This is a genomic window from Achromobacter sp. FW305-C-28 (genome assembly GCF_058783235.1).
In genome coordinates, this window is record NZ_JBYSYL010000006.1 from 206765 (window position 1) to 263844 (window position 57080).

The window sequence follows — 57080 nt, forward strand, 5'->3', positions numbered from 1 at the left end:
GTCGCGCTTGATCAGGCGGTTGGCGTTTTCGGCCGCCTTGGACGGGTTGGATTCGTCGTCCACCTTGAAGTATTCGATCTCGCGCCCGCCCAGCTTGCCGCCCTGTTCGGCGACATACAGCTTGAAGCCGTTCTCGATGGCATTGCCGAGCGCGGCGAAGGTGCCGCTGTAGGGCAGCATGAAACCGACTTTGAGCTTGTCGGCGGCCAGGGCGCCGCTGGCGGCAAGCATCAGGGCGGCGCCTAGCGCGGCCCGGGACAGGGCATGGGTCATGATGGGTCTCCGTACGTTGTTATGGGCTGCCTTACCGGCGGCCGGGTGGGTCCAGCGCGCCGATGAATCCGGCGATGGCCTGGATGACGGTGGCGGGCTGGTCCTTGTGCGGCGAATGGCGGCAGTCGGGAATTTCCAGCAGTTGCGTCTGCGGCGCGGCATCGCGGATGCCGCGGATCTGCGCCAGCGTGCCGTATTCGTCGTCCACGCCTTGCATGGCCAGCACCGGGCAGGTGATGGTGGGCAGGCTGGCCTGGATGTTCCAGGTGGCAAAGGCGGGGTCCAGCCAGATGTCGTTCCAGCCCCGGAAGGCCGAATCCACGTCATCGTGGTGGCGCGCCAGGCGCTCGCGCAGGTCGGTGTCCTGGTAGGCCTGTCGCGCCAGTTGGATACTGGCGAGGCTGCGCGGTTCGACAAAGATATGCGGCGCGGCCACCACCACGCCGGCCACCGCCGACGGATGCAGCGCCGCAAACAGCAGCGCGATCGAGCCGCCGTCACTGTGGCCGAACAGTACCGGCTTGTCCTGCGCGGGGTCGATGCCCAATGCGGCAAACAGCGCGGGCAGGACCTCGGCCGCCTCGCGGTGCATGAAGTCGACGGCGCGTTTTGCGCCTGCGGCCAGGGGCGTGGACCGGCCATAGCCGTGGCGCGAATACACCAGCCCGCGGCAGCCGGCGGCCTCGCAGACCTGCCGCGGCCAGTCTTTCCACATCGATACCGAACCCAGCCCTTCGTGCAGGAACACCAGCAGCGGCGCATCCCTGCGCTGCGGCGCGAGCCAGCGGTATTCCAGGCGCAGGTCGCGGCCCAGCGCGTGCAGGGCGGCCCAGCCGGTATCGCTGGCCAGGACGGCGGAGGCGGTGGCGGCGGTCATAGCGCGGCTTGTTCCAGCTGACGCAGCCGAAAGCGCTGGATCTTGCCGGTGGCGGTCTTGGGCAGCTCGTCGGTGAAATCGATCTGACGCGGATACTTGAAGGGCGCCAGGTGCTGTTTCACATAGCGCTGCAGGTCGGCGCCGGTCTGCGCATCGGGCGCAAAGCCGGGGCGCAGCACCACGTAGGCCTTGGTCTTGACCAGCCCGTCGTGGTCGGGCACGCCGATCACGGCGGCTTCGAGCACGGCCTCGTGCTGCACCAGGATGTTCTCGACCTCGACCGGCGACACATACTGGCCGCTGACCTTGATCATGTCGTCGCTGCGGCCCGCATAGGTGTAGTAGCCGTCGGCGTCGCAGACATACTTGTCGCCGCTTTTCAGCCAGTCGCCCAGGAAGCACTGGCGCGTCTTGTCGCGGTTGTTCCAGTACATCAGCGCGGCGCTGGGGCCCTTGATGTAGAGGTCGCCGATGGCGCCGGCGGCCACCGGGGCGCCATTGTCGTCGCGCAGCTGCACCTCGTAGCCGGGCACCGGTTTGCCGGTGGTGCCGTAGCGCAACTGGCCGGCCTGGTTCGAGATGAAGATGTGCAGCATTTCCGTCGAGCCGATGCCGTCCAGGATCTCGCAGCCGAAATGGCGCGTGAAGCGTTCGCCGATGTCGCGCGGCAAGGCCTCGCCGGCCGAGGTGCAGACCCGCATGGCGACCTGCGCACGCGGCGGCAGGTCGGGCGCGGCCAGCATGCTCGCGTACAGCGTGGGTACGCCGTAGAACACGGTCGGGCGGTGGCGTGTCAGGCGCTGGAACACGGCCTGGGGAGTCGGGCGTTCGGCCATCAGCACCACCGTGGCGCCGACCGACAGCGGAAACGTCAGGCCGTTGCCCAGGCCATACGCAAAGAACAGCTTGGCCGCGGAAAACGCCACGTCGTCCTCGCGGATGCCCAGCACCGGCTTGGCATACAGCTCGGCCGTGTGCCACAGGTTGCCGTGGGTATGCACCACGCCCTTGGGCTTGCCGGTCGACCCCGACGAATACAGCCAGAACGCGATTTCGTCGGACAGCGTGCGCACGGCCGGCGCCAGCGGCGCCGCGGCCAGCAGCGCGTCCAGGTCATGCGCGCCAGCCGGCAGCGGCGCGGCGGGTTGCGAGACCACCAGGTGCTCGACCTCGCCGGGCGCCTGCGCCAGCGCGGCCTGCAATGTCGGCAGCAGCGCGTCGGACACGAAGGCGGCCCGCACCCGGCTGTGGCTCAGGATGTAGGCATAGTCGTCGGCCGTCAGCAGCGTATTCACGGCCACCGGCACCACGCCCGCGTGCAGCGCGCCCAGGAACGCCACCGGCCAATCCACCGTGTCCTGCATCAGCAGCAGCACGCGCTCTTCGCGCCGCAGGCCCAGCTGCCGCAGCGCGCCCGCCATGCGCGCCACGCGCTCGGCCAGTTCGCCGTAGGTCAGCTGACGGGTGTCGTCGATGTAGGCCGTCTTGGCGGCGCGCGGCGCGTTCAGGGCCGCCAGGTGACTGGCGAAATTCAATTCGGCGGGACAGGCATTCACGGTGGTCTCCTGGTGTTCTGGCGGGCGTTGGGCCCGGGCCTGTGGTCGGCCCTTGTCGGCATTGCGGGCCATGCTGGCGCTCAGGGCCGCATGACGGGGTGGGGGTTCAGGGGCGCGCGAAATCGATGGCGCCGCCGGGCAGCAGGTACAGCACCAGCGCGCGGCCTTGCGTGACTGTCGGCGCATGCGCGCTGCCGGGGCCATAGACCAGCCAGCCGGCGCCGTGGCCGTCGAAGCGGGCCTGGGCGGTCAGCGGCATGATCATGTCGATTTCGCCGTTGGGGTGGGCGTGGTGCGGACCCGCCAGGTCGTCCATGTCGACCACGTCGACCGAACAGCCGGCCAGATCGTCGGCCGGCTTGATGACGCGGCCGTAGCGGATGCCGCCGCCTTCGCGGTTGCACATCCAGCCGTCGGCCACGCCTTGCCTACAGGCGCTGAAGATGTCGGCGTACAGGGGGCTGCCGGGGCCGGCATCGCGGTTCAGGCGGTCTTGCAGGGCGCCGTCCAGCGCCTGCCCCGCCATCAGGTCGGTGACCTGGCGCATCAGGGCGTGGAATCGTTCAGGCGTGCTCACCGTATCTCCTCCTTTACACTGTCGGCGCGTCAAGCGGGATGCAATCCAGTGCTGTTTTGTCGCACCTGACACGCTGTTGAAGCTGTTGGAGGAAAAATAGTGCTTCCATTGATCCGGGTCAAGCACTATAGTGCATAAATCGAGTGTTATCAGGGTATTTGCGGAGTCAGCTACACCATGAACCAAGCGCTAGACGCGGCGCCATCCGAAGAACCCCAACGCGAAGCCTTCCTGGTCGCCCTGGGCGAGCGAGTACGCCGCCTGCGGGCCATCCGCGGCATGACACGCAAGGGCCTGTCGCAGGTAACGGGCGTGTCCGAGCGCCACCTGGCCAACCTCGAACACGGGGTCGGCAATGCTTCGATCCTGGTATTGCTGCAAATTGCCAAGGCCTTCAATTGCGCGTTGGCCGAACTGGTCGGTGACGTCACCACCGAATCGCCCGACTGGCTGCTGATCCGCGAATTGCTCAGCGGCCGCACCGAATCCGACCTGCAACGGGCGCGGGAAGCCCTGACGCAGCTGTTCGGCGTGGGCGCCGGCGCGCAGCGGCCCAACCGCACCCAGCGCGTGGCGCTGATCGGCCTGCGCGGCGCCGGCAAGTCGACGCTGGGCCAGATGCTGGCCGACGACCTGGGCTACCCCTTTGTCGAGCTGAACCGCGAAATCGAACGCGTGGCCGGCTGCAGCATCCTGGAAATCCACAATCTGTACGGCCCCAATGCCTATCGCCGCTACGAGCGCCGCGCGCTCGAAGAGGCCGTGCAGATCTACCCCGAAATGGTGCTGGCCACCCCCGGCGGCCTGGTGTCCGAACCGGCGACGCTCAACCTGCTGCTGGCCCATTGCTATACGGTGTGGCTGCGCGCCACCCCCGAAGAGCACATGGGCCGGGTCATGGCGCAGGGCGACTTTCGCCCCATGTCGGGCAACAACGAGGCCATGGCCGATCTCAAGCGCATCCTGGCCGGTCGCGAGGCCTTCTACGCCAAGGCCGACCTGACCTGGGTCACCAGCCACCTCGAGGTGCAAGAAAGCTTCGCCGGCCTGCGGACCCAGGTGCGCAAGGCCTGCGGCCTGCCGTTGTAGCGGTCGGTGCACCGGCAGGTTTGTGCCAGGGCCGCCCTTTTGGGCGGCCTTGCTCATTGCGGCGGCCGAAACGCGCTCGCCGCCTGAAAACTGCACTTTTATGCATCTTTTGCTTGACGCTGATTTTCGCCTGCACTAATCTGCATAATAATTCATCTAATGCAGTATTTTTCCTATACGCCAGGGTGCACAAGGAGACAAGCGATGAGCAGCACAGCCAACCAGGTCGATTTTCGGACCGACCCCGCCCAGTACCGCCATTGGCGCCTGACGTTCGACGGCCCGGTGGCCACCTTGGCGATGGACGTCGCCGAAGACGGCGGCCTGCGTCCCGGCTACAAGCTCAAGCTCAATTCGTACGACCTGGGCGTGGACATCGAACTGCACGACGCCCTGCAGCGCATCCGCTTCGAGCACCCGGAAGTGCGCAGCGTGGTCGTCACCAGCATGAAAGACCGCATCTTCTGTTCGGGCGCCAATATCTTCATGCTGGGCCTGTCGTCACACGCCTGGAAGGTGAACTTCTGCAAGTTCACCAACGAAACCCGTAACGGCATCGAAGACTCCAGCCGCCACGGCGGCCTGAAGTTCATCGCCGCGCTCAACGGCGCCTGCGCGGGCGGCGGCTACGAGCTGGCGTTGGCCTGCGACGAGATCCTGTTGATCGACGACCGCTCGTCGTCGGTCGCCTTGCCCGAAGTGCCGCTGCTGGGCGTGCTGCCCGGCACCGGCGGCCTGACCCGCGTGACCGACAAGCGCCGGGTGCGCCACGATCACGCCGATATCTTTTGCACCCTGGTCGAAGGCGTGCGCGGCCAGCGCGCCAAGGACTGGCGACTGGTCGACGACGTGGTCAAGCCGGCCCAGTTCGAGGCCGCGGTGCGCGCGCGCGCGCTGGCGCTGGCCGAAGGCAGCGGCCGCCCGCAGGGCGAGACCGGCGTGGCGCTGACGCCGTTGATGCGTGAAGCAAGCGCCGATGCCTTGTCGTACCGCTATGTCGACGTGCAGCTCGACCGGGCCCGCCGCCAGGCCACCTGGACCGTGCGCGCGCCATTTGCGCCCGTGGAATCCGAACTGCCGGACATCCTGGCCGCCGGCGCCGCCTGGTGGCCCTTGCAGATGGCGCGCGAGCTGGACGACGCCATCCTGTCCCTGCGCACGAACGAGCTGGATATTGGCACCTGGATCCTCAAGACCGAAGGGGACGCGCAGGCGGTGCTGGCGGCCGATGCCGCCCTGCAACGCCATGCAGACCACTGGTTCGTGCGCGAAACCGCCGGCCTGCTGCGCCGCACGCTGGCACGGCTGGACGTGACCTCGCGCAGCCTGTTCGCGCTGATCGAACCCGGTTCGTGCTTTGCCGGCACGCTGCTTGAACTGGCCCTGGCCGCCGACCGCAGCTACATGCTGGACAGCGAAGCGGGCGAGGCCGCCGCCAGCCTGATCGTGGGCGAGGCCAACTTCGGCGCCTATCCGATGGTCAATGGCCAGAGCCGCCTGCAACGGCGCTTCTACGAAGAAGCGCCGCCGCTGGACGCGGTGCGCGCCCGCGCCGGCCAGCCGCTGGCGGCCAAGGACGCCCTGGCGCTGGGCCTGGTGACCTTTGCCCCGGACAGCATCGACTGGGACGACGAGGTCCGCATGGTGCTGGAAGAACGCCGCGCGCTGTCGCCTGATGCGCTCACCGGCCTGGAAGCCAACCTGCGCTTCGGCGGCCGCGAAACCATGGAAACGCGCATCTTCGGCCGGCTGACCGCCTGGCAGAACTGGATTTTCAACCGTCCCAACGCCGCGGGCGAAAAGGGTGCGCTCAAGCTTTACGGCAAAGGCGAGCAGGCGACATTCGACTGGAACCGCGTCTGAGCGGCCCACGATCAAAAAGAACCAGGAGCGAGACAATGTCAGGCATCAACTACACCGACAAGATCCCCAATAACGTCAACCTGTCCGGCGACCGCACGCTGCAACGCGCGCTGGAACACTGGCAGCCGAACTACCTGCAATGGTGGCAGGACATGGGGCCGGACGGCTCGCATGGCTTCGACGTGTACCTGCGCACCGCCGTCAGCGTCGAACCCGACGGCTGGGCGCATTTCAACCACGTGCGCATGCCGGATTACCGCTGGGGCATATTCCTGGCGCCGCAGGACGGCCAGCGCAAGATCCACTTCGGTGAAAACATCGGCCGCGACGTGTGGCAGGACGTGCCTGGCGAACACCGCGCCAACCTGCGCCGCATCATCGTCACGCAGGGCGACACTGAGCCTGCGTCGATCGAACAGCAGCGCCACCTGGGCCTGACCGCGCCGTCGCAATACGACCTGCGCAACCTGTTCCAGATCAACGTCGAAGAAGGCCGCCACCTGTGGGCCATGGTGTACCTGCTGCACCGTTACTTCGGCCGTGATGGCCGCGAAGAGGCCGACGCACTGCTGCAACGCACGTCGGGCGATTCGGACAACCCGCGCATCCTGGGCGCCTTCAATGAAAAGACGCCCGACTGGCTGGCGTTTTACATGTTCACCTATTTCACCGACCGCGACGGCAAGTTCCAACTGTGCGCGCTGGCTGAATCCAGTTTCGACCCACTGGCCCGCACCACCAAGTTCATGCTCACCGAAGAAGCCCACCACATGTTCGTGGGCGAATCCGGCATCTCGCGCGTCATCCAGCGCACCTGCGAAGTGATGAACCAGTTGAAGACCGACGACCCGGCCAGCGTGCGCGCGGCCGGCGTGATCGACCTGCCCACTATCCAGCGCTACCTGAATTTCCACTACAGCGTCACCATCGACCTGTTCGGCGCCGACCAATCGTCCAACGCCGCCATCTTCTACGGCTCGGGCCTGAAGGGGCGCTACGAAGAAAGCAAACGCACCGATGACCACCAGCTCAAGAACGACACCTACCGCGTGCTGACGGTCAACAACGGCAAGCTTGGCGAAGCCGAGGTGCCGATGCTCAATGCCCTGAACGAAGTGCTGCGCGACGACTTCATCCGCGACTCGGTCGCCGGTATCGGCCGCTGGAACAAAGTCATCGAAAAAAGCGGCATTGCGTTTCGCCTGCAAGTGCCGCACAAGGCCTTCAACCGCCAGATCGGCACGCTGGCCGGCATCCGCATGTCGCCCGAAGGCGAGGTGCTGTCCGAAGCGCAGTGGCAGGCCCACCGGCACCAGTGGCTGCCCACGCCCGAAGACCGCGAATTCGTGGCCTCGTTGATGGGCCGCGTCACCGAGCCGGGCAAGTTCGCCAACTGGATCGCGCCGCCAGTCATGGGCGTGAACCGCCAGCCGGTGAATTTCGAGTACGTCCGTTTCAACTGAGGCCCGGCGGCGGCGCGCGGCGCCGCCGCGGTGCGTATTGGGATGACCGCGATGAACGCAGCCCTGCCCGTAGATGTCCTGAAGCAGCATCTCATCGATCCCGAGATCTGCATCCGCTGCAATACCTGCGAAGAAACCTGTCCGGTCGACGCGATCACGCACGACAGCAACAACTACGTGGTCGACCCCGACATCTGCAACGGTTGCATGGCCTGTGTGCCACCGTGCCCGACCGGGTCCATCGACAACTGGCGCCTGGTCGTGCGCGCCCAGGCCTACACGCTGGCGGACCAGCTGGGCTGGGATGAACTACCGCGCGAACAAGCGCTGCCCGAGGTTACTGCGGCGGTCTTGCCGCCGGCCAATGCCGCCGCACCGGAGCCGCCCGCGAACGTCGCCTACACGGCGGCCGGCGCCAGCGTGCCGCCCTGGTCGGCGGCGCATCCCTATGTCAACCTCTACACCCACAAGACCCCCGTCACCGCGACCGTGGTGGGCAACTACCGCGTCACCGGCGCGGACACCGACAGCGACATCCACCACCTCGTGCTGGACTTCGGCGAACTGCCGTTCCCGGTGCTGGAAGGCCAGTCGATCGGCATCCTGCCGCCGGGCGTCGATGCGCAGGGCCGGCCGCACCACGCGCGCCAATATTCGCTGGCCAGCCCGCGCGATGGCGAACGCGCCGGCTACAACAACCTGTCGCTGACCGTGAAACGCGTCACCGAAGACCATCAGGGCAACGCTGCCCACGGGGTATGTTCGAATTACCTTTGCGACCTGGTCAAGCACGATACGGTGCAAGTCATCGGCCCTTTCGGCCAGACCTTCCTGATGCCCAATCATCCGCGGGCCAACCTCATCATGATCTGCACGGGCACCGGTTCGGCGCCGATGCGCGCCATGACCGAGCGCTATCGGCGTCGCATCGATACCGGCGAGAACGGCCGGCTGATGCTGTTCTTCGGCGCCCGCACCGAGCGCGAGCTGCCGTACTTCGGCCCGCTGATGAAACTGCCGCGCGACTTCATCGACATCAATCTGGCGCTGTCGCGCGAAGCGGGCCAGCCCAAGCGCTATGTGCAGGACATGATCCGCGAGCGGGCCGCCGATGTGCTGGGCTTGCTGGCGGACCGCAACACCTGCATCTACGTGTGCGGATTGAAGGGCATGGAAGTCGGCGTGCTGGACGCGCTGCGTGATGTGACGATGCAATCGGGGCAGGATTGGACTATCCTGCATGACGTGTTGCGCCGCGAGGGGCGGCTGCACTTCGAAACCTACTGACGTCGAGATTCATCGACTCGGAACCGGCGCGGCAAGACTGGGCAAGCCTGGCACGGCAAGCCCGACCTGCTTTGGCGCGCCGCTTGCATCACGAGGGGAAGTCCACCCATGAAGTTCGCCGATTTCAAGGACGGCATGCTGATCAAGGCCGGTCCTGTCACCATCACCGAAGCCGAGATTCTCGAGTTCGCCCGCAAGTACGATCCCCAATGGTTCCACACCGACGTCCAGCGCGCCGCCGAAGGCCGCTGGGGCGGCCTCATCGCCAGCGGCTGGCACACCTGCGCGCTGGCCATGCGCATGGCGGTGGACTCGGCGCTGCACGATTCCGAATCCTTCGGCTCGCCCGGGCTGGGCGAAGTGCGCTGGCGCACGCCGGTGCGTCCCGGCGACCAACTGCGGCTGGAGGCCCGTGTGCAGGGCGTGCGCACGTCGTCGTCGCGTCCCGACCTGGGCATCATCACCTGGGCCTGGACGGTGCTGAACCAGCACGATGAAGGCGTGCTGGAACTGGACGCCACCAGCCTGTTCGACTTGTCCGGAGACTGATTCCGTCCGAGGTGTCGGACGGTTCGCACACCGCGTCCGTCATCCGCGCACGCCATGTCGCAGTTCGCTTGCCGCGGAAAGTGCTAGCCGCCTAACATGACTGCGTCGTGGGCGAATTGCGTCCATTGATCCCGAAAGCCCGCCCAGGACACTGAGCGGGCTTTTTGCATGGGGCCAATGAATCCGGCATCGCCCCAGCCATGTATCGCCCACCCGCATTGTGCCGGTGGGCTTTTTTTATACGGCGGCACTGCCGCGTTCTGTCTTCAAGGGCCCCTCATGCAAATCCTCAAACCCATCAAGGTCGGCCAGGCGCCGAACGACCAGACCGGCGATACCTTGCGCGACGCCATGGTCGTCGTGAACGAGAACTTCACCAAGACCCGTAGCGGCGTCGATGCCGTGGAAGTCGCGGCGGCCGCCGCGCAGCGCAAGGCCGATGCTGCCATTGCCGCCACGGAAAAAGGCGCGTCCGGCGGCGTGACGCCGCTGGACGCCGCCGGCAAGGTGCCGGCCGCGCATCTGCCGGAACCCGCCATTCCGCTGGCACAGAAAGCGGCGCCGGGCGGTGTCGCGCCCCTGGACGAAGGCAGCCGCGTGCCGGTCGATTTCCTGCCGATCACGGAACCGGCCGTGCCGTTGGCGCAAAAGGGCCAGCCTGGCGGCGTCGCCACGCTGGCCGCAGACGGCAAGATCGCGCCGGTGCAATTGCCCGACCTGATTCCCGCCGCTGAAAAGGCACAGCCGAACGGCGTTGCCACCTTGGCGGCGGACGGTCGGATCGTGGCGGGCCAGTTACCCGCGTTGATACCTGCCGCCGACAAGGGCCGACCCGGCGGCGTGCCGACGCTGGACGCCGAAGGCCGTGTGCCCGCTGCGCAATTGCCGGCGATGCAGGATGCCGTGCCGCTTGCTGAAAAAGGGCAGCCCGGCGGCGTGGCGACGTTGGCCGCCGATGGCCGCGTACCCGTCACGCAATTGCCGCCGATCGACAGCATTCCGCTCGGTTTCGTGACGTGGTGGCCGAGCCGTACGGCGATCCCCGCCGGTTGGGCACCGCTGGACGGGCAGGTGATCAATCGGGCGACGTATCCGGATATGTGGGCGAGCGTGCAGGCGGGTAAATTCCCGGTGGTGCCAGAGGCGACTTGGCAAAACGATGCCTCGGTTCGGGCCAGCTACACGACCGGTGACGGCACGACCACGCTGCGCCTGCCTGACCTGAATGGTAAGTCGGCCGCGGCGCTGGGGGCAGTCGTGTTGCGAGGCGATGGGGCGTTGTCGGCGGGTACTTCCGGGGTGATCCAGCGCGATGCGATGCAATTGGTGACGGGGGAACAAGCCTTTACCTATGGCGTGATTTCCGGCCCGGGCACCGGCCCATTCTCGAAAAGTGCGCAAGGGGATCGGGTGTTTCGATCCTCGCCGCCGTACTCCCTTGAGTTCTATGGTGATACGTTGAGATTCGACAATTCGCTGGGTGCGCGTACGGCGACTGAGACCCGTCCGTTGAATGCCACCGGTTGTTGGGTGGTCAAGCTGTTCGGCGTCGTGAGTAACGTGGGCGCGTTGGATGTGGCGCAACTGGCCTCCGACCTTGCCCAGGCGCAGTCTGCGATTCAACAATTGAAGAGCCAGGTATTCGGCGCCGGGCAAACGCTGCGGCAGCGCACCACGGTATTGCGTACGTGGTATCAGAACACGACGGGTCGTCCCATCATGGTGGGATCGCGCTTCATCGGGACCGCTGCCGGAACTCTCGTTGTTGCCGGGTATCTCAACAATGCCCCCAATTCCACCGGGGTGGTTACCTCTCACTATGAAACCATCCCAGGTGGATACGTAGACATGCGATGTGGATTCACCATGCAGGTTCCCCCCGGTTTATGGTGGACGGTCGATGGGCTGAACATGGATGTCGAGGCGGGTTTCAGCTGGGAATACGCCTGACGCCTTATCGCCGACGGCCGCCTTATCGCCTCACGGCCGCCGCATCGCCTTCAGGATATTCACCCCGTCCGGCCCCGCCGCAGCCTCCCACTGCTTCACCGAATCCGCCGCCGCATCCTTCAACGCCTTCCTCACCGGCATCGGCACCGCCGTATCGATCGTCACGCCGTTCTTGCGCATGTTCGCGTAGTTCTGCTGCAGCCTGCCTTCAATGCGCTTCCATTGCTCGGCCTCGGTCTGGGCGGCGGCCTGGTCGATGGCGCGGCGCGACTTCGCATCCAGCGCCTGGTAGGCCTGCAGGTTCATCGTAGCCACCGATACCGGCATGGCGTAGTTGATCTCGGCAAAGCGCGGCAGGTGTTCCCACAGCTTGCGGCCCGCGCCGCCGTCGCCTGACGACAGCACCGCGTTGACCTCGCCCGAGGCGATGCGCGGCATGGCGTCGGCGAACGAAATGTTCTGGGCCCGCGCGCCCGCCTTCTGCATCACGTCCTGCGACGTGGTGTCGTACGTACGGATGCTCAGCGCCTTCAGCGCCGCCACGCTGTCCACTTTCTCTTTGGACCAGATGCCCGAGGCCGGCCAGGGCGTGGTGTAGAGCAGCTTCTGGCCGTGCGCGGCCAGCAGCTTTTCATAGGCGGGGCGGGCGGACTTGTTCAAGGCGCGCGCCTTGCTCAGCGAGTCGGCCAGGAAGGGCAGCGACGACACGCCGAACAGCGGGTACTTCGCCGCCAGGGCGCCGGCAAAGGCGTCGCCGGCATCGACCTTGCGTGCTTGCACGGCATCGATCATGTCGCCGGACTTGATGCCGCGCGCGGCATCGAAACTGGCGTCGATGAGCACCTGGCCGCCGCTCTTGCCACGTACCAGCTCGGCAAAGGTGGACACGCCTTGCCCGGGCATCGAGGTGGCCGGGTATTCGGTGGTCATGGTCAGGGTGGTGGCGGCAAAGGCGCCGTGGCCCGCAAAAGCGATGGCCACGCCGGCCCACAGGCGGAGAGGGGAACTGCCGAGCATGCGCGACTCCTGGTCGTGATGGGAAAGTCGGGGTCGGGCGGGCCGGCGCCAGGCCATTGCCGCAAAGCGTACGGCAAGGCAAGTGCCTCGGCTAGTGCCTGATTACCCTACGTAACGCACGGCCAGTGGATCGAGCGCATGAAAAAAGCCGCCCATGGGGCGGCTTGCCGGCTCAGGCAAACGGGGCGGTCATCGCTGACCCCGCGCCTGCCAAGGCATTGCGCAGGCGATCAATAGAACGCCTGGATGCCGGTCTGCGCACGGCCCAGGATCAGGGCGTGCACGTCGTGCGTGCCTTCGTAGGTGTTGACCACTTCCAGGTTCACCAGGTGGCGGGCCACGCCGAATTCGTCGGAGATGCCGTTGCCACCCAGCATGTCGCGGGCCAGGCGCGCGATGTCCAGGGCCTTGCCGCAGGAATTGCGCTTCATGATCGAGGTGATCTCGACGGCGGCGGTGCCTTCGTCCTTCATGCGGCCCAGGCGCAGGCAGCCTTGCAGCGCCAGCGTGATTTCGGTCTGCATGTCGGCCAGCTTCTTCTGGATCAGCTGGTTGGCGGCCAGGGGGCGGCCGAACTGCTTGCGGTCCAGCGTGTACTGGCGAGCGGTGTGCCAGCAGGCCTCGGCGGCGCCGACAGCGCCCCAGGCGATGCCGTAGCGGGCGGAGTTCAGGCAGGTGAACGGACCCTTCAGGCCGGACACGCCGGGCATCATCTGGTCGGCGGACACTTCCACTTCGTCCATGACGATTTCGCCGGTGATCGAGGCGCGCAGGCCGACCTTGCCGTGAATGGCGGGGGCCGACAGGCCCTTGGTGCCCTTGTCCAGGATGAAGCCGCGAATCTTGCCGTCGAACTCACCGCCCACGCACTTGGCCCACACCACGAACACGTCGGCGATGGGCGAGTTGGTGATCCACATCTTGTTGCCGGACAGCTTGTAGCCGTCGGCGGTCTTGACCGCGCGCGTTTCCATGTTGCCGGGGTCGGAACCGTGGTTCGGTTCGGTCAGGCCGAAGCAGCCGATCCATTCGCCGCGCGCCAGCTTGGGCAGGTACTTCTGCTTTTGCGCTTCGCTGCCGAATTCGTTGATGGGCACCATCACCAGCGACGACTGCACGCTCATCATCGAGCGGTAGCCCGAGTCGATGCGTTCGACTTCGCGGGCGATCAGGCCGTAGCTGACGTAGTTCAGGCCGGCGCCGCCGTATTCGGCGGGGATGGTGGCGCCCAGAAGGCCCAGTTCACCCATTTCGGAGAAGATTTCCGGATCGGTCTTTTCGTTGCGGAAGGCGTTCAGCACGCGCGGGGCCAGCTTGTCCTGCGAATAGGCCTGGGCGGCATCGCGCACCATGCGTTCTTCTTCGGTGAGCTGCTGGTCCAGCAACAGGGGGTCTTGCCAATGGAAGGAAGGATTCGAGGACATGCTGGGTCTCCGCTATGGATTTCCGTTTTCGGAATCTGGAAAGTTTAAACCTAAAATAATTCGGGCGGCAAGCCGGGGTTTGCGCGACGCGCGCCTGCGCGCCGCTCGTGGCCTGGCTGGCGGTCGGGGGATCAGTGCTGGGCCTTGAGCGCGGCGTCGCGGATCTTGTCCAGCGTGGTGGACGGCGTGATGGCCTGCGGGTCGATGAAGCAGTGCAGGATCGCCGGCTTGCCGCTGGCCAGGGCGCGTTCGAACGCCGGGCCGAACTGCTCGTTGGTCTCGACGCGTTCGCCGTGACCGCCAAAGGCGCGGGCGTAGTCGGCGAAGTCCGGGTTCTTCAGCTCGGTCGCGGAAATGCGGCCGGGGTAGTGCTTTTCCTGGTGCATGCGGATGGTGCCGTACATGCCGTTGTCGACCAGCACCACGATGATGGGCAGGTCGTACTGCACCGCCGTGGCGAATTCCTGGCCGTGCATCAGGAAGCAGCCGTCGCCGGCAAAGCAGACCACGGTCTTGTCGGGCCAGACGCGCTTGGCGCCCACGGCCGCGGGCAGGCCGTAGCCCATCGAGCCCGAGGTGGGGGCCAACTGCGTGCCGTAGCGCGTGTAGCGGTGAAAGCGATGCAGCCAGGTGGCGTAGTTGCCTGCGCCGTTGGTCATGATGGCGTCGGCCGGCAGCGTCTTTTCCAGGTAGGCCATGACCTGGCCCATCTGCAAAACGCCCGGCGTGGTGACGGCGGCCGGGTCGCTCCATTTCAGGTACGACTCGCGCATGGCCTGCGTGCCTTCGGCCCAGGCGGGCTGGGCGGGCGCCTTCAGTCCGGCCAGCGCGTCTGCGAAGGCCGCGGGGGACGTGTTGATGGCCAGCGTGGGGCGATAGACGCGCGCCAGTTCGCCGGCATCCGGATGCACATGCACGAGCTTCTGCTTGGGCACGGGGATGTCGAACAGCGTGTAGGCCTGGCTGGGGTTTTCGGACATGCGCCCGCCCACCAGCAGCACCAGGTCGGCGTCGGCCACGCGCTTCTGCAGCGCCGGGTTGATGCCCAGGCCGACGTCGCCGATGAAGCAGGGGTGGTCGGCCGGGAACAGCATCTGACGTCGGAACGACACGGCCGTGGGCAGCGCATGGCGCTGCGCGAAATCGGCAAACTGCTGCACCGCGCGCGCATCCCAGCGGGTGCCGCCCAGAATGGCGACCGGGTTGCGGGCCTGCGCCAGCAGTTGTTGCAGGTCGGCCAGTTGGCCGGCCGTGGGGGCGGCGTCGATGACTTCGTAGCGCGGCGCGTCGGCCACCTTGGCGGCTTCGACCAGCATGTCTTCGGGCAGCGCGATCACGACGGGGCCGGGGCGGCCCGAGGTGGCCACGTGGAAGGCGCGCGAGATCAGTTCGGGAATGCGTTCGACCTGGTCGATTTCGGTGACCCACTTGGCCTGCGTGCCGAAGACGGCGCGGTAGTCCATTTCCTGGAAGGCTTCGCGTTCGCGCATGCCGCGTTCGATCTGGCCGACGAACAGGATCAAGGGGGTGGAGTCCTGCTTGGCGATGTGCACGCCGGCCAGCGCGTTGGACGCGCCCGGGCCGCGGGTGACCATGCAGATGCCGGGTTCGCCGGTGAGCTTGCCGTGCGCGTCGGCCATCATGGCCGCGCCGCCTTCCTGGCGGCACACCGTGACCTTGATGTCGGCATCGTGCAGGCCGTCCAGCACCGCCAGGTAGCTCTCGCCGGGAACGCAGAAGACGTGTTTGACGCCCTGGGCGACCAGTTGGTCTACCAGGATATGGCCGCCAAGGCGGGAATCTAGCTGGGACATGGTGGGGGACGTAGTAAGCCGAGGTTGGGACTCCCGAGCATAATGTTCCTTGATCGCACAACGCAATTGATAAAATTGCACAATCTAGTGACCCCCCGGCACGACCCCCGATGCTGCGCCGCGATAAGCGGGCTGCGGGTTTTCCCGGGTTTTTCGGTTTTTTTCCACGCGGTTCCCGCTCCATGAGAAACGGCATTCCCAACCTGAGCGCGTTGCAGGCCTTCGAGGCATCCGCCCGCCTGGGCAGCTTTTCGCGGGCGGCCGAAGAATTGTCCCTGACCCACAGCGCCATCCATCGACAGGTGGCCAGCCTGGAATCGCGCCTGGGGGTGCAGTTGTTCACCCGCGTGCGGCGGCGCATCGTGCTGACCGACCATGGCGCGGAATACGCCGGCCGTATCCGTCACCACCTGGACCAGATCGAGAAAGACACCTTCGGCCTGGTCAGCCGCACCGGCATGGGCCGCAGTATCCACATCGCCGTCGTGCCCACGCTGGCCACCACCTGGCTGATCCCGCGGCTGGCCGATTTCCAGCGCGAACAGCCGGACATCACCGTCAGCCTGTCGGTGCGCACCTTGCCCTTCCAGTTCAAGGACCAGCCGTTCGACGGTGCGCTGTACCACGGCGATACGCTGTGGCCTGGCACCCAGGGCGTGCTGCTGTTTCCCGAGCGCGAACTGGTGCCGGTGTGTGCCCCGGCGCTGGCGGCCAGGGTGACCGAGGCCGGCGCCAGCGCGCTGGCCGGCATGACGCACCTGCACCTGAGCTCGCGCCCCGACGCCTGGCGCCAGTGGTATGGCGCGCACAACTACCTGTACGGCCCCCAGGCCGCCGGCGGCCCGCGCTACGAGCTGTTCACCATGGTGATGGCCGCGGTGCAGGCCGGCCTGGGCGTGGGCCTGATGCCGCGCTTCCTGGCCCAGCCGGCGCTGAACCAGGGCACGCTGGCCATGCCGGTGCCGCAGGCCTTGACGGTCAGCCAGGGCTATTACTTTGGTTATCCGCTGCGCAGCGAACGATCGGACGCGCTCAAGCTGTTCGAAGTCTGGCTCAAGTCGGCCGCCGCGGCGGTGGCCGGCCGCTGACGCCGCCGTAGAATGGGACCAATTTTTTCAGTCCTTGCCATGCCAGAACCCCGCCCATCGCTAGCTTCCCAGCCCGACATCGACGCCTTCATCGACGCCGTCTGGCTGGAAGACGGCCTGTCCGCCAATACCCTGGCCGCCTACCGCCGCGACCTGACGGGTTTCGCGCGCTGGCTGGAAGACCCCGAGGCCTATGCCCGCGAGATGGCCGATCGCTACGGCGACGCGGCGTCCCCCCATGCCTTGCCGGCCGGCCCCGCCAAGCCCCTGGCCGAGGCGGACAAGGGCGACATCGAAGCCTGGTTCGCCTTTCGCCACGAGGAAACCCGCGCCACCACCGCCAATCGGCGCCTGGCGGCCCTGCGGCGCTTCTATGCGTGGGCGCTGCGCGAGCACCGCGCGCCGGGCGATCCCTGCCTGACGCTGGTGGCTGCCAAGCAGCCGCCGCGCCTGCCCAAGACGTTGTCCGAGCAGCAGGTGGATGCGTTGCTGCGCGCGCCCGACCTGGGCCAGCCGCGCGGCCTGCGCGACCGCGCCATGCTCGAAACGCTGTACGCCACCGGCCTGCGCGTGTCCGAACTGGTGGGCGTGCGGGCGCTGGATGTCAGCCTGAACGAGGGCGTGGTGCGCGTGGTGCTGGGCAAGGGCGGCAAGGACCGCCTGGTGCCGCTGGGCGCCGAGGCCGCCCACTGGATCGACCAATACCTGAAGACCGCGCGCCCCGAACTGGCCGCCGGCCGCGTCAGCGATGCGCTGTTCATCACCGGTCGCGCTGAAGCCATGTCGCGTCAGGCGTTCTGGCAGCTGGTGAAGAAATACGCGCTGCTGGCCGGCGTGAACGCGCCGCTGTCGCCGCACGTGTTGCGCCATGCCTTTGCCACGCACCTCTTGAACCACGGCGCCGATCTGCGCGTGGTGCAGATGCTGCTGGGCCACGCGGATATTTCCACCACGCAGATCTACACCCACGTGGCGCGCGAACGCCTGAAGGCGCTGCACGCCGCGCATCATCCACGGGGCTGACGCCGGGTCGTCGCCTTATCGTCCTATTCCAAACGCAATCCCCATGAGTAAAGCCCGCCACGTTTCCGAAACGCCCGCCACCCAGTTCCTCAAGCAGCACAGGGTGGCCTACACCGAGCACACCTACGACTACGTCGATCATGGCGGCGCCGGCGAGGCGGCGCGCCAGCTGGGGCTGGACCCGCATGCGGTGGTCAAGACGCTGGTGATGGAAGACGAGTCGGCCAAGCCCCTGATCGTGGTCATGCACGGCGATCGCGAGGTTTCCACCAAGAACCTGGCGCGCCAGGCCGGCCTGAAAAAGGTCGAGCCCTGCAAACCCGAGGTCGCGCAGCGCCACTCGGGCTACCAGGTGGGCGGCACGTCCCCCTTTGGCACGCGCAAGAAGATGCCGGTGTGGGTCGAGGCCGACGTGCTGCAATACCCGGTCGTCTACATCAACGGCGGGCGCCGCGGCTACCTGGTGGGGATCGACCCCAATGTGCTGGTCAGCCTGCTGGGTGCCAAGCCGGTGACGGTGGCGCTGGAATAGGGGCGCTTCGTCGGTCGACCGGCAGCGCCCCGGTTCGCTCCAAGCGTGGTATCCCGTTACCACCCTTGCGCAGGGCGCCGGGGGCACAATGGCCAAAGAACATCAAGAACCGGCCGCCCAGCCTTGGGCGCCTGAACCGGCCCAGCCCCCATCCCAGGAGACAAGCATGAGCAAGAGACTATTGATGCTGGTCGGCGACTACGCCGAAGACTACGAAACCATGGTGCCGTTCCAGACGCTGCTGGCCGTGGGGCACACGGTGCACGCCGTCTGCCCGGGCAAGAAGTCCGGCGAAAGCATCGCCACCGCCATCCATGACTTCGAAGGCGCGCAGACCTACAGCGAAAAGCGCGGTCACAATTTCGCGCTGAACTACGACTTCGATCGCGTCGAGGCGGGTTCCTACGACGGCCTGGTGATCCCCGGCGGCCGCGCTCCGGAATACCTGCGTCTGAACGAAAAGGTGCTGGACATCGTGCGCGCCTTCGACCAGGCCAAAAAGCCCATCGCCGCCGTGTGCCACGGCGCCCAGCTGCTGGCCGCCGCCGGCATTCTGAAGGGCCGCACCTGCTCGGCCTATCCGGCGTGCGCGCCCGAAGTGCGCCTGGCCGGCGGCACGTATGCCGAGATCGGCATCGACCAGGCCTATACCGATGGTCACCTGGTCACGGCGCCGGCCTGGCCCGCACACCCGGCGTGGCTGTCGCAGTTCCTGGCCGTGCTGGGCACCAAGATCACGCACTGAGCGCATCGGTCATGAACCAGCGCCTGCCGTGAGGCAGGCGCTTTTTTTTGCTACGCGAAGTCCAGCACGATGCGGCCTTCGATCTGGCCGCGGCGCATCCGGTCGAACACGCTGTTGATGTTTTCCAGCTTTTCGGTGGCCACGGTGGCGTGCACCTTGCCTTCCTCGGCAAACTGCAGCGATTCCTGCAGATCCAGGCGCGAACCCACGATCGAACCGCGCACCGTCACCCCATTGAGCACCATGTCGAAGATCGACAGCGGGAAGTCGCCGGGCGGCAAGCCGTTCAGCGCCACCGTGCCGCCGCGCCGCACCATGCCCAGCGCCTGCTCGAAGGCCTTGGGCGATACCGCGGTGATCAGCGCGCCATGAGCGCCGCCGATTTCCTTTTTCAGGTACGCCGCTGGATCGGTGGTCTTCGCGTTGACGGTGACCTCGGCGCCCAGCCGCCTGGCAAAGGCGAGCTTGTCGTCGTCGATGTCCACCGCTGCCACGTTCAGCCCCATGGCACGCGCATATTGCACCGCCATATGGCCCAGGCCGCCGATGCCGGAAATGACCACCCAGTTGCCCGGGCGGGTATCCGTCATCTTCAGGCCCTTGTAGACGGTGACGCCGGCGCACAGCACCGGGGCGATGTCGACAAAGCCCACGTTCTTGGGCAGCAGTCCCACATAGTCGGCCGCCGCCAGCGCGTACTCGGCAAAGCCGCCGTTGACGGAGTAGCCCGCATTCTGCTGTTGTTCACACAAGGTTTCCCAGCCGCCCAGGCAGTGTTCGCAATGGCCGCAGGCGGAATACAGCCAGGGGATGCCGACGCGATCGCCTTCCTTCACATGGGTCACGCCTTCGCCCACGGCCACCACGTGGCCCACGCCTTCGTGGCCGGGAATGAACGGCGGGTTGGGTTTGACGGGCCAGTCGCCCTCGACCGCGTGCAGGTCCGTATGGCACACGCCGCAGGCTTCAATCTTTACCAGGAGCTCGCCGGCCCGGGGGCGAGGCACCGCGACTTCTTCGATTTCCAGGGGTTTGCCGAATGCTCGTGCAACTGCGGCCTTCATCGTTTTTTCCATCACTACCTCCGAAGTCAGATCAGTTTCACCATGCTCGGATGGGCACGCGTCCGAGACCTTGATTTATATCAACCGTGTCCGGATGCGAGGCCCGTCGAAACGTGTCGTTTCAGAATGGCGCCTGGGTTCCCCAGGGGATGCCGCAACTTGCCGCGCCCGAGCCTGTCGTCGTACAGTGGACCGCAGCCCCGTCCCCGCACCAGGAGCGCCCATGTGTGAAATCTTCATCCGCGCGAGCGAACAGTCCTACGCGCCCGAAACCCGTTCCCTGCGCCTGCATGGCGTGGCCACCAGCCTGCGGCTCGAACAACTGTTCTGGCAGGTGCTGGAAGAAATCTCGGCGCGCGACGGCATGCGGGTCACTCAGCTGATCGAACGCCTGTACGACGAACTGGTCGAGTACCGCGGCGAGGCGGCCAACTTCACCTCGTTCCTGCGCGTCTGCTGCCTGCGCTATCAGTTGCTGCAAGCCGAAGGCCGCATTCCCGCCGATACGGGCGTGCCGATTCGCTCGCTCAATGCGCAAGCCGTGCTCGAAGGCCTGCCGACGTCGCTGTACGACCCGCAGCCCCTGCGCCAGAAACGGCCCGTGGCGGCCTAGTCGGCCTTGTCACGGCAGGCAGGCCCTACGCCCCGGCGCAGCGGCAGGCGTGCCGTCAGGGCAGGGCGGCGCAGGCGAAAAAAAGCCCGATCCAGGATCGGGCTTTTTCGTGGGCGTTTGCCGCAGGCATCAACCGCCAGGCTGGGCCGAGGCCATGGCCACTTCGCTTTGCACGATGCGGCGGATGCGCACGGCATCGCCAATGCGCGAGAGCTTGCCCTGCGAATCCAGCAGCACGATCGCCAGGTCGCGGCCGTTGATGCGGGCCAGCATCACCAGGCATTCGCCGGCTTCGTTGATGTAGCCGGTCTTGGAGACCTTGATGTCCCAATCGGGCTTGCGCACCAGCAGGTTGGTGTTGCGGAACGTCTGCGTGCGGTTGTTGATCTCGACGTCGTACTCGGTATCGGTGGAGTAGCGGTGGATCAGCGGGCGTTGCGAGGCGGCGCGCAGCAGGCGGGCCAGGTCGTGCGGCGACGACACGTTGTTGCTGGACAGGCCGGTGGGCTCGATGAAGTGCGTGCTGGTCATGCCCAGCGACTGCGCCTTGGCGTTCATGGCGGTCACGAAGGCGGGCAGGCCGCCGGGGTAGTGACGGCCCAGCGCATTGGCGGCGCGGTTTTCAGAGGACATCAGCGCCAGGTGCAGCATGTCGCCGCGCGACAGCTTGGTGCCCACGCGCAGGCGCGAGGTGGTGTGCTTCAGGCCATCGACGTCTTCGTCGGTGATCTCGAGCATTTCGTCCATGGGCTGGTTGGCGTCCACCACCACCACGGCCGTCATCAGCTTGGAAATGGAAGCGATGGGGCGCACCACGTTTTCGTTCTTGGCGAAGATCACGGTGGACGTGGCCAGGTCCTGCACGTAGGCGGTGCTGGAACGCAGCGCGGCGGCTTCGGCGCGCACCGACACGGCGGGCGGCGGCATGGCGGCCGATGCGGCGGCTGCGCTGCGCTGGCCGCGAGCGGGTTTGTTGGGTTTGCCGTTCTTGCCGGCGGCGCCCTTCTTGGCCGGGGTTTGCGCTGCGACGGCTTGCTTGCCGCCCTTGGGCGGGGCCTTCTTGCCGGCGGCCGGCTTGGGGGCGCCCTTGGCCGATGCCTGCTTGCCAGCGGCCGCCTTCGGCGTGCCCTTGGCGGCGGCCGACTTCGGCGCGGCCTGCTTGCCTGCGGCAGCCTTGGGCGCGGCCTTGCCTGCGCTTTGCTTGCCGGCGCCGGCTTTGGCGGCGGGAGTCTTCTTGGCTTGTTGCGCCTTGCAGGCCGCCGATTTGGCGTTGGTCTTGCAAGGGTCGGTGTTTTTCGCGGCGAACGCGGCGGAGGGTAGGAGCGCGCACATCGCCAGCGCCGCCGGCGCTATCGCGTTCGCAATCGCACGTTTCCAGTTAAATGCCATGGTTTGAGCAGGCTTGTCAGTCTGTGAAGAATTATTTCCCGGTCCGGGCTTGCGGTGCGCGAGGAAAAGTCCAGATGAATTAGAGGCTTACGCGTAGAATTTAAACAGCAATTTCAAGTTGCGCGCAAGACGATTCGCTATCATCGCCTAAAAAAATACCGGGGACATATTGACGGATGATCAATTTGTCACCAACGGCGTCCCGAGAAGCTACCGTCGCGCGGCGCGTGAGCGTAGCCCGGATTAACCCTCATCTTGCTGAAAGGGCTGAATTTTCTTGGGGTTGGCGATGCAGGGGGCGGGATAACGCCAGGGGCGGGGCTGCGGGGGGGCGCAGTCTAGGCCGGGGGAAGGGTGGCCTCGCCGGGTGGAATCGAACCACCAATTGACCCTTAGGAGGGGCCGGTTATATCCATTTAACTACGGCGAGACGGGCAAGGCATTGAAAATAAAGAATTTATTCTTTATGCCTGAAATGCTGAGAGGCGCATTCTATCATTCGGCATCAGACCTTACGTCTGGGCGCGAGCCCATCTGCCTGTCCCATTCGTCGCACAGCTTGCGGAAGGATCGGCATCGTTCCAAGGCTTGCGGCAAATTCATCTTGGCGGAGAACGCAGGCTGATCTGTCGTCTCGCCATAGACCTGATTGCCCATTCGTTCCCGCAACCATCCTTTGGCATTTCTCGGCGCTTCCGCGTCAATGTGTAGATCGGCGGCTGTGATCTTCAATGAACGTTCCCCATTCAGCGAAGCGGCTGCGCCGATGAACCACGCCTCGTATTCCCGATTTGCCAGTATGACGGAGACGGGGCGGTGAGGCAGTACCGCACGGGCACGGGCGAGGACGCTGGCACCCAGTTCGGCGGGGCAATCGTCATCGGCGTCCAGCAAGACCATGACCCAGCCATCGTCGCCACATTTGGCCGCGGCGAAGAGCAGGTGCCGCTGGAATTCTTCTTCACGGCGCAAAAATCTGTCGCGATGGACTCGGATGGGTGGGCATACCTCGATGTAGGCGTCCGGGTTGCGCCAGTTCCCGATCCTTCGCAGCAGGATGGGTAGCGAGACGACTTCACCGTGGCCTTCGACGATGCACGCCACACGGGTCATGGATTGCCGCCGTCAAACAGCTGGGCTTGGTGGGCGGCTTGGTCACGCAGGGCGGCAGGATCAGGGGCCAATTGACCGAGCTTGAGAAGTTCTCCAGCTGAAAACAGATGCTGGCGTATGGCTTCGCGGGATGCCATATCGATCGGGGCAAGTTTGGTTTCGCCTTCGTCGGACACAATGGCCAGGATTTGATCGTCTCGGATGGAAGCGTCATCCAGCAGATCGGGACTATGGCTGGTAACGATGACCTGCGTATTCTGCGTGGCGCGTTCGAGCGCCTCCCGCAGCGCCGCGCTGGCCGCGGGGTGCAGTGTGGTTTCCGGCTCTTCGATGCCGATCAGGGTCGGCGCGAAATCCTGGTTGGTTTGAAACAGGGCCGTTAGAACGCCCAACGCGCGAAGTGTGCCGTCTGACATGTTGTGGGCGGAGAAACGCCAAGGATCTTTGGCGCCTGGCACGTCTTGACGGAATTCCAAGGTTTCCATCGGACCGACTTGCACCCTGGTCACTTCATGGACGGTGGGCACGACGGTCTGAAGGTATTCGGAGATGGTTTCGATGGCGCCAGGATTCACTTTTTCGAGGTGTCCGATGACGCTTGCGATGTTCTCGCCCTCGGGCTTGAGCAGACGGCCTTCTTGCGGCTTCTGCAAATCACGCATCATTTTGGGATTCAAATTGTAGAAGCCCATGCTGGTGAGTGCGTCGTAAATGGGTCTGAAATCGCTCAATCCGGAAAGTGCCACCAACGCCAGGCGATCTTTCGTGAAAGCAGGCAACGTCGTTTCGCTGCTTTGCACAACTTCACCGCGCTCGATGCGGTAGAACGGACCCTTGCCGACGCCGCCCAGGCTGCATTCTTCGGCTTGGACCTCGAAGCCACGATTCTTCAACGCACCCACATTGAAAGCGTAGTGGCCGTGTTGATCTCCAATTCGGAATTCCAGGCGGATTCCAAAATGAGTGGGATGTCCGCTGGACCGCCTGCGAACTTCCGAGAGGCCGCCGCGCCGGCTCAGGGCTTGATCAAGCGAGCTGCTCAACGCATCGGTCACCAGATGCAGTGCGTCGACGAAATTGCTTTTGCCGGCGCCATTGGGTCCGACCAGATACGTCAGCGGGCCTAGTGCGACGTCGCACTGACCGATGCCTCGGTAGTTGCGAAGAACGACTCGGGTGATGAAGGGAGCGGCTTTCATGGGTGATATCCCTGGGGGAGTCCGGGAATGGTAACAGTGCAGACCAAGAGCAAAAGGGGTATCGGGTGGGCTGAGCCAAAAATAGTGGATTTAATCAACTATATGCCCTATATTGACTGCCACGGCCGGACCACGCGGCAGGCAATGCCCAGCGTTCGGCCCCCATACCTAGAACATCCAGGAGTGAGGCATGACCCCGACTTTCCACACGATCTTGCTGGACGTGCAGGACCGTGTCGCCACGGTGACGCTGAACCGGCCCGACAGCCGCAATGCGCTCAATTCCCTCATGTGTGCCGAATTGGTGCAGGCCATGCAGTGGCTGGCGGCCGAGCCGACCGCGCACGTGGTGCTGATCAACGCGGCGGGTTCCGCCTTTTGCGCCGGCGCCGACCTGAAAGAGCGCAAGACCATGTCGAACGCCGAGATGACGGCGCGGCGCGTGCAGGGCTTTGCCGCGTATGGCGCCATCGAGCGCATGCCGCAGCCGGTGATCGCCGTGGTGCAGGGCGCCGCGTTCGGCTCGGGCTGCGAGATCGCCGGCGCGTGTGACTTCGTGCTGGCCTCGTCCGAGGCGGTGTTCTGCTATCCCGAAGTGGGTTGGGGCACGGTGGGCGCGACGCAGCGGCTGCCCCGCATTGCCGGCGCGCGCCTCGCGAAGGAACTGCTGTTTACCGGCCGTCGTTTCGATGCGGCCGAAGCGCGCGATATTGGCCTGGTCAACCACGTCTACGCACCCGATGCGCTGGCCAGCGAAGCCGCCGCCATGGCTGCGGCTATCGCTCGCGCCGCGCCGCTGACCGTGCGGCTGACCAAGCGCAGCATCGACCAGGGCCTGGCGACCACGCGCGAAGGCGCGATGGCGATCGAACTGCTGGCCATCGAGGAAAACCTGCGCGGCACCGACTGGAAGCAGGCCATCGCCGGTTTTGGCGGCGCAGGAGATCAAGCATGATCGCCCCGATGACGTTGTCGCAGGCGCTGGCGCGCCAGGTGGCCGAGCGTGCCACGGCGGAAGCCTTCGTGGCGCCGGGCGAACGCCTGACCTGGGCCGAACTGCACGACGGCGCGCAACGCATTGCGCGCGCCTTGTTGGCGGCCGGCGTGCGCCGTGGCGATCACGTGGGCGTGCTGCTTGGCAACGGCGGCACCTGGGTGCAGATCTTCTACGCCTGCGCCATGCTTGGCGCCGTGACTGTGCCGGTCAACACGCGCTTCAAGACCGATGAATTGGAGTTCTGCCTGAAGCAGGCCGACGTGACGCTGCTGCTGACGGCGGACACGTTCCTGGGCATCGATTTCCTGGATTTGCTGACGCAGGTCGAGCCGGCGCTGAACAACGCGTTGCCCGGGACGCGGCTGCCACGGCTGCGGCGCGTGGTGGTGCTGGGCGAGCGCTGCCCTCCCGGCGCCCAACCCTGGGAGGTGTTCATTGGGGCAGGCCATCCTGGGGCGGGCCATCCCGGGGCAGGCCATCCTGGGGCGGGCCATCCCGGGGCAGGTCATCCTGGGGCGGGCCATCCCGGGGCAGGCCACGTCGCCTCTCCCCCCGACGACACCGAACTCGCCGCCCGCCAGCGTGCAGTCACCCCCGACGACGTACTGCTGATCCAGTACACCTCCGGCACGACCTCGTTTCCCAAAGGCGTGATGCTGACGCACGCCAACATGTTGACCAACGCCTGGGCCGCGGCGCAGCGCATCGGCGTGCGGCCTGACGACCGCTACTTCAGCATCCGGCCGTACTTCCACGTGGCCGGCACTACGCTGTCGATCCTGGTCAGCCTGATGACCGGCTGCTGCCTGCTCACGCTGCCCAAGTTCGACGTGGCTGACGCGCTGCGCATGCTGGATGAAGAACGCTGCACGCTGACGTCCGGCAACGACACCATCTTCCTGATGTTGATGGGTCACCCGGATTTCGACCGCCGCCGCATCCATCTGCGCGGCGGCTGGGCGGCGGCGGGACCGCAGGTCATGCAGAAAATCCGCGACGTGATGGGCGTGCCCGGCATCTGCAACGCCTATGGCCAGTCCGAAGCGTCGCCGAACATCACGCTGTCTTCGTTTGACGACCCGTTCGAACTGCGTGCCATGGGCTGGGCGCTGCCGCATCCCGGCATGCAGGTGCGGGTGGTGGACCCCGGCACCGGCCAGCCGCTGCCGGCGGGCGAGCCCGGCGAGATCCAGGCGCGTGGCTGGAGCGTGATGAAGGGCTACTACAACATGCCCGAAGCCACGGCGCGCGCGCTGGGCCCGGACGGCTGGCTCAGCACCGGCGACCTGGGCGAGATGGACGCTTCGGGCCGCCTGCGCATGGTGGGCCGCCTGAAGGACATGTTCCGCGTGGGCGGCGAAAACGTCGCACCGGCCGAGGTCGAAGAAACCCTGCACGGCCATCCGGCGGTGCGCATGGCGCAGGTGGTGGGCGTGCCGGACGCGCGCCTGGGCGAAGTGCCTGCCGCGTTCGTGCTGCTCAAGGACGGGCAGGACTGCACCGCGGCCGAGCTGACCGCCTGGTGCAAGGCGCGCTGCGCCAACTTCAAGGTGCCGCGCTATGTCGAGATCGTGGACAGCTTCGAGCACATCGGCATGACCGGCAGTTCCAAGGTGCAGAAGAACAAGCTGCGCGCGCACGCGGTGGCGCTGTTCGGGCTGGAGCCGCAATCATGAGCGCGCGCGACGTGGTGCTGTGCGAATGTTTCGCGCGTGACGGCTTGCAGCACGAACCCGACTTCATCGCCACGGACATCAAGGCGGGCCTCATCGACCGCTTCGCCGCCCTGGGGTTCGAGCGGGTCGAAGCCACCTCGTACTCCAACCCCAAGGTCGTGCCGCAATTCGCCGACGCGACCGAGCTGCTGGCCGCGCTGCCGCGACGGGATGGCGCCTGGTACAAGGCCACCTGCGCCAACGCCCGCGCGGTGCAACGCGCATTGATCGATCTGGACGCCGGCATCGGCGCCAACGAAATCAGCCTGCTGGTCTCGGCCAGCGAGTCGCATTCGGCGCGCAACCTCAAGCGCGACCGCGCCGCGCAATGGGACAACATTGCCGAAATGGCACGGCTGGCCGATGGCCGCTTTCGCCTGATCGGCACGATCTCGGTGGCGTTCGGCTGCCCCTTCGAAGGCGCCGTCGATCCGGACGCGGTGATGGCGGACGTGCGCCGTTTCGCGGCCCTGGGCGTGGGCATCGTGACCCTGGGCGACACCACTGGCATGGCCACGCCGGCCTCGGTGCGGGCGCTGTATGGCCGCATGGCGCGCGAGACGCCCGAGGTGACGCCGGTGGCGCACTTTCACGACACGCGCGGTACCGGCCTGGTCAATTACGTGGCCGCGCTCGAGGCGGGCGTCAGGTATTTCGACTGCGCTTTCGGCGGGGTCGGCGGCCATCCGGCCAAGGTGCGCTACGGCGGCGGCCATACTGGCAACGTCGCCACCGAAGACCTGGTCAACCTGTTCGAATCCATGGGCGTGCGCACGGGGCTGGACCTGCAGGCGCTGCCGGCGGTGTCGCAGCACTGCCAGGATGTGCTGGGGCGTGCACTGCACAGCCGGGTGGCCCAAAGCGGGTTCAATCCGCTGATCGCCGCAGCGAGGGCCGCGTGATGGCCGCGCGCCGCATTTGTATATCATGCGGGCAGCAACGCGCACCCCGTGCGCGCCCCGTATTCCCCTGCATTTGACGAGTTTCGCCATGGCCACCCGAACCGCATCCAAGCCTGCCACCGCCGCGCGCCCCGCCCCGCAAGCGCTCAAGGAACTGTTCTCGTATCGCCTGAACCGCCTGGCCTATGTGTCCAGCCGCATCGCCGCGGGCCTGAACGAAAGCCGCTACGGCGTGGGACCGCGCGAATGGCGCATCATCGCGCTGCTTGGCGCGGCGCCGGACATGTCGCTGAACACCGTGGCGCGGGAGGCCAACATCGACAAGAGCCAGGCCAGCCGCACCGTGTCCGAATTGATCGAGCGCGGCCTGATCCAGCGCAGCGCCGACAGCCAGGATGGGCGCGGCGTCAGCCTGGATCTGACGCGCGCGGGCCGGGCGCTGTACGACGAGATGTTCCCGGCGGCCGTCGAACGCAACGAGGCCATGCTGTCGGTGCTGACGCAGGCCGAGCGCGACGCCATGGAACGCATGCTGGACAAGCTGACGGGCCACGCGCTGGACATGCTGAACGAGTGCAAGGCGGAAGTGCCCGCGCGCCGCGGCCGGGGCGTACAACCGCGCTGAGCGCGAGGCGCGCGCCTTTTTTTACCCTTATTGTTGATTTAATCAATTAATTTGCAAGTCGCCATTGGCAAAGGATATCCGTGATGTCGGAATTGATCATCGAAGACCTGGGCGCCGTCCGGCTGCTGCGGTTGAACCGCCCGGAAAAGCACAACGCGCTCAACACCGCATTGACCACGGCGCTGCTGGACTCGCTGCGGCAGGCAGACCAGGACGCGTCGGTGCGGGCGGTGGTGCTGACGGGCAACGGCAAGTCGTTCTGCGCCGGCGCCGACACCACGGAATTCTCGGCCCTGACGCCGGAGCAACCGGATGCGGTGCTGCGCCGCGCCGATCTGACTACCGACCTGCACCTGGTGTTCTCGCGCATGGCCACGCCGGTGGTGGGCGCGGTGCACGGCAACGCGCTGGGCGGGGGCGCCGGCCTGGCGCTGGCCTGCGACCTGACGGTGATGGCCGACGACGTGCGCTTCGGCTATCCCGAGTTGCGCCACGGCATCGTGGCCGCGGTGGTCATGGCCAACCTGGTGCGCCAGGTGGGCCGCAAGCATGCCTTTGAACTGGTGGCGATGGCCGAACCGATCGACGGCGCCCGGGCCCTGGCGCTGGGCATCGCCAACCGTGTCGCGCCCGCCGCGCAGGTACTGGACCAGGCGCTGGCCATGGCGCAGCGCCTGGCCGGCTGGGAGCCGGCGGCCATGGGGCTGACCAAGCGCGCATTCCACCGCACGGCCGACCTGGGCCTGGCCGAGGCGCTGGGCGTGGGCCGCGACGCCAATGTCATCATGCGGGGCTTTCGCCAGGGAGCGGTGCGATGAGGCCGCTGGAAGGGGTCACCATCCTGGACCTGTCGCGCGTGCTGGCCTGCCCGTTTGCGTCGATGATCCTGGCCGAGCTGGGCGCGGATGTGATCAAGGTCGAGCAACCCGGCGGCGGCGACGAAACGCGCAGCTTCGAACCGAAAGTGCAGGGCGAAGGCGGATCGGAATCGGCCTACTACCTGGCCTTCAACCGCAGCAAGCAGTCGGTCACGGTGAATTTTCGCCATCCCGAAGGCCAGGCCGTGATCCGGCGCCTGGCGCAGACCTGCGACGTCGTGGTCGAGAATTTTCCCGTGGGCACGCTGGCGAAGTACGGCCTGGACCGCGACCATATTGCGCCCGACAACCCCGGCCTGATCTATTTCTCGTGCACCGGCTTCGGCATGACCGGCCCGTACGCGCCGCGCAAGGGCTATGACACCGTGTTCCAGGCCATGGGCGGCATCATGAGTCTGACGGGCGAACGCGGCGGCGGTCCGGTCAAGCCAGGGCTGCCGGTCAGCGACCTGACGTCGGGCCTGTGGGCCGCCATCGGCATCCTGTCGGCGCTGGTGGGACGAGCCCGTTCGGGCCAGGGTTGCCATATCGATTTCTCGATGCTCGATGGCCAGGTGGGCCTGCTGTCGCTGGCCGCCGCGCGCTATTTCGCGCTGGGCGAAGTGCCGCCGCGTCTGGGCACCGAGCACCCGGGGCGGGTGCCGTCCGCCGCGTTCGAATGCGGCGATGGCCGCTGGGTCCAGATCACCGGCAGCGACCAGCACTGGAAGCCGCTGTGCGAAGCGCTGGAATTGCCGCAATGGGCCGATGACCCGGATTTGGCGAAGAACGCCGTGCGCGTGGCGCGCCGCGAAGAAGTCATGGCCGGCCTGTCGGCCGCCGCCGCGCGGCTGACCCGCGACGAACTGTGCCGCCGTTGCGATGCGCGTGGCGTGCCGGCCGGCCCGATCCTGGACGTGGAAGAGATCCTGCATAACGAACACGTGCTGGCGCGCGGCATGGTGGCCAGCTACGACCATCCGTCCATTGGCCGCTTCGGTGCCGTGCCGGTGCCGTTCAAGTTCGACGGTTTCGACGATCCGCGGCTGGAGCGCCCGCCGTTGCTCGGCGAGCACACCGACAGCGTGCTGGGCGGGCGGCTGGGCCTGTCGCCCGCGCAGATCGAAGCCTTGCGCGCGCAGGGCGCAATCTAGGGCTGCCGTGCCAGGCGCGTATTCCGTTTCAACAGGCCTCGAGGCCTTGGGGCATGACGCCCCGGGCCTTGCCTGATTCAACCCCCAAAAAAACACAATATTCCAGGAGACAACCCATGAAGATTCTGCAGCGCCTGTTATGCGTCGCGGCGGCGGGCGCGTTAAGCGCCTCGGCCGTCGCGGCCGATTCGTATCCCTCGCAACCGATCACGCTGGTCAATCCCTATGCCGCCGGTGGCCCCGCCGACGTGCTGGGCCGGGCCCTGGCGCGCGAGCTGGAAAAGCAGCTGGGCAAAACCGTCATCGTCGAAAACAAGGCCGGCGGCGGCGCTGCCATCGGCGCCAACTTCGTCGCCCGCGCCAAGCCCGACGGTTACACGCTGCTGCTGGGCACGTCCGCCGCGCATGTGGTCACCCCGCTCATGCAGCAGACGCCGTACGACGGCATCAAGGACTTCGCCTTCGTGTCCATCGTCGCCAACCAGCCCAACATGCTGGTGGTACGGCCCACGCTGAAGGCAGAAAACGTCGAGCAGCTGATCGCGATGGCGCGCAAGGAGCCCGGCCGCATCAACTACGCCTCCGCCGGCCCGGGCAGCTCGCCGCACCTGGGCGCCGAACTGTTCCGCGAACGCGCGGGCGTGGACATCGTCCACATTCCCTACAGCGGCGCGGCGCCGGCCATCAACGACCTGGTGGGCGGGCAGGTGGACATGGCCGTGCTGAACCTGGCCGCCAGCCTGCAATTCATCCGCAGCGGCCGCCTGAAGGCGCTGGCGTACGCCAACGACAAGCGCTCCCCGCTGTTGCCCGACGTGCCGACCCTGGCCGAATCCGGCGTAAAGGGCGCCGAATCCGCGTCCTGGTACAGCCTGGCCGCGCCCAAGGGCACGCCGCCCGAGGTGCTGCAACGCCTGAACGACGCGGTGGCCAAGGTGAATGCCAATCCCGAATACGCCAAGCTGATGCAGGCGCAGGGTGTGGATCTGTGGAACATGACGCCGCAGGAAGCCACGGCATTCGTGGAAAAAGACCAGACCGCCATGCGCAAGCTGGTGCAGGCGGCGGGGTTGATGAAGAAATAAGGGAAGCTGGCAGGGAAGGGGGGCCGCCTTGGGCGGCCCCGTCTCGTTCATCCCGCCAACGCCGCCACGCGCTTGAGCGCCTCGCGGGTTTCGGCCACCAGTTGTTCCACCACGGCGCCTGCCGGCTGCAGGCTGTCGATCAACCCGGCGCTTTGTCCGGCCTCGACCTTGCCGCCTTGGACGTCGCCGTCGAACGCGGCCTGTTTCAGTGAGCTTGCCGCAAACATCGCGTCCAGCGCGGCGGCGTTGCCGCCGCGTTCGGCGGCCAGATAGTCGTGCGCGAAGGCGTTGCGCAGCATGCGTACCGGTGAACGGCCGCGGCCCACCAGGGTCGTGTCGGCCACGCCGGCCGCCAGCACGGCGTCTTTGTAGGCGTCGCAGACCCCGGCTTCGGGCGTTAACAGGAATCGGGTGCCCAATTGCGCGCCTGCCGCGCCCAGGCACAGCGCGGCGGCAATGCCCGCGCCGTCGGCGATGCCGCCAGCCGCCACCACCGGCACCGTCACACGGCGCACCACCGCGCGCACCAGCACTTGCAGGCCGATCTCGTCCGGACCGGGGTGGCCGCCGGCTTCCAGGCCCACCGCGATCACGGCATCCACGCCCGCCGCTTGCGCCTTGGCGGCATGCTCAGGGCTGGCAATGACCTGCAACCACTTGATGCCCGCTTCGCGCGCCCGGCCGATGTGCTTCTGCGGGCCGCCCTGGGACGCAATGATGACCGGCACGCCTTCGCCGATGGCGATGTCCATGTGTTCCTGCGCGCGCTTGTTGTACAGCGCAATGTTGACGGCGAAGGGCGCATCGGTGCCGTCGCGCACGTCGCGGATGGCGGCACGCAGCACGTCGGGGTACATCGGGCCGGCGGCGATCACGCCCAGCCCGCCGGCGCGCGATACCGCCAGCGCCAGCGCCGCATTGGACGAGGCCCAGCTCATGCCGCCCTGGATGATCGGATAGCGCGTGCCGAGCAAGCGGGTCAGCGGGGTCTGCAGAGTCATGGTCTTCTTGCCTGGGAAAATCTCATTCTGGAATATTTGGTTGATAAAATCAACTATATTCAATGCCGCGCGGCATTCATGGCGACGCGGTTAATGCCGGGGCGGCCAGGCGATTTGATTATCATGTGAAGGTCCGGCCTGCGGCTGGACCGTCCCGAGGAGGGGGCGTTTCTCTTCATCAATAAGAACAATCATGTCTGGCAATACTGATACGCTTTCCGTGCGCACCCTCGTTTTGGGCACTCTGGTCGTGCTTCTGGCCATGGGCGTGCGCGCCACCTTCGGCCTGTTCATGCAGCCGATGGGACTGGCCCATGGCTGGGGCCGCGACGTTTTCTCCATGGCCTTCGCGCTGCAGAACCTGGTCTGGGGCGTGGCCTGTATCTTCATGGGCATCCTGGCCGACCGCTATGGGTCCGGCCGCACCATCGCACTGGGCGCGGTGCTGTACATGTTGGGCATGATCGGCACGCGTTTCGCCACCGACGAGGCCACGCTGTACCTGAGCGCGGGCGTGCTGGTCGGGCTGGGCCAGGCGGGCACCACGTTCCCGGTGATCCTGCCGGTGGTGGCCCGCGCCGTACCGCCGGCCTACCGCAGCACGGCTATGGGCATCGCCAGCGCGGGCGGTTCGCTGGGCCAGTTCGCGGTGGTGCCGACCGGCCAGGTGCTGATCTCCGGCCTGGACTGGCCGGGTGCGCTGTGGGTGCTGTCGCTGTTCGTGGCCTGCGCCGCGCCGCTGGCGTATTTCCTGCGCGGCCGCCCGCAAGCCCAAGGCGGACCGCAGCAATCGCTGGCGGCCGCGGTGCGCCAGGCTGTGCGCCATCCGTCGTTCCATTTCCTGTTCTGGAGCTATTTCGTCTGCGGCTTCCACACGGCCTTCATCACGTTGCACCTGCCGGCCTACGTCACCGACGGCGGCCTGACGCCAGGTCAGGGCGCCACGGCCGTGGCATTGATCGGCCTGTTCAACGTGCTGGGCTCGTTCTACGCCGGCAAGCTGGGCGGCAAATACAGCAAGAAGCGCCTTCTGGCGGTGGTCTACGGCATGCGTGCCTTCGGCATCCTGCTGTTGTTGTGGATGCCGCTGTCGCCCTGGGTGCTGTATGCCTTTGCCGCCTGGATGGGCCTGTTCTGGCTGGGCACCGTGCCCCTGACCCAGGGGCTGATCGGGCAGATCTACGGCCTGCGTTATGCGGCCACGTTGTCCGGCATCGTGTTCCTGGGCCACCAGTTGGGCAGTTTCATCGGCGTGTGGCTGGGCGGCTATGCCTATGCCACGACCGGCAACTATGACCTGGTCTGGTGGCTGGGTGTGGTGCTGGCGGTGGTGGCCGCGCTGCTGTGCCTGCCGGTGCGCGAGCAACCGGTGACGCAACCGGCTGCCGCGTCCGCGTAATCAACCCGAGTCCGCCATGAGTTCCACGCCAGCCTCGCCACCCGCCTCGCCCAGACGCCACACCGGTTGGCGCGTGGCCGGCTGGGCCGCGCTGGCGCTGGTGCTGGGCCTGGCCTTCTGGGGCTACACCACGCCCGAGATGCAGATCCACTGGGAAAACCTGGCCTCACTGTGCGGTTTTTAGCCACGTAGAAGGGGTCGGCTCGCGGTATCCTACGGCGGTGAATTCTTCTTCGCCTTCCATGCAGGACACACCGCTTTCCTATCCCGACCTCGGCTTGCCCGACATCGGCGGCCTGCCCGCCGCCGACATGCTCGTGCTCACGGTCAACAACCGCCTGTCGCGCCGGCTCACGCTCGAACTGGCCGGCTTGCTGCGCCAAGAGCGCCAGGTCAGCGAACTGCCCCGCATCCTGCCTCTGTCCGCCTGGCTGGCCGAATCCGCCAACGAACTGGCGTTCGAGGCCGACGAAGGCGTGCCCGCCTACCGGCTGGACAGCTTCGCCACCCAATTGGTCTGGACCGAGGCCATCCGCGCCGAAGAAGCCGAACGCGTGCTGCTCGACGCCAGCCAGGCCGCGCGCCTGTCGATGGACGCCGACCTGCTCATGGACGAATGGGCGCTGCAAGTGCCGTCCGGCGCCGATACCGACGAATACCGCGGGTTCGCACGCTGGCGCCAGCGCTATCTCAAGGCCTTGACCGCCATCGATGCCGAAGACGCCAACCAGGGCTACGCCCGGGTCTTGCGTGCGCTGGAAGACGGCCGCCTGGCCACGCCGGGGCATCTGGTGCTGGCGGGCTTTACCGATCTGTCGCCGCGTTTTCGCCGCCTGCTGCAAGCCTTTGAAGAGCGGGGCTGCCTGATCGCCCAATGGCGCGACGCGCAGCGCGCGCCGGCCACGCCGCAACGCTACGAAGCGCCCGACCAGGGGGCCGAATGGCGCGCCGCGGCCGAATGGGCGGCCAGCCAGCTCAAGCAGCATCCTCATGGCCGCTACGCCATCGTCTCGCCGCAACTCGAAGCCGAATCGCCGTTCGCACGCCGCATTCTCAGCCAGGCATTGGCCGGCCGGGGCGGCGAACCCGCGTTTGCGTTCAACGTTGCGGTGGGCCGACCGCTGAACGAATGGCCCCTGGCGCGCGCCGCGCTGGCCTGGCTGCGGGCGCTGGCCGAATGCGCGGCCGGCAAGGGCTGCGGTGTCGACATCCTGGGCGCGGCCTTGCTGGCGGGCCACTGCGCGGGCGACGTCAGCGAACGTGCCCGGCTGGCCGCGATAGATGCGCGCTGGCGCCGCCGCGGCCAGGTGCACGTCGCCGCGGCCGAATGGCGCAAGCAGCTGGCCGTGGTGCCGCCCCTGGCGCAAGCCTGGGGCCAGGCCATGGACATCTGGACGCAGGCCGGCAACCGCGCATCCTGCGATGTCTGGATGCTGCGCATGAAGGCCGCCCTGACGGCGCTGGGCTTTCCCGGCGAAGGCGTGCTGGACAGCGTCGGCTACCAGGTGCTGGGTGCGCTGGGCGATGCGCTGGCCAGTTTCTCGGCGCTGGCGCCCGCGGCAGGCAAGCTGGGCGGCGTGGCGGCAGTCAACCTGCTGCACAGCGTGGCGCGGTCGGCCTCGTTCCAGCCGCAGCGCGATCCCCTGGCGCGGCTGGACGTGCTGGGCCTGCTGGAAGCCGAAGGCGGCTTCTGGGACGGCGTCTGGATGCTGGGCCTGACCGACGACGTGCTGCCTGCTTCGCCCAAGCCGAATCCGCTGTTGCCGCTGGCCGTGCTGCGCCAGGCCAAGGCGCCGCGGGCCACCCCCGAACGCGAACGCGAATGGGCCGAAGGCATGTATGCCGCACTGTGCCGCTGCGCGCCTGCCCTCATCGTCAGCCATGCCCGCATGGACGGCGAACGCGAACTGCGGCCGTCGCCCCTGATCGCGGCGGCGCAGCCCACCGACTGGGCGCCCGCGCCCGCGCAAGGCCTCGCCGCGCTGCCCCAGGAATCCCTGGACGACGCGCAAGGCCCGCCGTTGGCGCCCGATGACCGCGGCGGCGGCGGCCTGGACGTGCTCGACACGCAGGCCCGCAATCCGCTCTGGGCGTTTGTGCGGCACCGGCTGGGCGGGCGCGAGCTGGCGCCGTATGCCGACGCCGCCACGGTGAACGTACGCGGCCAGTTCCTGCACAAGGCGCTGGAACTGGTGTGGGGCATGCTGCCCGATCAAGACGCGCTGCACGACACGCTGGCCACCGGCCGCCTGCCCGCGCTGCTGGAACAGGCGGTGGCGCAGGCCGCCGACGAAGAACTCAAGGAATACGCTCCTGCGCTCAAGGCGCTGGAATGCGCGCGCGCCCTGACCGTGCTGGCGTCGTGGCTCGACATGGAAGCCCAGCGCCTGCCATTTGCCGTGGCGCAGGTCGAGAAAAACCACGAATGGCGCCACGGCGCGCTGCATTTGAAACTGCGGCTGGACCGCATCGATGCCCTGGCCGACGGCCGCAATGTCATCGTCGACTACAAGACCGGCGTGGCCGCCTCAAAACCCGAACCCGACTGGTCGCGCAGCCGCCCCGTGAACGTGCAGTTGCCGTTCTACGCGTCGGTGCTGGCCGACGCCGCGGGCGGCGAGGTCGCCGGCCTGGTGCTGGCCCAGATCCACGCGCGCCAGGTGGCGGCGCAGGGCCTGGCCGACGAAGATCTCGGCATGCCCGGCATCACCCTGGCCGCCGACAGCAAATACTTCGATGGCCTGACCTGGCCCGAAATCCGCCAGCGCTGGCGCAGTGCCATCGAATCGCTGGCCGACGAATATGTGGCGGGTTACGCCGCCAACGTGGCGTATCGCCGCGATGACTTGAAATACTGCGATGCGCTGCCTTTCCTGCGCTTGCACCTGGATGACGAGGACGCCTGAGCCATGGCCGATACAGAACGCCAGCCCCAGGACCACGCCGCGCGCGCGGCCGCGCTCGACCCCGCGCGCTCGTTCCTGGTGCAGGCCCCCGCGGGGTCGGGCAAGACTGAACTGCTCACCGACCGCATCCTGGCGCTGCTGGCCACGGTGAACCGCCCGGAAGAAATCGTCGCCATCACCTTCACGCGCAAGGCCGCGTCCGAAATGCATGCGCGCGTGCTCAGCAAGCTGCGCCGCGGCCTGGATGCCCCGCCCGACGCTGCGCACGAACGCCGCAGCTGGGACCTGGCCCGCGCCGCGCTGGCGCGCAACGACGAACTGGGCTGGCATCTGCTGGATCACCCGGCGCGCCTGGCCATCCGCACCATCGACTCGTTCTGCGCAGGCCTGGTGCGCAGCATGCCGTGGCTGTCCGAATTGGGCGGCATGCCCGAGATCACCGACGACGCGCGCGCGCACTACGAAGCCGCGGCGCGCGCCACGCTCGACCTGGCCGACGACTACGACGCCGTGCGCATCCTGCTGCGCCACCTGGACGTCGACGTGCAAGCCGCCAAAGAAGCCATCGCCGCCATGCTGGGCCAGCGCGATCAATGGCTGCCGCTGCTGCGCCACGGCTCCGATCGCGAGGCCCTGGAAGCCACCCTGGCCGAGGCCATCGGCGAAGATCTCGACGCCCTGTGCGAGGCCATGCCCTTTGGCTGGGCCGACGCCCTGTCGGGGCCGGCGCGCCTGGCCGCCACGCAGCTGCAAGACAGCGACGACGACAACAAGCTGGCCGCGCTGCTCGACTGGACCGACGAACTGCCCGCCGACGCCGAAGTGCTGGATCAATGGCGCGCCGTGGCGCACCTGTTGCTGACGGGCACCGGCACGCTGCGCAAGACGGTCAACAAGAACCTGGGCTTTCCGGCCAAGTGCGCTCACAAGGAACCCTTCGTGGCCTGGCTGGAAAGCGCCGACCCCGACGCCGCCTGGGTGCGGCGCCTGGCCGCCGTGCGCGACATTCCCGCGCCGCATTTCTCCGACGCCCAATGGGAAGTGCTGGGCGCGCAGCTCATGACACTGGCCCTGGCGGTCGCGCAATTGCGCCTGCGTTTCGCCGACACGGGCGAGGTCGACTTCATCGAAATCTCGCAGCGCGCCGCCGCGGCGCTGGGCAGCGCCGACGATCCCGGCGAACTGCTGCTGAAACTGGACGCCTCCATCCGGCACCTGCTGATCGACGAGTTCCAGGACACCAGCCAGACGCAGCTGGATCTGCTGTCCACCCTCACGTCTGGCTGGCAGCAGGGCGATGGCCGCAGCCTGTTCCTGGTGGGCGACCCGATGCAGTCGATCTACCGTTTCCGCAAGGCGGAAGTCGGACTGTTCCTGGAAGTGGCTGAAGAGGGCGTGGGCGAACTGCAACCCGACTTTCTCAACCTGACCGACAATTTCCGCTCGCAAGCCGGCATCGTCGACTGGGTCAACCAGTCCTTCGCGCAGCTGCTGCCCAAGCGTAGCGATGCCGCCGCGGGCGCCATCAAGTACAGCCCGTCCAGCGCGTTCCACGAGGCCCTGCCGGACCCGGCCGTGCGCTTTCATCCCGCCTGGTCGCGCGCTGGCGCGGCCCCCGCCGAAGAACAGGCCGAAGACATCGCCGTGGGCCTGGTGCGCCAGGCGCTGGCGGAAAACGCCGGCAGCAAGCACCCCGTCGCGGTGCTGGTGCGGGCTCGCAGCCACCTGGGCAACCTGACGCGCCGGCTGGCACAGGAAGGCATCCGCTGCCGCGCCGTCGATCTGGTGCCGCTGGCCCTGCGGCCGGTGGTGGCCGACCTGGTGCAGCTGGTGCGCGCCTTGTCGCACCCCGGCGACCGGCTGGCCTGGCTGTCGGTGCTGCGTGCGCCGTATTGCGGCCTGACACTGGAATCGCTGCAACGCCTGTTCGGCGCCGACCACGTCACGCCGGTGCCGGTGCTGCTGGAACGTGCGCTGCGCGTCGTGCCGGCCAAGACGGCCTCAGCGGGCTTCGATGCCGCCGCCGGCTTGCCACACGGCAAGCGGTCCGGTCACACCGACGTCGCGCAACAGGGGTCGCTGTTCGACGACACCGAGGCCCCGCCGCAAGGGGACCCATCCGCCGACACACCGGCGACGCCCTTGGCGCAGACGCGCTTGCGCGCGGACGAATACGCTCGCCTGCGCCAGGTGGCGATGGTGCTGCTGGACACGCGCAATGCATCCGGCGCCATGCCGTTCGCGGCCTGGGTCGAAGCGCTCTGGCGCCGCCTGGGCGGCCCGGCGCTGTACAACGGCCCCTCGGTGGCCACCGACGCCGAAAGCCTGTTCCAACTGGTCGAACGCCTGGCGCCCCACGGCGCCATCGATCCGGCCGCGCTGGACGCCGGCATCGCCCGCCTGTTTGCCGCACCCGACGCGGCCGACGAAGACGCCGCGGTCGAAATCATGACCATGCACAAGTCCAAGGGCCTGCAGTTCGACACCGTCATCCTGTACGGCCTGCACCGCGCTCCGCGCGGCGACCAGCCGCCGCTGGTGCGTTTCGAGCAAAGCGGTGGCCGCGTGCTGTTCGGCCCCGTCAAGCCCCGCGCCGAAACCGAAGCCGACCCCGTGTCGCGCTACCTGGGCGCCCGCGAAGCGCGCCGCGCCTCCTACGAAATCGACCGCCTGCTGTACGTGGCCGCCACCCGCGCCCGCAAGCGCCTGCACCTGGTGGGCCACGTCTCGATCGACGAGGCCAGCGGCCAGCCCAAGACCCCGTCATCGGCCAGCCTCCTGGGCCGCCTGTGGCCCTGCCTGACCCCGCCCGAGCCCCCGTCGACGAGCGAGGACGCCGCCGCTCCGCCCGAAGACGGCCCCGAGTGGCAGGGCGAACCCCTGCGCCGCATCGACACGACCGGCCTGGCACACCTGTCGCGCCAGGCAGACATCGCCATCAGCCCCGGCTTCGCCGCCCCCGCGCGCGGCGCCTGGGGCGACAGCGGCGAGCATCCCGCCTGGCAACTCGAATCCGGCTACGACGCCGCCATCGGCACCCTGGCTCACGCGTGGCTGGCCCGCATCGGCCAAGACGGCGTCGCCGCCTGGCCCGCCGAAGCACTGGCTGACCGCCTGCCCGCCATGCGCCGCCAACTGACCCGCGCCGGCATCCCCGCCAGCCAGGCCGACGCCGCTTCCGAAGCCGTGCTGGACACCCTGCAAGCCACCCTGTCCGACGACCGCGGCCTCTGGCTCCTGTCCCAATCCGGCGCCCGCCGCGAATGGCCCCTGATCGACGCCGCCGGCAAGGTCTCGGTCATCGACCTGGCCCTGAGCACCGAAGACGGCTGGCTGATCGTCGACTACAAAACCGGCCGCCCCCAACCCAACGAATCCCCCACCGCCTTCGCCCAACGCATGCGCCAACGCCACGGCGACCAACTCCTGCGCTACTGCGCCCAAGTCACCGCCCTGGACGGCCGCCACGCCCGCGCCGCCCTCTACTTCCCCCGCGCCAAAGCCTGGATAGACCTGACCCCGCCCCCGCAAACAAACCAGTAGCCAAAGCAAGCAGGCAAAGCAAAGCAAAGCAAGGCAAGGCAAGCGAAGCGAGCAAGCAAAGCAAGCAAAGCAAGCAAAGCAAGCAAAGCAAGCAAGCAAGCAAGCAAAGCGAGCAAGCAAGCAAAGCGAGCAAGCAAGCAAAGCGAGCAAGCAAGCAAAGCGAGCAAGCAAGGCAAAGCGAAGCGAGCCAAAAGGACAAGCGAAGCAAAGTCCTCCCTCCCTCCCCCTCGGGGGGAGGGCCGGGGAGGGGGCCCCCCTACAGCCCCCTGGGGCCCGCCAATCAAGAGGCTAGCAAGCGAGCAACGCGAAGCTCTGCTAGAATCTTGATTGGCGGGCCCCTTCGCATGGTTCGACGGTGAACCTGGTCAGGTCGGGAACGAAGCAGCCATAGTCGTTTAGGGTCAGTGCCGGAGTAAGGCTCGCCAACCGGTTTCTCAAAGGGGACGGGGTTGTTTTCCAAGGGGGATTCCCCGGAAGATGATTCCGTCCCCTTTGCATTTCACGCCGGCCGTCGCTCAGGCTCTTGCAAAGGCTCTACAATTCCGCCATGACTTATCTGGTACTGGCCCGCAAGTGGCGGCCGCGATCGTTCGATACCCTCGTGGGACAGGATCACGTGGTGCGCGCGCTGACGCATGCGCTCGACACCCAGCGCCTGCACCATGCCTGGCTGTTCACCGGCACCCGCGGCGTCGGCAAGACCACGCTGTCGCGCATCCTGGCCAAATCCCTCAACTGTGAAACCGGCATCACCTCGAAGCCCTGCGGCGTCTGCCGCGCGTGTACCGAGATCGATGCCGGGCGGTTCGTCGACTACCTCGAGCTGGACGCGGCGTCCAACCGCGGCGTCGAGGAAATGACCCAGTTGCTGGAGCAGGCCGTCTACGCGCCGGGCGCGGGCCGCTTCAAGGTCTACATGATCGACGAAGTGCACATGCTGACCGGGCACGCGTTCAACGCGATGCTCAAGACGCTGGAAGAGCCGCCCCCGCACGTCAAATTCATTCTTGCCACCACCGATCCGCAGAAGATCCCGGTCACGGTGCTGTCGCGCTGCCTGCAATTCAACCTGAAGCAGATGCCGGCCGACTCCATCGTGGGCCACCTGCAGGCGGTGCTGGGTGAAGAGCAGGTGGGCTTTGAAGTTCCTGCGCTGCGTCTCATCGGCCAGGCCGCGTCCGGCTCCATGCGCGACGCGTTGTCCCTGACCGACCAGGCCATCGCCTACAGCGCCGGCAATCTCACCGAAGACGCCGTGCGCGGCATGCTCGGCACGATCGACCAGCGCCATCTGGTGCGCCTGCTCGACGCCCTGTCTGCCGGCGATGCCAAGAGCGTGCTGGCCGTGGCCGACGAACTGGCGACGCGCGGCCTGTCGTATGCCGGCGCGCTGGCCGACCTGGCCGTGCTGCTGTCGCGCGTGGCCATCGAGCAGCGTGTGACCGGCGCGATGCCCGCCGAGGATCCCCTCGCGGCCGACATCGCCCGCCTGGCGCAGGTCCTGCATCCCGACGCCGTGCAATTGTTCTATTCCGTAGCGGTGCACAGCCGCGGCGAACTGACGCTGGCGCCGGACGAATACGCCGGTTTCATCATGGCCTGCCTGCGCATGCTGGCGCTCAATGGCGACGCCGGTCCGCAAACGGCCCTCGAGGCGCCTGCCACGCCGGCCCGCCAGACGGCAGAGCCGGCGACGGCGGCCGCGCAGCCGGCGCAGGCTGTGCCGGTCTCAGCCGCACCCGCGCCCGTTGTGTCGCCGGCGCCTGCCGCGCAAGCCACGGCGCCCGCTGCGGTGACGCCGCCGCCTGTTGCGCAAGCCGCCGTTGATCAGGCACCCGTTGTTCAGACGCCCGTCGATCAGGCACCTGCCGTCGCTCAAGCTCAGGCCGCGCAAGCGTCCGTCGGGCAAGCGCCGGCCGCCCAGGCCGCCACGAATCCGCCCCCGACGGCGCAGCCCGATGCGGCGCATGCGCCGGTTGCCCAGGCCGCCGCGGCGACGCCCGCGCCGGCCCCTGTCTCGGCCCCGACTGCTCCGGCGCTGGGCGCCAGCGTGGCGGACGAACCTGCCGCAAGCCCCGCAGCCGTCGCTCCGGTTGCCGCCGCGGTCGCCGCTGCGAACCCCGCAGCCGCTGCGCAAGCGCCGTCGGCTGGCATTCCGCCCTGGGAAGAGATTCCCGCTGACACCTCGGTGCAATCCGTCGCGCCGGCCGCGCCTGTGCAACCGTCCGCGCCCGCGAATGCGGCAACGGACGCGCCGGCATCACCGCCTGCCGCGGGATCGCCCGCCGCCGGATTGCCCGTCGCTACCAAATCCGCACCGCTCGCCGTGACGCCGGCCGCTGCCGCCGTCGCGCCCGCCGCGGACGACAGCGAGGGCCCCCCGTCCTGGGTCGACGAGGAAATTCCCTTCGAGGCCGAAGGCGGCTTCGTGCCGGACGGCGGCTTCACGTCTGATCCCGACGACGACTTCGAAACCCTGGCCAGCGCGCCGTCGGCGGCCCCCGTGCCGTCGCCCGCGCCCGCCCGGCGTGACGGCGCCGCCCCGGCGCGCAAGCGCCAGACACGCGCCCGCATCGCCGACATGACCTCTGCCGCCTGGCCCGAGCTGGCCGCGCGCCTGCCCGTGACCGGGCTGGCCGCCGAACTGGCCCGCCAAAGCGAATGGGCCGGCGTGCAGGGCGATGCCGTCATCCTGCGCGTGGCGGTCAGGACGCTGGCCGAAAGCGAAAGCCGCGTGCGCCTGCAGACCGTGCTGTGCGAACATTTCGGCCAGGGCATCCGCCTGGACGTGGACGTCGGCGCCGTTGGCGAAGCCACGGCCCACGCCGTGGCCCAGGCCGAGCGCGCGGCGCGCCAGCAGGCCGCCGAAGACGCGGTGGCCGTCGATCCGTTCGTGCAGGCGCTGCTGTCCGATTTCGGCGGCTATGTCGTGGCCGGCTCGATCCGCCACGTCGATCCCCCTTCCGCCGCCGCCTGAGGCGCCGGCAAATCCCCTTATTCCCCTCGTTCAAGGAAACTCGATCATGATGAAAGGACAACTGGCCGGTCTGATGCGCCAGGCGCAGCAGATGCAGGAAAACATGAAGAAGGCGCAAGACGCGCTGGCCGAAATCCAGGTCGAAGGCGCCGCGGGCGGCGGCTTGGTCAAGGTCACCATGTCCTGCCGTCATGACGTCAAGCGCGTCGAGATCGATCCCTCGCTGCTGGCTGACGACAAGGACATGCTCGAAGACCTGGTTGCCGCCGCGTTCAACGACGCGCTGCGCAAGGCCGAAGCTACCTCCCAGGAAAAAATGGCGTCCGTCACCGCCGGCATGCCGCTGCCCCCGGGCATGAAGCTGCCGTTCTGATCGAACGCCCAGGCCGGCGCCGCACCCCGCGGCGCGGCCATTGCCGCCCGCAAGATTTCGCCGCGCCATGGATCCACTACTGCCCGAACCCGAACCGCTCGTCTCGTTGATCGAGGCCCTGCGGCGCCTGCCTGGCGTGGGCGTGCGCTCTGCCCGGCGCATGGCCTATCACCTGCTGCAGCACGACCCCCAGGGGGCCGACATGCTGGGGCGGGCGTTGGCCGGCGCGGTGCGCGACCTGCGTCATTGCTCGCGTTGCAACAGCTTCGCCGAAGAAGACGTGTGCGCCACCTGCGCCAATCCCAAGCGCGATCCTTCCCTGCTGTGCATCGTCGAGACGCCGGCCGACCAGAACATGATCGAGTCCAGCCACGGTTACCGTGGCCTGTACTACGTGCTGATGGGCCGGGTCGCCCCGCTGGAAGGCATCGGGCCGCGCGAACTGGATTTCGACCGCGTCATCCGGCGGGCAACCGACGGGGTGGTGCAAGAGGTCATCCTGGCCACCAACTTCACGGCCGAAGGCGAGACCACCGCGCATTTCCTGGGTGAAGCCCTGGGCGAGCGCGGCCTGCGCGTGACGCGCCTGGCGCGCGGCGTGCCCGCGGGCAGCGAACTTGAATACGTCGACGCCGGCACCATCGCCTGGGCGCTGATGGAACGCAAGACCACCTGAATTCCCCGCGCAGCCTTGGCTGCGCGCGTTGCGTCGTCCATGGGGCGCGCACTTTCCTTGGGGCGGCAAAGCGGGGCAGGGTATCCTGTACCGCTCGCAAAATCGATCCGCGGCGCACGTACGGCGCGGACCCCACGAGGAAGACACCCATCATGTCAGCCCTGACCGGACTGAAGGTCCTGGAACTCGGCACGCTCATCGCCGGGCCGTTCGCCGCGCGCATCTTCGGCGAATTCGGCGCCGACGTCATCAAGGTCGAAACCCCGCACGGCCCCGACGGCACGGGCGGCGGCGACCCTATCCGCAGCTGGCGCCATCTGCACGAAGGCAATTCGCTGTGGTGGACGGTACAGGCCCGCAACAAGCAATCCATCGCGCTCAACCTGAAGCACCCCGACGCCCGCGAGATCGCTCGCAAGCTGGCGCTGGACGCCGACGTCGTGGTCGAGAACTACCGCCCCGGCGTGCTGGAAAAATGGGGCTTGGGCTTCGAGCAGCTGCGCGCCATCAATCCCGCCCTGATCATGGTGCGCCTGTCCGGCTACGGCCAGACCGGGCCGATGAAAGACCAGCCGGGGTTCGGCGCCATCGGCGAGTCCATGGGCGGGCTGCGCTACGTGTCCGGCCATCCCGACCGGCCGCCGCTGCGCGTGGGCATCTCGATCGGTGATTCGATCGCGGCGCTGCACGGTGTCATCGGCGCGATGATGGCGCTGCGCCATCGCGATGCCACCGGCGGCCGCTGGAATGGCCAGACGGGCGAGGCATGCCGCGCCGGCCAGGGCCAGATGGTCGACGTGGCGCTGTACGAGGCCGTCTTCAACATGATGGAAAGCCTGGTACCCGAGTACGACGTGGCCGGCGTGGTGCGCGAACGCACCGGCGGGGCGCTGCCCGGCATCGTGCCGTCCAATACCTACACCACCCGCGATGGCCAGAACGTCGTCATCGCCGGCAACGGCGATGCGATCTTTCATCGCTTGATGCGGACCATCGGCCGCGACGACCTGGCCACGGACCCGGACCTGGTCCGCAACGATGGCCGCGCCCGCCGCGTGGACGAGATCGACGGCGCCATCCAGGCCTGGTGCGGCGGCCGCGATATTGACGATGCGCTGAACACCCTGAAGGCGGCCGACGTGCCGGTCGGCAAGATCTACAGCGTGGCCGACATGTTCACCGATCCGCAGTTCCTGGCGCGGCGCATGATCGAGCAGCATCAGTTCGCCGACGGCCGTCCGGTCAAGCTGCCGGCGGTGGTGCCCAAGCTTTCCGAGACCCCCGGCGGCACGCGCTGGATAGGCCCCGAATTAGGGGAACATACCGAGGAAGTCCTGAAATCGCTGGGGTATGATTCAGCGGCTATCGACAAGCTGGCGCAGACTGGCGCTATCGGTAGACCTGATCCCAAGGAGACAACACATGTCAGTCACACGTCGTGATTTGCTCAAGATGGCCGGCGCCGCCGGCGTCATGGGCATGGCCCCCGCCATCGTGCGCGCCCAGAAGCTGGAGAAGACCAAGGTCCAGATCGCCGTGGGCGGCAAACCCCTGATCTATTACCTCCCGCTGTCCATCGCCGAGGCCCGTGGCTACTTCAAGGACGAAGGCCTGGACGTGTCGATCGCCGACTTTGCCGGCGGCTCCAAGGCCCTGCAGGCGGTCGTGGGCGGCAGTGCCGACGTGGTGTCGGGTGCGTTCGAGCACACGCTCGCCATGCAGTCCAAGGGCCAGTTCTACCGCGCTTTCGTGCTGCAAGGCCGTGCGCCGATGATCGGCGTGGGCGTGTCCAAGAAGAACATGCCCAACTACAAGGGCCCGGCCGACCTGAAAGGCAAGAAGATCGGCGTGACCGCGCCGGGCTCGTCCACCAACATGGTGGTCAGCTTCTTCCTGGCCAAGCACGGCCTGAAGGCCTCCGACGTGTCCATCATCGGCGTGGGCGCCGGCGCAGGCGCTGTCACGGCGCTGCGCAGCGGCCAGATCGACGCCATCTCCAACACCGACCCCGTGGTGTCGATGCTGGAAATGCCGGGCGACATCCAGATCATCGTCGACACGCGCACCCTCAAGGACACCCAGGACATCTTCGGCGGCAACATGCCGGCCGGCTGCCTGTATGCGCCGCAGGCGTTCATCGACGCCAATCCGAACACCGTCCAGGCGCTGACCAACGCCCTGGTGCGCGCCGATAAATGGATCCAGAAGGCCGGCCCCGACGAGATCGCCAAGGTCGTGCCCGAAACCTACCTGCTGGGTGATCCGGCCGTCTACAAGGCCGCCATCGGTAAGAGCCTGGAAGGCCTGTCGCCCGACGGCCTGATTCCCGAAGACGGCGCCGCCACGGCGCTCAAGGCCCTGGCTGCCTACCAGGCGGACTTCGACGGCGCCAAGATCGACCCGTCCAAGGTCTGGACCAACGACTTCGCGCGCCGCGCCAACGAGAAATACCCCAATGGTTGAAGCCGCGCTTTCGCTGGAAAACATCAGCTGCACCTTTGTCTCCCGCGACGACCGCTCGCAGCGCTACACCGCCGTCAGTGACACGACCCTGGCCATCGCGCCAGGCGAGTTCGTGTCGGTGGTGGGCCCCACGGGCTGCGGCAAGTCCACCTTGCTCAACGTCAGCGCCGGCCTGCTGGCGCCGTCGTCGGGCCAGGTGAAAGTTTTCGGCCAGCCGCTGTCCGGCATCAACTCGCGGGCCGGCTACATGTTCCAGGGCGAGGCGCTGCTGCCGTGGCGCAGCGCGCTGGACAACGTCGTGGCCGGGCTGGACTTTGCCGGCGTGCCGCGCGCCGAAGCCCAGGAGCGCGGCCGCGAATGGATGCGCCGCGTGGGTCTGGGCGGCTTCGAAGGCCGCTATCCGCACCAGATGTCCGGCGGCATGCGCAAGCGCGCCATGCTGGCGCAGACCCTGATCCGCGACCCCGACATCATCCTGATGGACGAACCGTTTTCCGCGCTCGACATCCAGACGCGCCAGCTGATGGAAAACGAGGTGCTCGACCTGTGGATGGCCAAGCGTAAGGCGGTGCTGTTCATCACGCACGACCTGGACGAAGCCATCGCCATGAGCGACCGCGTCGTGGTGCTGTCGGCCGGGCCGGGCACGCACCCCATCGGCGAATTCGCGATCGATCTGCCGCGTCCGCGCGACGTGGCCGAAGTGCGCAACAACCTGCGCTTCGTCGAATTGCACGCGGCCATCTGGGCCGTGCTGCGCGAAGAAGTGCTCAAGGGCTATGCCCAACAGAAGCGGGCCTGACCTATGTCCAAGTCGTTCAAACCCGGTTCCGCCAGCCTGCGCTTCTGGCAGTTGCTGCTGCTGGTCATCATCCTGGGCGTCTGGCATATCGCCTCGCGCGATTCCAAGGTCGCCTTCTTCTTCGGTGAACCCCTGAAGGTCTGGGGCCGCATCTGGGCGTGGTTCGTCACCAATGCCGACATCTACACCCACTTGTGGGTCACGTTGACCGAAACGGTGCTGGCGTTCTTCATCGGCACCATCGCGGGCCTGGCATTCGGCCTCTGGCTGGGCCTGTCGCCGCGCGCCAGCGCCATCCTGGACCCTTACATCAAGGCGGCCAACTCGATGCCGCGCGTGATCCTGGCGCCGATTTTCGGCATGTGGTTCGGGCTGGGCATCTGGTCCAAGGTCGCGCTGGCCGTGACGCTGGTGTTCTTCATCGTCTTCTTCAACGTCTACCAGGGCGTGCGCGAAGTCAGTCCGACCCTGCTGGACAATGCCCGCATGCTGGGTGCGCGCCAGCGTCAACTGCTGCGCCACGTCTACCTGCCGTCGGCCACCAGCTGGGTCTTCTCCAGCCTGCATACCTCGGTGGGCCTGGCCTTCGTGGGCGCGGTGGTGGGCGAATACCTGGGCTCGGCCAGCGGCGTGGGCTACCTGATCCTGCAGGCCGAAGGCACGTTCGACGTCAATACCGTGTTCGCCGGCATCGTGGTCCTGACGGCGTTCGCGCTGGTGCTGGACTACATCGTCGGCATCGGCGAAAAGCGGCTGATGAAGTGGCAGCCGAAGTCAGGCGAAACCGAAAAGCTCTGATCTGCCGCATGACGCAAGCCCCATGAAAAAGCCCGGCCTGGCCGGGCTTTTTCATGGGTGTCGCGCGGACGTGGCGCGCCCCTTCGGGGACTGACAAGCGGGCTAGGCTTGCAGCGCCCGCTGGCTGCGCAGCCACGTAGTCAGGCTGTCGAACGCGTCCTGCGCGCCTTGCAGCGCACGCGCTTCGTGCCCCTGGGCCGCGCTGTCCAGATGCAGCAGAAAGCCTTTCCACAGCGCACCGACCTCGTCGCCATAGCCGCGCAGGTAGCTCAGCGGCAGGGGCGGGGTGATGTCTTCCAGCCGCTTGGCCAGGAAGCGCCCGCCCAGTTGCGAACCTTCCACCACGTAGGCCACGCCCAGCGCATAGGCGTCGGCCTGGTCTGGCGCAGGCGCGTCGGCGCAGTGCGCTACCGGCGCCGCGTCGCCGGCCGCTTGCAGGTCGGCGCGGATCAGGGCGCTTTTGCCCGCACGGGCCGGGGCCCGCAATTGCTCCGGCCATTGCAGCTGCCACAGGCGCTGTTCGACCGGTTCCAGCCAGCCCAGCAGGGCCCGCAGGTAGTTCAGATAGTGGGCGCGGCTGACGTCGCCATCGGCCAAGGCCAGGCCTTGGTCCAGGGCTTCGTGGCGTTCGCGGGTGCCGTCCCGCAGGACCTGGTGTACGGGGGAGATCATGCGAAGCTCCTTTGAGTTGTCAACAGGCGGTCGGGGCGGCCGGCAGGTGCAGCGACCAGCGCTGCGGCTGGCGCTCCAGGCGCCAACCCGAGGCCTCGGCCAACAGCGCGATGTCTTGCGCGTCGAACAGTTGCGGCGTCGCGGGCGCCTGGGACGCCGCTGAAAAATCCGCATGCCAGACGTCCGTGGCGGATGCGTCCAGCACCAGCTCACCCCCTTCAGGCAGCCACGGCAGCATGCACAGCAGCCAGGCCATCACCAGGTAACGCGAGGCGAATGCCGGCAGTTCGATCGCAGCGGCCTCGCCGGGCCAGCGCACCTGGCGCTTGGACCACATCAGTTGCGAAAACAGCAGCTTGCGGCACTGGCGCAGCAGCGCATCGGCCGGTAGCCGTGCGCCATTGTCGACCAGCCATTGGTCCAGGTCGCGCACCACATTGACGCTGTCTTCAAGCATGTGCTGCAGGTCGCCGGCCAGCCGTTGGCAACGCTGCTGCAGGGCGTCGGCGCTGGCGCCTTCCGGCGTCTGGCGCAGCATGGCCACGGCCAGCGTGGCATTGGACAGCGGCGCCAGGGTCTCGTGCCGCAGGACGGGAAAGATCTGCGCCAGGACCTTGAAACGCACGCCATCGGCGGCCAGGGCCCGGGCTGGGATATCGGCGTGCATCGGCGGCCTCAATCCGCCTGCCGCAGCACGCTCAGCAGCGCGTCGGGATCAGCGGGTTTTTCAATCCAGCCATTGAACAGGCGCGTGGCGTCTTCGTGGCGTTCGTGGCGGGCCAGGCCGCTCAGGGCATAGATGCGGGTCGACGCGCTGCGCTCGCGCAGCCGGCGGGCCAGTTCGTAGCCGTCCATGTCGGGTAGCAGGATATCGACCAGCACCGCCTGCGGGTCGAAGGCGGCGACTTGCGCCAGGGCATCTTCGCCGTTGACGGCGCAGCGGGTCTCCAGGCCGGACAGCGCCAGGAATTCGGCCAGCAGTTCTGAGCCCATTTCGTTGTCGTCGACCAGCAGGACGCGTAGCGAGCGCGCTTCGTTCAAATCATGTCTCCAGGATGCGGGGTTGCGGGCGGCGCATCGGCGCCGCGCGGCAGGATAACAGTGAAAACCACCAGGCCGTCATGGCAGCCGACGGCAATTTCACCATCGTGGTCGCGGACCACCTGTTCGGCAATATACAACCCCAGCCCCAGGCCATTGCGATTGCGCGAATGGCCCATGGATTCCGGCTTGAAGGGCGAGAACAGATGCGCCATGACCTCGTCCGGAATGGGGGCGCCATGGTTCACCACGGTCAGTTCGATCGTCTCGCCGTTCAGCCGCGCCGTGACCCGGATCGGCATGCGCGGCGCGCCGTGCTGGCGTGCGTTGCTCATCAGGTTGGTCACTACCTGGGCGATGCGGTCGGTATCGGCCATCAGGGTCAGGCCGGGTTGCACGTCGGGTTCGATGAGCAGGCCGGGGTAGGCCTGGCGCTTTTCCTCGATCAGGCCATTGATCAGGTCGGACAGGCGGCATTCGCGCTTTTCGATGCCCAGCCCCATGCCGGCCTGCAAGCGCGACAGGTCCAGCACCTGCGAGATCAGGCGCTGCATCCGGCCGCTGGAATAGCGGATGCGCTCGCCCATGCGGGCACCCGAATCCGTTTTCGACAGCAGCGTGGCTGCCATGGAAATGGATTGCAGCGGATCGCGCAGGTCGTGGCCCAGCATCGCCAGCAGCGCGGTGCGGGCGCGATCCACGTCGGCGGCGCGGCTGGTGGCGATATGGGAAAGCTCGTCGCGCAGGTTGTCAGCCGCATCCAGTTCGGCGGGCAGCCAGGGCGCGCTGGTGTCGCGCGTGACTTCGCGCCACGCTTCGAACGAACCGCGCGGCGTCAGGCGCGGGCCCAGGTTGCCGACGGCATACTGTTTTCCGGGCTTGCCGCCCCACACCACGGTTTCGATCTGCTCTTTGCGCAGCCAGATCAGCCAGCCGTTGTTCATGGGGTCGAACTTGCAGGCCAGGAGGCCCGCGTACGGCACCAGGTCGGTCTGCAGGTCGGGATAGTCGCGCGCGATGTTGCTGGTGTGCACCAGCCGCTGGCCGCTCTGGTCCAGTGCGCACAGGATGCCGGCCAGTTCGCCGCGCGGTGCGATGCCGCCAAACACCGTCACGCTGTTGCCCCACAGGCACAGCGCGGCGTCGTTGGGGAGCAGCGCGGCGGGGGAATCGGTGCCGCCGGACAGGGCCAGATGCACGTTTTCCGACGCCGACACTCGTTCGGCCAACCGGCTGACCAGCGCGGCGCTGCGGCGCGCCTGTTCGGCGCGCTCGCTGCCTTCGATGTTGGCCAGCGCGGCCGACAGCACCTGTGCCAGCGCCTCGCACGCCAGGCGGGCGGGGTAGGGGATCTGGCGCGGCAAATGATGGTGGCAGGCGATCATGCCCCACAGCTTGCCGCCGATCACCAGCGACAGGCTCATCGAGGCGCGCACGCCCATGTTCGCCATGTATTCCAGATGAATCGGCGACACGCTGCGCAGCACGGAAAAACTCATCTCCAGCGGCGGCTCGTCATGGCGGTCCTCGCCCAGCACGCGCACCGGCTGGTACTGCGCGTCGGCAATCTGGCGCAGCGTATTCACCGTATACAGACGCCGCGCCTGGGCTGGAATGTCGCCTGCCGGATAGCGCCGCCCCACCCAGTCTTCCAGGGAGGGATCGCCGCGCCGCTCGGCCACGATCTCGCCGCTGTCGTCCGGATGGAAACGGTAGGCCATGACGCGGTCAAAGCCGGTGGCCCGCTGCACTTCCTGCACCGTGCGGTCCAGGAGGCTGGGGATGTCGCGCTGCAGGCGGATGCGTTCGATGCCGCGGTAGATGCGCGCGGGGTCGGCGATACCGGTGTCGTCGCCGCGGCGTTCCAGTTCAAGCAGTGTCAGGCCATCCGCGTTGCGGTGGGCAATGACGTCATAGGTGTGCTCATCCAGCGCCAGGGTCAGCGGGTCGAAGACCGGGTCGGCGCTGTCCAGCCATATCGACAGGTAGTGTTCGAGCCCCGGCGGCAACGCGCCGGGTTCGCAGCGATAGCCCAGCGCCAGTGGCGTGCCCAGCACCTGCGGCGCGGTTTCGCTCGCGTAGCGCAGCACGCCCCAAGCATCGAACGCGAGCAACGCGCCCAGGGGCTGGATGGCGCCCGGTACGTGGATCGGTTCGCTGTCGCAATTTGCGAGCGTGACGGGCGGGTGGGACTGGGTGGGCGCATTCATTCTAGGCTTGTCCTGGAGGCGCGCAATGTGCTGTCATTATGTCAAAGTTCTTGCGAATGTGTGCATTTGCTGCGCCTCGGTTTTTTGGCGCGCGAAGGCCTTACGCTCTTTGGCGCCAACCGGCCCTAATCCCCTACGGAGTTTTCATGGCGCGTCTTCCCTACGCCGACCTGTCCCACCCCGAAGCGCAGCCCCTGGTGGACCGTATCGTTGCCGAGCGCGGCAGCGTGCTGCACCTGTACCAAATGCTGCTGCACAGCCCGGCCGTGGCGGGGGGCTGGCTCAACTACCTGACGTCCATCCGGCAATTGTCCTCGCTGCCGGGCGACATTCGCGAGCTTGTGATCATGCGGGTGGCCAGTATCAACGGCGCGCCCTACGAAGCCGACCAGCACGCGCCGATCGCCCTGAAGGAAGGCCTGTCGCAAGCCCAGCTGGACGCTTTGCCCGAATGGGAGGCATCCACGTTGTTCAGCGAACGCGAACGCGCGGTGCTGGCCTATACCGACGCCATGACGCGCCAGGTGCAGGTGCCTGAACCGGTGTTTCAGGCGGCGCGCGCTGCGATGGGCTCGGACAAGCTGACGGTCGAACTGACCGCCACCGTGGCCGCCTACAACATGGTGTCGCGCTTTCTGGAAGCGCTGCAGGTGCACTCGCACGACCACCGCTGAAAACCGTCCCGGGGGTGGCACGCCGCCCGCCGGACAGGCCAGGGAAGTCAGCCGCGCTGGGCTTCGATCAGCGCGTCCAGCTTGATGGCGTCGGCCACGAACGCGCGAATGCCCTCGGACAGTTTGTCGCTGGCCATGGCGTCGTCGTTCAGCTGCGTACGGAAGGCCACTTCGTCCGACGCGATGCGGGCGATGTCGCCGCTGGCGGCATCGGCGCGCAATTGCGCCGGGGCATCGCCTTCGGTGGCGGCCAGCTGGGTCAGCAGTTCGGGGCTGATGGTCAGGAGGTCGCAGCCCGATAGCGCCAGGATCTGGCCCACGTTGCGAAAGCTGGCGCCCATGATCTCGGTGGCGATGCCGAAACGCTTGTAGTACTGGTAGATGCGGGTCACCGACTGCACGCCAGGGTCGCGCGCGCCGGCATGGTCGGCGTCGACCCAGGCGGCGCCGGCGGCCTTCTTGTGCCAGTCGTAGATGCGGCCCACGAAGGGCGAAATCAGTTGCACATTGGCGTCGGCGCAGGCTACGGCCTGCGGCAGCGAGAACAGCAGGGTCAGGTTGCAGCGCACGCCCTCGGCCTGCAGCGCGCGGGCGGCCTGGATGCCTTCCCAGGTGGACGCGATCTTGATCAGCACGCGTTCTCGCGGCACGCCGGCGGCTTCGTACAGGGCGATCAGGCCGCGGGCCCGCTCGATGGTGGCGCGGGTGTCGAACGACAGGCGCGCGTCGACCTCGGTCGAGACCCGGCCGGGCACGATGTTCAGGATGGCGCGACCGAACGCGACCAGCAGGCGGTCCATCAGCTCGGCGGTGGGGGCGCCGCGGTGGTCGCGGGCGGTCTTTTCCAGCAGCGGGCGATAGGCGTCCTGCTGCACGGCCTTCAGAATCAGGGACGGATTGGTGGTGGCGTCGGTGGGACGCAGCGCCTTCATCGCTTCGAAATCCCCCGTGTCGGCGACGACGGTGGTGTGATTGCGCAGGGCGTCAAGTTGGCTGGACATGGACAAAACGGCTCACAACGTCAGGGTTGAAGGTGCTTTAGCGTATCACTGCCGGCGGTCCAAATCTTCGATCCTGGCCTTATTTGGCGCGGTTTTCCGAGGAAAACGGCCGCTCAAGGTATAATTCGAAGGTTTGATTATCGATTCATAAAACCGGGGTTTACTGTGCTGCCGCAACTTTTTCCCGAGGGGATCAACCGCTTCCCTCCTGCAATTCTGGCTCTGGCGGACGGTACCATTTTTCGAGGCGTGTCGATCGGTGCGCCGGGGCATACCGTTGCCGAAGTGGTGTTCAACACCGCGATGACCGGGTACCAGGAAATTCTCACCGATCCCAGCTATAGCGGCCAGATCGTCACGCTGACCTATCCGCACATCGGCAATACCGGCGTCAACGCCGAAGACGTCGAAGCGAATCGCGTCTACGCCGCCGGCCTGGTGGTCCGCGACTGTCCCGCCCGCGTGTCGAACTTCCGTTCCACGCAATCGCTGCCCGAGTACCTGTCTGCCCAGGGCATCGTTGCCATTTCCGGCATCGACACCCGCAAGCTGACCCGCATCCTGCGTGAAAAGGGCGCCCAGGGCGCCTGCATCTTCGTTGGCACCGACGCCGATCGCGCCGTCGAACTGGCCCGCGGCTTTGCCGGCATGGCCGGCCAGGACCTGGCCAAGGTCGTGTCCATCAAGGCCAGCACCACCTGGACCGAAGGCACCTGGCAACTGGGCGAAGGCTACACCCAGCCCGACCAGTCCAAGTTCCACGTCGTCGCCTACGACTTCGGCATCAAGTCCAACATCCTGCGTCTGCTGGCTGATCGCGGCTGCCGCCTGACGCTGGTGCCGGCCCAGACCAGCGCCGAAGAAGTGCTCAAGCTCAACCCCGACGGCGTGTTCCTGTCCAACGGCCCCGGCGACCCCGAGCCCTGCGACTACGCCATCGACGCCACGCGCGTGTTCCTGGACAAGAAATTGCCGGTGTTCGGCATCTGCCTGGGCCACCAGATCATGGGCCTGGCCGTGGGCGGCAAGACGCTCAAGATGAAGACCGGCCACCACGGGGCCAACCACCCGGTGCAGGACCTGGCGTCCAAGCGCGTCTTCATCACCAGCCAGAACCACGGTTTCGCGGTCGACGCGGCCAGCCTGCCGGCCAACGCGCGCGTCACGCACGTGTCGCTGTTCGACGGCACGCTGCAGGGCTTCGAGCTCACCGACCGTCCGGCCTTCTGCTTCCAGGGCCACCCCGAAGCCAGCCCCGGTCCGCACGACATCCTGGAGCTCTTCGACAAGTTCATCAGCCTGATGTCCGGCCAAAAGTAAAGATTGCATCATGCCCAAGCGTACAGACCTAAAAAGCATTCTCATCATCGGCGCCGGCCCCATCATCATCGGGCAGGCCTGCGAATTCGACTATTCCGGCGCGCAAGCGTGCAAGGCGCTCAAGGCCGAGGGTTACCGCACCATCCTGGTGAACAGCAACCCCGCCACGATCATGACCGACCCGGAAACGGCCGACGTCACCTACATCGAGCCCATCACCTGGCAAGCCGTCGAAAAGATCATCGAGCGTGAAAAGCCCGATGCGCTGCTGCCCACCATGGGCGGCCAGACCGCGCTGAACTGCGCGCTCGACCTGGCCCACCACGGCGTGCTGAAAAAGCACAACGTCGAACTGATCGGCGCCAACGAGCACGCCATCGAAAAGGCCGAAGACCGCCAGAAGTTCAAGCAGGCCATGACCGACATCGGCCTGGAGTCGGCCAAGTCGGGCGTCGCCCACACGATGGACGAAGCCTGGGAAGTGCAGCGCCGCATCGCGTCCGAAGTCGGCACCTCGGGTTTCCCGGCCGTCATCCGCCCCAGCTTCACCATGGGCGGTTCGGGCGGCGGCATCGCCTACAACGCCGAAGAATTCGAAACCATCTGCCGTCGCGGCCTCGAAGCCTCGCCCACCAGCGAATTGCTCATCGAAGAATCGCTGCTGGGCTGGAAGGAATTCGAGATGGAAGTGGTCCGCGACAAGGCGGACAACTGCATCATCGTCTGCTCCATCGAAAACCTGGACCCCATGGGCGTGCACACCGGTGACTCGATCACCGTGGCGCCGGCCCAGACGCTGACCGACAAGGAATACCAGATCATGCGTAATGCATCGATCGCGGTATTGCGCGAGATCGGCGTGGACACCGGCGGCTCGAACGTGCAGTTCGCGGTCAACCCCCGCGATGGCCGCATGATCGTCATCGAGATGAACCCGCGCGTGTCGCGTTCGTCGGCGCTGGCATCCAAGGCCACGGGCTTTCCCATCGCCAAGGTCGCCGCGCGCCTGGCCGTGGGCTACACGCTGGACGAGCTCAAGAACGAAATCACCGGCGGTGCTACGCCCGCCTCGTTCGAACCGTCGATCGACTACGTGGTCACCAAGGTGCCGCGTTTCGCCTTCGAGAAATTCCCCACCGCCGACGCCCGCCTGACCACCCAGATGAAGTCCGTGGGTGAAGTCATGGCCATCGGCCGCACTTTCCAGGAATCGTTCCAGAAAGCGCTGCGCGGCCTGGAAGTCGGCGTCGACGGCCTGAACCAGAAAACCACCGACCGCGAAAAGCTGCAGGTCGAGCTGGGCGAGCCCGGTCCGGAGCGCATCTGGTACGTGGGCGACGCCTTTGCCCAGGGTTTCACGCTGGACGAAGTGCACGCCATCACG

General features: G+C 67.1%; 49 protein-coding genes, 1 tRNA gene and 1 other RNA gene (2 of these 51 running past the window's edge). 33 read left to right on the plus strand and 18 right to left on the minus strand.

Annotated elements, in window-relative coordinates; translation table 11 throughout:
* The 4 genes from AC3WMR_RS17025 to AC3WMR_RS17040 form a co-directional block, all read right to left on the minus strand.
* On the minus strand, positions 1-273 hold the 5' portion of the coding sequence (locus tag AC3WMR_RS17025) for an ABC transporter substrate-binding protein (RefSeq protein ID WP_492264082.1). 888 nt of this gene lie to the left of the window's left edge; the window shows 273 of its 1161 coding nt (coding positions 1-273); the start codon lies at positions 271-273; its stop codon lies beyond the left edge, outside the window.
* 31 nt (positions 274-304) lie between these two features.
* Positions 305-1150, minus strand: coding sequence for an alpha/beta fold hydrolase (locus tag AC3WMR_RS17030; protein ID WP_492264081.1), 846 nt, complete (start codon positions 1148-1150; stop codon positions 305-307).
* Positions 1147-2706, minus strand: a complete 1560-nt coding sequence (locus tag AC3WMR_RS17035; protein ID WP_492264080.1) for a benzoate-CoA ligase family protein — start codon at positions 2704-2706, stop codon at positions 1147-1149. Before AC3WMR_RS17035 ends, AC3WMR_RS17030 begins: the two co-directional genes overlap by 4 nt.
* A gap of 106 nt (positions 2707-2812) precedes the next feature.
* Positions 2813-3283, minus strand: coding sequence for a DUF4863 family protein (locus tag AC3WMR_RS17040; protein WP_492264079.1), 471 nt, complete (start codon positions 3281-3283; stop codon positions 2813-2815).
* 177 nt (positions 3284-3460) lie between these two features.
* On the opposite strand from AC3WMR_RS17040, the gene AC3WMR_RS17045 reads away from it, so the two are divergent.
* The 6 genes from AC3WMR_RS17045 (at position 3461) to AC3WMR_RS17070 (ending at position 11484) form a co-directional block, all read left to right on the plus strand.
* A complete protein-coding gene (locus tag AC3WMR_RS17045; protein ID WP_025137417.1) occupies positions 3461-4372 on the plus strand; it encodes a helix-turn-helix transcriptional regulator in 912 nt (303 codons plus the stop codon).
* Between the two features lie 204 nt (positions 4373-4576).
* Positions 4577-6235, plus strand: coding sequence for a 2,3-epoxybenzoyl-CoA dihydrolase (gene boxC / locus AC3WMR_RS17050; RefSeq protein WP_492264078.1), 1659 nt, complete (start codon positions 4577-4579; stop codon positions 6233-6235).
* Positions 6236-6270: 35 nt separating this feature from the next.
* Positions 6271-7698 (plus strand): benzoyl-CoA 2,3-epoxidase subunit BoxB, encoded by a 1428-nt coding sequence (gene boxB, locus AC3WMR_RS17055; protein WP_492264077.1) that lies wholly within the window; start codon positions 6271-6273, stop codon positions 7696-7698.
* 51 nt (positions 7699-7749) lie between these two features.
* Complete coding sequence (gene boxA / locus AC3WMR_RS17060) at positions 7750-8985, plus strand: benzoyl-CoA 2,3-epoxidase subunit BoxA (protein WP_492264076.1); 1236 nt, start codon at positions 7750-7752, stop codon at positions 8983-8985.
* A 108-nt stretch (positions 8986-9093) separates the two neighbouring features.
* On the plus strand, positions 9094-9534 hold the full coding sequence (locus tag AC3WMR_RS17065; RefSeq protein WP_025137421.1) for a MaoC family dehydratase: 441 nt from the start codon (positions 9094-9096) through the stop codon (positions 9532-9534).
* Between the two features lie 279 nt (positions 9535-9813).
* Complete coding sequence (locus tag AC3WMR_RS17070; RefSeq protein ID WP_492264075.1) at positions 9814-11484, plus strand: phage tail protein; 1671 nt, start codon at positions 9814-9816, stop codon at positions 11482-11484.
* A 30-nt stretch (positions 11485-11514) separates the two neighbouring features.
* Here AC3WMR_RS17070 and AC3WMR_RS17075 read toward each other — a convergent pair whose 3' ends face one another.
* The 3 genes from AC3WMR_RS17075 to AC3WMR_RS17085 all read right to left on the minus strand — a co-directional run bounded on the left by AC3WMR_RS17075 (position 11515) and on the right by AC3WMR_RS17085 (position 15739).
* Complete coding sequence (locus AC3WMR_RS17075) at positions 11515-12501, minus strand: TRAP transporter substrate-binding protein (protein WP_492264074.1); 987 nt, start codon at positions 12499-12501, stop codon at positions 11515-11517.
* Between the two features lie 230 nt (positions 12502-12731).
* Positions 12732-13925, minus strand: coding sequence for an acyl-CoA dehydrogenase (locus tag AC3WMR_RS17080; RefSeq protein WP_492264073.1), 1194 nt, complete (start codon positions 13923-13925; stop codon positions 12732-12734).
* Positions 13926-14056: 131 nt separating this feature from the next.
* Positions 14057-15739, minus strand: a complete 1683-nt coding sequence (locus AC3WMR_RS17085; protein ID WP_492264072.1) for a thiamine pyrophosphate-binding protein — start codon at positions 15737-15739, stop codon at positions 14057-14059.
* Between the two features lie 182 nt (positions 15740-15921).
* On the opposite strand from AC3WMR_RS17085, the gene AC3WMR_RS17090 reads away from it, so the two are divergent.
* From AC3WMR_RS17090 to AC3WMR_RS17105, 4 genes are all read left to right on the plus strand, one after another.
* Entirely contained in the window at positions 15922-16827 is a 906-nt protein-coding gene (locus AC3WMR_RS17090; protein ID WP_492264071.1) for a LysR substrate-binding domain-containing protein, read from the plus strand.
* Between the two features lie 39 nt (positions 16828-16866).
* Positions 16867-17850, plus strand: coding sequence for a site-specific tyrosine recombinase XerD (gene xerD, locus AC3WMR_RS17095; RefSeq protein WP_492264070.1), 984 nt, complete (start codon positions 16867-16869; stop codon positions 17848-17850).
* Positions 17851-17893: 43 nt separating this feature from the next.
* Entirely contained in the window at positions 17894-18382 is a 489-nt protein-coding gene (gene ybaK / locus AC3WMR_RS17100) for a Cys-tRNA(Pro) deacylase (RefSeq protein WP_492264069.1), read from the plus strand.
* Between the two features lie 166 nt (positions 18383-18548).
* Positions 18549-19127 (plus strand): DJ-1/PfpI family protein, encoded by a 579-nt coding sequence (locus AC3WMR_RS17105; protein WP_025137430.1) that lies wholly within the window; start codon positions 18549-18551, stop codon positions 19125-19127.
* Positions 19128-19177: 50 nt separating this feature from the next.
* Here AC3WMR_RS17105 and adhP read toward each other — a convergent pair whose 3' ends face one another.
* Entirely contained in the window at positions 19178-20203 is a 1026-nt protein-coding gene (gene adhP / locus AC3WMR_RS17110) for an alcohol dehydrogenase AdhP (protein WP_492264068.1), read from the minus strand.
* A gap of 211 nt (positions 20204-20414) precedes the next feature.
* Between adhP and AC3WMR_RS17115 the strand changes: the two genes are divergently transcribed.
* Complete coding sequence (locus tag AC3WMR_RS17115) at positions 20415-20804, plus strand: ribbon-helix-helix domain-containing protein (RefSeq protein WP_492264067.1); 390 nt, start codon at positions 20415-20417, stop codon at positions 20802-20804.
* Positions 20805-20933: 129 nt separating this feature from the next.
* On the opposite strand, the gene pbpG is transcribed toward AC3WMR_RS17115, so the two are convergent.
* The 4 genes from pbpG to AC3WMR_RS17135 all read right to left on the minus strand — a co-directional run bounded on the left by pbpG (position 20934) and on the right by AC3WMR_RS17135 (position 24505).
* A complete protein-coding gene (pbpG, locus tag AC3WMR_RS17120; RefSeq protein ID WP_492264066.1) occupies positions 20934-22193 on the minus strand; it encodes a D-alanyl-D-alanine endopeptidase in 1260 nt (419 codons plus the stop codon).
* 355 nt (positions 22194-22548) lie between these two features.
* Positions 22549-22623 (minus strand) — tRNA-Arg (locus tag AC3WMR_RS17125).
* A 65-nt stretch (positions 22624-22688) separates the two neighbouring features.
* Complete coding sequence (locus AC3WMR_RS17130) at positions 22689-23306, minus strand: DUF4276 family protein (RefSeq protein WP_492264065.1); 618 nt, start codon at positions 23304-23306, stop codon at positions 22689-22691.
* Positions 23303-24505 (minus strand): AAA family ATPase, encoded by a 1203-nt coding sequence (locus AC3WMR_RS17135; protein WP_492264064.1) that lies wholly within the window; start codon positions 24503-24505, stop codon positions 23303-23305. The genes AC3WMR_RS17130 and AC3WMR_RS17135 overlap by 4 nt, the downstream gene beginning before the upstream one ends.
* A 190-nt stretch (positions 24506-24695) precedes the next feature.
* Between AC3WMR_RS17135 and AC3WMR_RS17140 the strand changes: the two genes are divergently transcribed.
* The 7 genes from AC3WMR_RS17140 (at position 24696) to AC3WMR_RS17170 (ending at position 31840) form a co-directional block, all read left to right on the plus strand.
* Complete coding sequence (locus AC3WMR_RS17140; protein ID WP_492264063.1) at positions 24696-25460, plus strand: enoyl-CoA hydratase/isomerase family protein; 765 nt, start codon at positions 24696-24698, stop codon at positions 25458-25460.
* Positions 25457-27178 carry an AMP-binding protein gene (locus AC3WMR_RS17145; protein ID WP_492264062.1) on the plus strand — a complete coding sequence of 574 codons (1722 nt, stop codon included), beginning with the start codon at positions 25457-25459 and terminating at the stop codon, positions 27176-27178. Before AC3WMR_RS17140 ends, AC3WMR_RS17145 begins: the two co-directional genes overlap by 4 nt.
* Positions 27175-28119: a hydroxymethylglutaryl-CoA lyase gene (locus AC3WMR_RS17150; RefSeq protein WP_492264061.1), complete on the plus strand. Its 945-nt coding sequence runs from the start codon at positions 27175-27177 to the stop codon at positions 28117-28119. The genes AC3WMR_RS17145 and AC3WMR_RS17150 overlap by 4 nt, the downstream gene beginning before the upstream one ends.
* Positions 28120-28207: 88 nt before the next feature.
* A complete protein-coding gene (locus AC3WMR_RS17155) occupies positions 28208-28744 on the plus strand; it encodes a MarR family winged helix-turn-helix transcriptional regulator (RefSeq protein ID WP_492264060.1) in 537 nt (178 codons plus the stop codon).
* A gap of 83 nt (positions 28745-28827) precedes the next feature.
* Complete coding sequence (locus AC3WMR_RS17160) at positions 28828-29562, plus strand: enoyl-CoA hydratase/isomerase family protein (RefSeq protein WP_492264059.1); 735 nt, start codon at positions 28828-28830, stop codon at positions 29560-29562.
* Positions 29559-30755 carry a CaiB/BaiF CoA transferase family protein gene (locus tag AC3WMR_RS17165; protein ID WP_492264058.1) on the plus strand — a complete coding sequence of 399 codons (1197 nt, stop codon included), beginning with the start codon at positions 29559-29561 and terminating at the stop codon, positions 30753-30755. The genes AC3WMR_RS17160 and AC3WMR_RS17165 overlap by 4 nt, the downstream gene beginning before the upstream one ends.
* A gap of 116 nt (positions 30756-30871) precedes the next feature.
* On the plus strand, positions 30872-31840 hold the full coding sequence (locus AC3WMR_RS17170; protein WP_492264057.1) for a Bug family tripartite tricarboxylate transporter substrate binding protein: 969 nt from the start codon (positions 30872-30874) through the stop codon (positions 31838-31840).
* 47 nt (positions 31841-31887) lie between these two features.
* Here the strand turns inward: AC3WMR_RS17170 and AC3WMR_RS17175 are convergent, their stop codons facing one another.
* The gene (locus AC3WMR_RS17175) at positions 31888-32841 is read right to left on the minus strand and encodes an NAD(P)H-dependent flavin oxidoreductase (protein ID WP_492264056.1); all 954 of its coding nucleotides are present in this window, start codon (positions 32839-32841) and stop codon (positions 31888-31890) included.
* A 193-nt stretch (positions 32842-33034) separates the two neighbouring features.
* Between AC3WMR_RS17175 and AC3WMR_RS17180 the strand changes: the two genes are divergently transcribed.
* The 12 genes from AC3WMR_RS17180 (at position 33035) to AC3WMR_RS17235 (ending at position 48778) form a co-directional block, all read left to right on the plus strand.
* The gene (locus AC3WMR_RS17180) at positions 33035-34240 is read left to right on the plus strand and encodes an MFS transporter (protein WP_175195516.1); all 1206 of its coding nucleotides are present in this window, start codon (positions 33035-33037) and stop codon (positions 34238-34240) included.
* Between the two features lie 16 nt (positions 34241-34256).
* Positions 34257-34424 carry a hypothetical protein gene (locus tag AC3WMR_RS17185; protein WP_492264055.1) on the plus strand — a complete coding sequence of 56 codons (168 nt, stop codon included), beginning with the start codon at positions 34257-34259 and terminating at the stop codon, positions 34422-34424.
* A 58-nt stretch (positions 34425-34482) separates the two neighbouring features.
* Entirely contained in the window at positions 34483-37146 is a 2664-nt protein-coding gene (locus tag AC3WMR_RS17190; RefSeq protein ID WP_492264054.1) for a PD-(D/E)XK nuclease family protein, read from the plus strand.
* 3 nt (positions 37147-37149) lie between these two features.
* Positions 37150-40689 (plus strand): UvrD-helicase domain-containing protein, encoded by a 3540-nt coding sequence (locus AC3WMR_RS17195; RefSeq protein ID WP_492264053.1) that lies wholly within the window; start codon positions 37150-37152, stop codon positions 40687-40689.
* A 329-nt stretch (positions 40690-41018) separates the two neighbouring features.
* Positions 41019-41116: signal recognition particle sRNA small type (gene ffs / locus AC3WMR_RS17200), an RNA gene on the plus strand.
* 120 nt (positions 41117-41236) lie between these two features.
* Entirely contained in the window at positions 41237-43666 is a 2430-nt protein-coding gene (gene dnaX / locus AC3WMR_RS17205; protein WP_492264052.1) for a DNA polymerase III subunit gamma/tau, read from the plus strand.
* A 46-nt stretch (positions 43667-43712) separates the two neighbouring features.
* Complete coding sequence (locus AC3WMR_RS17210; RefSeq protein ID WP_025137446.1) at positions 43713-44039, plus strand: YbaB/EbfC family nucleoid-associated protein; 327 nt, start codon at positions 43713-43715, stop codon at positions 44037-44039.
* 67 nt (positions 44040-44106) lie between these two features.
* On the plus strand, positions 44107-44715 hold the full coding sequence (gene recR, locus AC3WMR_RS17215) for a recombination mediator RecR (RefSeq protein WP_006385499.1): 609 nt from the start codon (positions 44107-44109) through the stop codon (positions 44713-44715).
* A 152-nt stretch (positions 44716-44867) separates the two neighbouring features.
* The gene (locus tag AC3WMR_RS17220) at positions 44868-46157 is read left to right on the plus strand and encodes a CaiB/BaiF CoA transferase family protein (RefSeq protein WP_492264051.1); all 1290 of its coding nucleotides are present in this window, start codon (positions 44868-44870) and stop codon (positions 46155-46157) included.
* A complete protein-coding gene (locus AC3WMR_RS17225) occupies positions 46138-47178 on the plus strand; it encodes an ABC transporter substrate-binding protein (protein ID WP_492264050.1) in 1041 nt (346 codons plus the stop codon). Before AC3WMR_RS17220 ends, AC3WMR_RS17225 begins: the two co-directional genes overlap by 20 nt.
* Positions 47171-47980 carry an ABC transporter ATP-binding protein gene (locus tag AC3WMR_RS17230; RefSeq protein ID WP_492264049.1) on the plus strand — a complete coding sequence of 270 codons (810 nt, stop codon included), beginning with the start codon at positions 47171-47173 and terminating at the stop codon, positions 47978-47980. The genes AC3WMR_RS17225 and AC3WMR_RS17230 overlap by 8 nt, the downstream gene beginning before the upstream one ends.
* A 3-nt stretch (positions 47981-47983) precedes the next feature.
* Positions 47984-48778, plus strand: a complete 795-nt coding sequence (locus AC3WMR_RS17235) for an ABC transporter permease (protein ID WP_175194359.1) — start codon at positions 47984-47986, stop codon at positions 48776-48778.
* A gap of 102 nt (positions 48779-48880) precedes the next feature.
* Here AC3WMR_RS17235 and AC3WMR_RS17240 read toward each other — a convergent pair whose 3' ends face one another.
* From AC3WMR_RS17240 to AC3WMR_RS17255, 4 genes are read right to left on the minus strand one after another with little or no spacing between them, the layout of a single operon-like run.
* Entirely contained in the window at positions 48881-49450 is a 570-nt protein-coding gene (locus AC3WMR_RS17240) for a biliverdin-producing heme oxygenase (protein WP_492264048.1), read from the minus strand.
* 19 nt (positions 49451-49469) lie between these two features.
* The gene (locus tag AC3WMR_RS17245; RefSeq protein WP_492264047.1) at positions 49470-50117 is read right to left on the minus strand and encodes a hypothetical protein; all 648 of its coding nucleotides are present in this window, start codon (positions 50115-50117) and stop codon (positions 49470-49472) included.
* Between the two features lie 8 nt (positions 50118-50125).
* On the minus strand, positions 50126-50491 hold the full coding sequence (locus AC3WMR_RS17250; RefSeq protein ID WP_025139581.1) for a response regulator: 366 nt from the start codon (positions 50489-50491) through the stop codon (positions 50126-50128).
* Complete coding sequence (locus AC3WMR_RS17255) at positions 50488-52701, minus strand: ATP-binding protein (RefSeq protein ID WP_492264046.1); 2214 nt, start codon at positions 52699-52701, stop codon at positions 50488-50490. The genes AC3WMR_RS17250 and AC3WMR_RS17255 overlap by 4 nt, the downstream gene beginning before the upstream one ends.
* A 146-nt stretch (positions 52702-52847) precedes the next feature.
* Between AC3WMR_RS17255 and AC3WMR_RS17260 the strand changes: the two genes are divergently transcribed.
* Positions 52848-53375, plus strand: a complete 528-nt coding sequence (locus tag AC3WMR_RS17260; protein ID WP_492264045.1) for a carboxymuconolactone decarboxylase family protein — start codon at positions 52848-52850, stop codon at positions 53373-53375.
* Between the two features lie 47 nt (positions 53376-53422).
* Here AC3WMR_RS17260 and tal read toward each other — a convergent pair whose 3' ends face one another.
* Positions 53423-54376: a transaldolase gene (gene tal, locus AC3WMR_RS17265; protein WP_492264044.1), complete on the minus strand. Its 954-nt coding sequence runs from the start codon at positions 54374-54376 to the stop codon at positions 53423-53425.
* Between the two features lie 165 nt (positions 54377-54541).
* Between tal and carA the strand changes: the two genes are divergently transcribed.
* Both carA and carB read left to right on the plus strand, forming a co-directional pair.
* Positions 54542-55696: a glutamine-hydrolyzing carbamoyl-phosphate synthase small subunit gene (carA, locus tag AC3WMR_RS17270; protein WP_492264043.1), complete on the plus strand. Its 1155-nt coding sequence runs from the start codon at positions 54542-54544 to the stop codon at positions 55694-55696.
* Between the two features lie 10 nt (positions 55697-55706).
* Positions 55707-57080, plus strand: the beginning of a protein-coding gene (gene carB / locus AC3WMR_RS17275) for a carbamoyl-phosphate synthase large subunit (RefSeq protein ID WP_492264042.1). 1869 nt of this gene lie beyond the right edge of the window; the window shows 1374 of its 3243 coding nt (coding positions 1-1374); its start codon is at positions 55707-55709; its stop codon lies off the right edge, out of view.

Excerpts from the sequence above, each read along its gene's own strand:
- AC3WMR_RS17030 (WP_492264081.1), bottom strand. The coding sequence starts at position 1,150 with ATGACCGCCGCCACCGCCTCCGCCGTCCTGGCCAGCGATACCGGCTGG.
- AC3WMR_RS17045 (WP_025137417.1), top strand. The coding sequence starts at position 3,461 with ATGAACCAAGCGCTAGACGCGGCGCCATCCGAAGAACCCCAACGCGAA.
- boxC (WP_492264078.1), top strand. The coding sequence starts at position 4,577 with ATGAGCAGCACAGCCAACCAGGTCGATTTTCGGACCGACCCCGCCCAG.
- boxB (WP_492264077.1), top strand. The coding sequence starts at position 6,271 with ATGTCAGGCATCAACTACACCGACAAGATCCCCAATAACGTCAACCTG.
- boxA (WP_492264076.1), top strand. The coding sequence starts at position 7,750 with ATGAACGCAGCCCTGCCCGTAGATGTCCTGAAGCAGCATCTCATCGAT.
- AC3WMR_RS17065 (WP_025137421.1), top strand. The coding sequence starts at position 9,094 with ATGAAGTTCGCCGATTTCAAGGACGGCATGCTGATCAAGGCCGGTCCT.
- AC3WMR_RS17070 (WP_492264075.1), top strand. The coding sequence starts at position 9,814 with ATGCAAATCCTCAAACCCATCAAGGTCGGCCAGGCGCCGAACGACCAG.
- AC3WMR_RS17075 (WP_492264074.1), bottom strand. The coding sequence starts at position 12,501 with ATGCTCGGCAGTTCCCCTCTCCGCCTGTGGGCCGGCGTGGCCATCGCT.
- AC3WMR_RS17080 (WP_492264073.1), bottom strand. The coding sequence starts at position 13,925 with ATGTCCTCGAATCCTTCCTTCCATTGGCAAGACCCCCTGTTGCTGGAC.
- AC3WMR_RS17085 (WP_492264072.1), bottom strand. The coding sequence starts at position 15,739 with ATGTCCCAGCTAGATTCCCGCCTTGGCGGCCATATCCTGGTAGACCAA.
- AC3WMR_RS17090 (WP_492264071.1), top strand. The coding sequence starts at position 15,922 with ATGAGAAACGGCATTCCCAACCTGAGCGCGTTGCAGGCCTTCGAGGCA.
- xerD (WP_492264070.1), top strand. The coding sequence starts at position 16,867 with ATGCCAGAACCCCGCCCATCGCTAGCTTCCCAGCCCGACATCGACGCC.
- ybaK (WP_492264069.1), top strand. The coding sequence starts at position 17,894 with ATGAGTAAAGCCCGCCACGTTTCCGAAACGCCCGCCACCCAGTTCCTC.
- AC3WMR_RS17105 (WP_025137430.1), top strand. The coding sequence starts at position 18,549 with ATGAGCAAGAGACTATTGATGCTGGTCGGCGACTACGCCGAAGACTAC.
- adhP (WP_492264068.1), bottom strand. The coding sequence starts at position 20,203 with ATGGAAAAAACGATGAAGGCCGCAGTTGCACGAGCATTCGGCAAACCC.
- AC3WMR_RS17115 (WP_492264067.1), top strand. The coding sequence starts at position 20,415 with ATGTGTGAAATCTTCATCCGCGCGAGCGAACAGTCCTACGCGCCCGAA.
- pbpG (WP_492264066.1), bottom strand. The coding sequence starts at position 22,193 with ATGGCATTTAACTGGAAACGTGCGATTGCGAACGCGATAGCGCCGGCG.
- AC3WMR_RS17130 (WP_492264065.1), bottom strand. The coding sequence starts at position 23,306 with ATGACCCGTGTGGCGTGCATCGTCGAAGGCCACGGTGAAGTCGTCTCG.
- AC3WMR_RS17135 (WP_492264064.1), bottom strand. The coding sequence starts at position 24,505 with ATGAAAGCCGCTCCCTTCATCACCCGAGTCGTTCTTCGCAACTACCGA.
- AC3WMR_RS17140 (WP_492264063.1), top strand. The coding sequence starts at position 24,696 with ATGACCCCGACTTTCCACACGATCTTGCTGGACGTGCAGGACCGTGTC.
- AC3WMR_RS17145 (WP_492264062.1), top strand. The coding sequence starts at position 25,457 with ATGATCGCCCCGATGACGTTGTCGCAGGCGCTGGCGCGCCAGGTGGCC.
- AC3WMR_RS17150 (WP_492264061.1), top strand. The coding sequence starts at position 27,175 with ATGAGCGCGCGCGACGTGGTGCTGTGCGAATGTTTCGCGCGTGACGGC.
- AC3WMR_RS17155 (WP_492264060.1), top strand. The coding sequence starts at position 28,208 with ATGGCCACCCGAACCGCATCCAAGCCTGCCACCGCCGCGCGCCCCGCC.
- AC3WMR_RS17160 (WP_492264059.1), top strand. The coding sequence starts at position 28,828 with ATGTCGGAATTGATCATCGAAGACCTGGGCGCCGTCCGGCTGCTGCGG.
- AC3WMR_RS17165 (WP_492264058.1), top strand. The coding sequence starts at position 29,559 with ATGAGGCCGCTGGAAGGGGTCACCATCCTGGACCTGTCGCGCGTGCTG.
- AC3WMR_RS17170 (WP_492264057.1), top strand. The coding sequence starts at position 30,872 with ATGAAGATTCTGCAGCGCCTGTTATGCGTCGCGGCGGCGGGCGCGTTA.
- AC3WMR_RS17175 (WP_492264056.1), bottom strand. The coding sequence starts at position 32,841 with ATGACTCTGCAGACCCCGCTGACCCGCTTGCTCGGCACGCGCTATCCG.
- AC3WMR_RS17180 (WP_175195516.1), top strand. The coding sequence starts at position 33,035 with ATGTCTGGCAATACTGATACGCTTTCCGTGCGCACCCTCGTTTTGGGC.
- AC3WMR_RS17185 (WP_492264055.1), top strand. The coding sequence starts at position 34,257 with ATGAGTTCCACGCCAGCCTCGCCACCCGCCTCGCCCAGACGCCACACC.
- AC3WMR_RS17190 (WP_492264054.1), top strand. The coding sequence starts at position 34,483 with ATGCAGGACACACCGCTTTCCTATCCCGACCTCGGCTTGCCCGACATC.
- AC3WMR_RS17195 (WP_492264053.1), top strand. The coding sequence starts at position 37,150 with ATGGCCGATACAGAACGCCAGCCCCAGGACCACGCCGCGCGCGCGGCC.
- dnaX (WP_492264052.1), top strand. The coding sequence starts at position 41,237 with ATGACTTATCTGGTACTGGCCCGCAAGTGGCGGCCGCGATCGTTCGAT.
- AC3WMR_RS17210 (WP_025137446.1), top strand. The coding sequence starts at position 43,713 with ATGATGAAAGGACAACTGGCCGGTCTGATGCGCCAGGCGCAGCAGATG.
- recR (WP_006385499.1), top strand. The coding sequence starts at position 44,107 with ATGGATCCACTACTGCCCGAACCCGAACCGCTCGTCTCGTTGATCGAG.
- AC3WMR_RS17220 (WP_492264051.1), top strand. The coding sequence starts at position 44,868 with ATGTCAGCCCTGACCGGACTGAAGGTCCTGGAACTCGGCACGCTCATC.
- AC3WMR_RS17225 (WP_492264050.1), top strand. The coding sequence starts at position 46,138 with ATGTCAGTCACACGTCGTGATTTGCTCAAGATGGCCGGCGCCGCCGGC.
- AC3WMR_RS17230 (WP_492264049.1), top strand. The coding sequence starts at position 47,171 with ATGGTTGAAGCCGCGCTTTCGCTGGAAAACATCAGCTGCACCTTTGTC.
- AC3WMR_RS17235 (WP_175194359.1), top strand. The coding sequence starts at position 47,984 with ATGTCCAAGTCGTTCAAACCCGGTTCCGCCAGCCTGCGCTTCTGGCAG.
- AC3WMR_RS17240 (WP_492264048.1), bottom strand. The coding sequence starts at position 49,450 with ATGATCTCCCCCGTACACCAGGTCCTGCGGGACGGCACCCGCGAACGC.
- AC3WMR_RS17245 (WP_492264047.1), bottom strand. The coding sequence starts at position 50,117 with ATGCACGCCGATATCCCAGCCCGGGCCCTGGCCGCCGATGGCGTGCGT.
- AC3WMR_RS17255 (WP_492264046.1), bottom strand. The coding sequence starts at position 52,701 with ATGAATGCGCCCACCCAGTCCCACCCGCCCGTCACGCTCGCAAATTGC.
- AC3WMR_RS17260 (WP_492264045.1), top strand. The coding sequence starts at position 52,848 with ATGGCGCGTCTTCCCTACGCCGACCTGTCCCACCCCGAAGCGCAGCCC.
- tal (WP_492264044.1), bottom strand. The coding sequence starts at position 54,376 with ATGTCCAGCCAACTTGACGCCCTGCGCAATCACACCACCGTCGTCGCC.